This is a genomic window from Oceaniglobus sp. K40-3, from assembly GCF_055808395.1.
In genome coordinates this window covers 623,666-679,320 of sequence record NZ_CM147868.1, presented here as the reverse complement: position 1 = coordinate 679,320, position 55,655 = coordinate 623,666, and the positions used below count along the sequence as shown (strand labels likewise).

The following is a 55,655-nucleotide window of genomic DNA, read 5'->3' as shown; positions in this document are numbered from 1 at the left end:
TTTCCTGCGCCGTAACCCGGCGGGCAAGGTGCCGGTGCTGCGGTTTGGCGCGCTGACCCTGAGCGACTCTGTGGCGATTTGCGAATATCTGGAAGAGGTGCACCCAGATCCGGCCCTGATGCCATCCGACCCCGAAGGACGATACGAGGTGCGCCGTCTGGTCGCCTGGTTCGATGACAAGTTCCACAAGGAAGTCACCAACAAGCTGCTGTATGAGCGGGTGAACAAAAAGGTGATGGGGCTGGGCTATCCCGACAGCACCAACATCAAGGCGGGCGCAAAGGCGATCAAATTTCACCTGGATTACATGGCCTGGCTGCTGGAACAACGCCGCTGGCTGGCGGGTGACGTGATGACATTGGCCGATTTCGCCGCCGCGGCCCATCTTTCCTGTCTCGATTACATTTCAGACGTGGATTGGAACCGCAGCGAAGCGGTGAAGGATTGGTACGCCAAGATCAAATCGCGCCCGGCGTTCCGGTCGATTCTGGCGGATCAGATTTCCGGGTTCCTGCCGCCGGTTCATTATGCCGATCTGGATTTTTGACCGGACAACGCCATGAGTGAGGCCCTGAAACGCGCGCTCGTGGCCGAGGCATTGTCCGACGGGTTTGTCTCGGTCGGGGTTTGCCGCCCCGATGCCACCCCCCAGACGGCTGAACGGCTAAGCCAATTCGTGGCGGATGGGCGGCACGGACAAATGGCATGGATGGGCGAAAGGATGGGCTGGCGCGGCGATGCCTCGGCCCTCTGGCCCGAAGCGCGTTCCGTGGTGATGCTGGCCGAAAGTTATGCCCCCGGGCGCGATCCGCTGGCGGTGCTGGAACAACGCGACAGGGGCGCGGTTTCGGTTTATGCCCAAGGGCGCGATTACCATGACATCGTGAAAAAGCGGCTGAAACGGGTGGCGCGCTGGCTGTTGGAAACGGTGCAAAAAGGCGGCTATCGCGACCGGGAAAGCGGCAAGTGGATGCCGCTTGCGGTTGCGGCCGAAAACCCCGCCGTGAAGGTGTTTGTCGACACGGCGCCGGTGATGGAAAAACCCCTGGCCCAAGCCGCAGGGCTGGGGTGGCAGGGAAAGCACACCAACCTTCTCAGCCGGGACTTTGGCAATTGGGTGTTTCTGGGCGCGATCTTTACCACGCTTGACCTGCCCGTTGATCCGCCCGAGCCCGAGCACTGTGGTTCCTGCACCGCCTGCCTGGATATTTGCCCCACCGACGCCTTCATCGCGCCATTTCAACTGGATGCGCGGCGGTGCATTTCGTATCTGACGATCGAACACGCCGGGCCGGTGGATGAAGAACTTCGCGCGCGCATGGGCAACCGGATTTACGGCTGCGATGATTGTCTGGCGGTTTGTCCGTGGAACAAGTTTGCAGTTGCGGCATCGGATATGCGATACCACGGAGACGGTGATTTACAGGCGCCGCACCTGGCCGAACTGGCCGTGCTGGATGATGCGGCATTTCGCGCATTGTTTTCCGGCAGCCCGGTGAAAAGGATCGGACGCAACCGGTTCGTGCGCAATGTGTGTTATGCCATCGGCAATTCGGGCAATCCGGCGTTGTCGGATGTTGCGGCAAAGTTGACCGGCGACAAAGATGCAACCGTGGCCGACGCGGCACGCTGGGCCGTGGCGCGGTTGGCAGGGGAATAGGGCGGAAACAGTGCTGGGGCGCAGCTTACTTCACAAGGCCGCGGTAGGAATCGAGCGGGCGATCGACCGGGCCATGCGGCGCGAGGGCGCGCGCCCCGTGCTGGACGGGTATCACGGGTTTGCCACGCCGGACCGGTTGATCCTGCGCGGCCGGGTTCTGACCGCGCTGCGCCGCGATGCCCCCCTGCCCGATCAGGGCAAATGGGCCAACCTGCGCCAGATGGTTTCGCTGTTCCTCACCGATGAAGTGGCCGGCGTCAGCGTGCGCGCCGCTGACATCACCGGGCTGAGCGACGGTGAGGGATACGTCTGGCTGGAAATTCCGCGCGAAGGGCAGGGACCGGGCTGGCACGAGATCGAGGTGATGATCGACGGCGACCCGGAATCGGCCACCCTGTTCGATGCGATGGTGCCATCGCGCAACGCCCGGATCGGGGTGATTTCCGACATCGACGACACAATGCTGCGGACCGGCGCCCACACCCTGATGCGCAATCTGTGGACCACGTTCACCGGCTCGGCCCGGACGCGAAAGGTGTTTCCCGATGCAGTGGTTCTGATGGATCATCTGCACGCCCACGGGGACAATCCGGTGTTTTACGTCAGCTCCAGCCCGTGGAACCTGCATTATTTCCTGAGCAAGGTGTTTGCCCGCGCCGGTCTGGTGGCCGGGCCGATGTTTCTGCGCGATATGGGGGTGGGTGAAAATCACTTTCTGTCGCCCAGCCATGGGGCGCACAAAGGCGATGCCATTGATCGCATTCTGGCCGCGAACCCCGATCTGCCCTTTGTTTTGCTGGGCGATACCGGGCAGAACGACGTTGAAATCTATCACGCGGTTTGCGAACGGACAGGCGGGCAGATCGCCGCCGTGGTGCTGCGCGAAACCGGAGCCGGGCCAAACGACGAACAGCGCCGCCATATTGCCGCGATCCGGGCCATGGGGGTGGTCGTTCATTCGGGGCCTGATTTCACCGGGGCCGCCGAGGCGCTGGAACGCGGCGGAATCACCGTTTGAATTCGCACTGTTGTCAGGGGGCCGGGTGTAATACCCCTATGGCAACCTTACCTGGAGTCACCGATGCCTTCGCAGTTCCGCGCCATCCTGTTCAAGCTCGGGTCTGTTGGCATTCTCGTTTGCATGTCGGCGATGATCAAATACGCAAGCGATGAGGTGCCACCGGGACAGGCAGTGTTTTTCCGGTCATTCTTTGCCATTCCGGTGATCCTGGTCTGGCTGACCCTGCGCAAGGAACTGCGCACCGGATTGCGCACCAAGGTGGCCATCGGCCATGTCTGGCGCGGGCTGGTGGGGACCATGGCGATGGGGCTTCTTTTTGCCGGGCTGGCGTATCTTCCTCTGGCCGAGGCGCAGGCAATTCAATATCTGGCACCGCTGCTGGTGGTCATCTTTGCCGCGATGTTTCTGGGCGAACAGGTGCGGGTGTTTCGCCTGACGGCTGTGGCGATGGGGATGGCCGGGGTTCTGATCGTGCTGTCGCCGCGCCTGACCGCGGTAAAGGAGGGCGGCCTGGGCGAGACCGAAGCCTTGGGCGCGATGCTGCTTCTGATGTCGGCGGTTTTTGCGGCGCTGGCACAGGTGTTCGTGCGCAAACTGGTGACGACGGAACAAACCAGCGCGATCGTGTTCTGGTTCTCGATCACGGCATCTGTTTTATCACTGCTGACACTGCCATACGGCTGGGTGATGCCCCGCTGGCCCATTCTGGCCCTGCTGGTGGGGGCCGGATTTCTGGGCGGGTTCGGGCAGATCCTGCTGACCACATCCTATCGGCTGGCTGATGTGTCGGTGGTGGCGCCGTTCGATTACGCATCCATGCTGCTGTCTGTCGCCATCGGCTATTGGATCTTTTCCGAAGTGCCGACCCTGACCATGCTGGCCGGCGTCGCTTTGGTGATCGCCGCCGGCGTGCTGATCATCTGGCGCGAACGCCAATTGGGGCTGGAACGGAACAAGGACCGCAAGGTGATGACCCCGCAGGGGTGATGACAGTATCATGAGCACTCTTGGGGTTGTACTTTTCCTATTAAATTGTTTTTTTAGAGGGGTTTGCGAAACCGCTGGAAACGCGGTCGATGTGTTCATAGAGATCATCGGAAACCGAGCGCCAAAGCGGGTCCAGAATGATCTTTACGCCTTCACGTCTAGCAAGCTTCGCGGCAGGTACAAAATCGGCATCACCTGCTACCAATATTATTGTGTCGGCTTGCTGCTTGAGCGTTATCGACGCAATGTCGAGGCCAATTCGCATATCGACCGCCTTTTGCCTTAAGCCGGGGGCAAAATCGGCGTCCGTCAGATCGTCAACTGACATCGTTCTGGCTAAGAGTTGCTTTTGTGGCTTCTCTTTTAACACCCAACTACGCTCTTTGCGCACTTCGCCCAGCCTAACAGCCGTATTGGCGCGGCGGCGTAATGCATCAAAAAGACCAAGACGAAATTTCGCTTCGTCCGTCCGGGCATAATCTATTGCTTTGCGAGATACTGGATACTCACCTTTGTTGAGGTATGGCTTCGCGTCGTAATAGAAAACCCGGTAGAGAAGTGAGCGAGCATGCGGAGCGCGAACAATCTTATTTTGCGCCTTAAGATGGGTGGCAACAAGCCTTGAAATCGCGTTTGCAACTGCTGTTGGATCAGAATGGTTCAAGGCAGGGCATACTGTTGGCAGCCGTTTCAGCAGGAAGCCGCCATCAATCAAAATTGCAATCTTGTTCATTCAGTCCCAAAAAAAGATAAGCCCCAAGGGATCGGCCCGCATCAAGATCGCTAGGACGCGGGCTTACTGCCAAGGGGCGAATGACACATAATATGAATCCTATCGCTTTCAAAATCAAGTCGGAATTTTGTTAAGTTTTAAGCACGCACAAGCTTCTCATAGCCTTCGGCGATCTCGCGCGTCATGGCGCCGACTTCAAAGTTGTAGTCGCCGATCTGGCCCACGGGGGTCACTTCGGCGGCGGTGCCGGTCAGCCAGCATTGTTCAAACCCTTCCAGTTCCTCGGGCATGATGTGGCGTTCATGCACCTTGATCTGACGATCGCTCAACATGCCGATCACGGTCTGGCGGGTGATGCCGTTGAGAAAACAATCGGGGTCGGGGGTGTGGACTTCACCATCCTTGACGAAAAAGATGTTGGCGCCCGTCGCCTCGGCCACATAGCCGCGATAATCGAACATCATCGCGTCGCTGCACCCTTTCGCCTCGGCGGCGTGTTTGGCCATGGTGCAGATCATGTAGAGGCCCGCCGCCTTGGCGTGGCTGGGGGCGGTTTCCGGGCTGGGGCGCTTCCATTTGGCAATATCAAGCCTGGCACCCTTCATCTTGGCATCGCCATAATAATTGCCCCATTCCCAGGCCGCCACGGCCATGCGCACCGGGTTGCGCAGGGATGCAACGCCCATGTCTTCGCCCGCGCCGCGCCATGCAAGGGCACGCACATACCCATCAGTCAGCCCGTTGGCGGCCAGAACGGCAACTTTGGCGGCTTCGATTTCATCCACCGTGTAAGGGATTTCGAAATCAAGACAATTTGCCGAATACCGGAGCCGTTCCGAATGCCGGCGGCTTTCGAAAATCTTGCCGCCGTAACACCGTTCGCCCTCAAACACCGAACTGGCATAGTGCAGCCCGTGGGTCAGAAGGTGCACGTTGGCATCGCGCCAGGGCACCAGGGCGCCGTCCATCCAGATCATTCCGTCCCGGTCATCATATGCGCCTGCCATGGCTGCGGCTCCTGCTTCTTGCGCCCGCAAAGGGGCGCGATTTATGAAAGTTGCGCGAAATAGGTCCGATACGGATGTTAAATTGCGCAGAATGCGAAGACTCGCTAACAGTTGGGGGTTGGAATGTCAATAAGGCTGACATAACCTGTGATGCAGCAATGGGCATAACGATGCAGGAGACAGCAATGGGCGAACAAAGGCCGGGGGCGAATCCCTGCTTTTCCTGACCGACGAACAGCTCCGGCGGGGGATCGAGGCGATGTTTTTCGCCTATCGCGGTTTCACCGCCGACCCTGACCGCATTCTGGCCGATCACGGCTATGGCCGTGCCCATCACCGCGCGGTGCATTTCATCAACCGCGCCCACGGAACGACGGTGAATAACTTGTTGGGCATTCTTGGTGTTACAAAGCAGTCTCTTAACCGTGTGTTGCGTACTCTGGTCGAGGATGGTCTGGTAGAGAGCAGAGTGGGACAACGCGACAAAAGGGAGCGGCATTTGTATCTGACCGAAAGCGGCAAGACCCTGGAACGCGCCCTGTCCGAGGCCCAGCGGCGCCGGATGCGCGCGGCCTATCGCGTGGCTGGTCCCGATGCCGTGACCGGGTTTCGTCAGGTGCTTGAGGCGATGATGGACCCCGAACAACAGCGCCATTATGCAGCGCGGTCAGACGAACGGACATGAGCAGCGTCAATGACATTCACCTGCTGATTGTCGATGACGACGAGCGGATTCGCGCGCTGTTGCAGAAATTCCTGATCCGTAACGGGTTTTTCGTGTCGGCCGCGCGGGATGCGGCCCATGCGCGGCGCCTGTTGCAAGGGTTGGATTTTGATCTGATCGTGCTGGATGTGATGATGCCGGGCGAAGACGGCATCGCCTTTACCACCGCATTGCGCGAAACCCTGACCGTGCCGATCCTGCTGCTGACCGCCCGGGGCGACACGGGTGACAGGATCACCGGGCTTGAGGCGGGGGCCGACGATTATCTGGCCAAACCGTTTGAACCCAAGGAACTGCTGTTGCGGATCAACGCTATCCTGCGGCGGATGCCGGTTGAGCCGGGGTCGGTCAGCCTGCCCAAGGTGCTGCATCTGGGGCCGGTCCGCTATGACATCGAACGGGGCGAGATGTGGCAGGGTGATACCCTTGTCCGGCTGACGGCAACCGAAGCGCAACTGATGAAAATTTTCTCGGCCGCTGCGGGTGAAGTGATCAGCCGCACGCAGTTGGTTGATGATCTGGGCCGGGGCAATGGCGGCGCGCAGGACCGCGCCATCGACGTACAGATCACCCGTCTGCGCCGCAAGATCGAGGCAGACCCCAAACAACCCCGCTATCTTCAGACGGTGCGCGGTGCGGGATATTTGCTGGCCACTGACTGAAACTTCGCCCATCTTCGGGTCAGCAACGATGGGGGCGGAATGATTTATTTCTCACATGACGATGGTTTGGCCCATGTGACTCCGCCGGGCCACCCGGAACAGGTGGCCCGGCTGGCATCCGTAGGTGCGGCACTGGCCGATATGGATCTGGATCGCCGCCCTGCGCCGATTTGTGCCGACGCCGAGATTTTGCGCTGTCACCCCCAGAGCCACCTTGACCATATCACCACCTCGGTTCCGGTTGAGGGATGGAGCGCGCTGGATGCCGACACCTCGCTTTCACCGGGCAGTTTGCGCGCGGCGCGCCGTGCTGTCGGGGGCTGTGTGGCGGCGGTCGATGCCGTGCTGGGCGGCGCGGCGAAAGCTGCCTTTGTGGGGTGCCGCCCGCCCGGTCATCACGCTGAACGCGAAACGGCCATGGGGTTTTGCCTGTTCGGCAATGTTGCCATCGCCGCAAAGCGGGCGCTGGATCATCACGGGCTGGCCCGGGTCGCGGTGGTGGATTTCGACGTGCATCACGGCAATGGCACGCAAGATCTGTTGTGGGACGAGGCCCGCACGCTGTTCATTTCCTCGCATCAGATGCCACTTTACCCCGGAAGCGGCGCCAGCGCCGAACGCGGCGCCCATGACAATGTGCTGAACCTGCCCCTTGCGACGGGCAGTGACGGGGCCGAAATGCGCCGGGTGTATGAGGATGTGGCCTTTCCGGCATTGCGGGCCTTTCGCCCTGAATTGATCCTGATTTCTGCCGGGTTCGATGCCCATGCCGCCGATCCGCTGGCCGGTCTGAACTGGCAAACCGAGGATTTCGGCTGGATCACTGGGCGGTTGTGCGACATGGCTGATGAACTGTGCGATGGGCGCATCGTCTCGACACTGGAAGGCGGTTATGATTTGCAGGCGCTGGGTGCGTCGGTGGCGGCCCATGTGGCGGTTTTGAAGGAGCGGAGCGCATGAGCGAGCAACCAGTGGCGGAAATGACATTCGAACAGGCGATGGCCGAGCTGGAACAGGTAGTGGGCCAGTTGGAATCGGGCAATGTGCCGCTTGAACAATCCATCGCCCTGTACGAACGCGGCGCGGCATTGAAGGCCCGCTGCGAGGCCAAGCTGAAAGAAGCGGAAGAAAAGGTTGCGGCCATCACGCTGGACCGTGACGGCACCCCCACCGGAACGGCGGCGTTCGACGAAAAGTGAGCGGATTTCAGACACGTCTGGCCGAAAGCGCCACAGCGGTACAGGCCTGTCTTGACAGTGCCATGGCCGTTCTGGGCGATCTGTCGGTGGCGCAGGGCATGCGCTGGGCCTGTCGCGGGGGCAAGCGGCTGCGCGGGTTTCTGGTGACAGAGGGCGCCGCGCTGCATGATCTGCCGCTGGCCCGGTCGGTGCAGGCGGCGGCGGCGATCGAGGCGCTGCACGCATATTCTCTGGTCCATGACGATCTGCCCTGCATGGATGATGACGATCTGCGCCGGGGCCAGCCCACGGTCCATGTCAAATGGGACGAGGCGACGGCGGTTCTGGTTGGCGATGCCTTGCATTGTCTGGCATTTGAGATGCTGTCGGACCCCGCCTGCCATGGGGATGCATCGGTGCGCAGTGCCCTGACGCTGTCACTTGCGCGGGCCGCCGGGGCGCGGGGCATGGTGCTGGGCCAGGCGCTGGATATCGCCGCCGAAACGGCGCAGGTGCCGCTGACCCTGACACAGATCACCGGGTTGCAGGCGGGCAAGACCGGCGCGCTGATCCGTTGGTCGGGCGAAGCCGGGGCCATTCTCGCCGGGGCTGATCCCGCGCCGCTGGCGGATTATGCCACCGCGCTGGGGCTGGCGTTTCAGATTGCCGACGATCTGTTGGATGTCACCGGCGATGCCACGGCAGCGGGCAAGGCATTGGGCAAGGATGCGGCAGCGGGCAAGGCCACCTTTGTTTCCCTTCTGGGGGTCGACGGGGCGCAGGCACGGGCGCGCACCCTGATTGATGAGGCCTGCGCGGCGCTGGACGGTTACGGCACCGCCGCTGACCCATTGCGCCAATGCGCGCGATTTGTCATTGAGCGGGATCGCTAACACCCGCTTGCGCGGCAAACTGGCACTTTCCCCAGACGCTGAGCGGTTTATGCTGGGATGCGGAGGATATTGAGATGACCGAGAAACCTGCCACCCCCCTGCTGGACCGTATTGCCGGCCCTGCCGATCTGCACGGCATGAACGATGGCGAGCTGAAACGGCTGGCCACGGAATTGCGCGCCGATGTGATTCACGCGGTGTCGCAAACCGGCGGGCATCTGGGTGCGGGCCTTGGGGTGGTTGAACTGACCGTTGCGTTGCACGCGGTGTTCGATACCCCGCGTGACCGGCTGATCTGGGACGTGTCGCATCAGTCGTATCCCCACAAGGTGCTGACCGGGCGGCGCGACCGGATGAACACCCTGCGCCAGAAAGGCGGGCTAAGCGGGTTCACCAAACGCAGCGAATCGCCGTTCGATCCGTTCGGCGCGGCCCATTCCAGCACCTCGATTTCCGCCGCCCTCGGGTTTGCCGTGGCGCGCGATCTGGGCGGCGCGCCCGAACACGGGCTGGGCGATGCCATCGCGGTGATCGGGGACGGCGCCATGAGCGCGGGCATGGCCTATGAGGCGATGAACAACGCCGGGCATCTGGGCAAACGGCTGATCGTGATCCTGAACGACAACGAAATGAGCATCGCCCCCCCGTGGGCGCCATGAGCGCCTATCTGTCGCGGCTGTATGCCGGGGCGCCGTTTCAGGAATTCAAGGCGCTGGCCAAGGGCGCGGTATCATTCCTGCCGCCGCCGTTTCAGGAAGGCGCGCGCCGGGCCAAGGAATTGGTCAAGGGCATGACCGTGGGCGGCACCCTGTTCGAGGAACTGGGGTTTTCCTATATCGGCCCGATTGACGGCCATGACCTTGATCAGATTCTGCCGATCCTGCGCACGGTAAAATCCCGCGCGACGGGGCCGGTTCTGATTCACGCGATCACCCAAAAGGGCAAAGGATACGCCCCCGCCGAACGCGCCGCCGACAAGGGCCATGCGTTGGGCAAGTTCGACGTGCTGACCGGCGCACAGGCCAAGGCCAAAAGCAACGCGCCCAGCTATACGTCGGTCTTTGCCAAGGCGCTTTTGGCCCATGCCGCGACCGACGACAAGGTGGTCGCCGTCACCGCCGCCATGCCCGATGGTACCGGATTGAACCTGTTTGCCGAACGTTACCCCAGCCGGTGTTTCGACGTGGGTATCGCCGAACAACACGGCGTGACGTTCAGCGCCGCCCTGGCTGCGGGCGGGATGAAACCGTTTTGCGCCATGTATTCGACGTTCCTGCAACGGGGGTACGATCAGGTGGTGCATGACGTGGCGATCCAGCGCTTGCCGGTCCGCTTTGCCATTGACCGTGCGGGGTTGGTCGGCGCTGACGGGGCCACCCATGCGGGGGCGTTTGATGTGGCATACCTGTCCAATCTGCCCGGGTTCACCGTAATGGCCGCCGCCGACGAGGCCGAGCTGATGCATATGGTTGCCACCGCCGTGGCACACGACGATGGCCCTATCGCGTTCCGCTTTCCGCGTGGCGAAGGGGTGGGCGTGGAATTGCCCGCCAAGGGGGTGCCGCTGGAAATCGGCAAGGGGCGGATGGTGCGCAAAGGGTCAGGTGTGGCGATCCTGTCATTCGGCACCCGCCTGTCCGAGGTTGAAACCGCCTGCGAGGCACTGTCGGCCCGGGGCATCACCCCCACCGTGGCGGATGCGCGGTTTGCCAAACCGCTGGACCGCGACCTGATCCTGCAACTGGCCCGCGATCACGACGCATTGATCACCATCGAAGAGGGCGCAATCGGCGGTTTCGGATCGCACGTGGCGCAACTTCTGGCCGAAGAAGGCGTGTTCGATACCGGGTTGAAATACCGCTCCATGGTCCTGCCCGATATCTTCATCGACCAGGCGTCACCGGCCGACATGTACGCAGTGGCCGGTCTGAACGCCTCGGATATTGAGGCAAAGGTGCTGAGCGTGATGGGCGTGGGCCAGATCGGCAAGCGGGCGTAAAGGCACCCCGCGCCGCATTGCCAACGATGTCAGGACGACGGAAAGGCTTTGCCCGCCGGGATTTGCGCGAAGGAGGCTCGGAATGTTGCAACAGATTGCCTTTGATCCCGAATTCCCCCGCTTCCGACCCATGTGGCGCCTTTGGCCGCGGCGGCGCGGGCGCGGGCGGCGGTTTTGGGTGATCCGGGCAATCCGGCGCGGATCGGCGGGTTTGAGATGACTGACCCGCGCATCGGCTGGGGCATCGTCACATCCTTGCGCACGCAGGTGAAAACCCGCGACAATGGCTTTTGCGAATGGGGCGCCGGGATCGGGCTGATCACCTGTTTGGCGGGGCTGGCCGGGTGGAACGCTCGGGGAATCGAACTTGAACCTGCCCTGGTGGCCGAAGGGCGGGCCATGGCGCAAGAACAGCGGATCAACGTGGATCTGACCGTGGGCAGCTATAAACCCGCAGGCTTTTTTGACCGCCCAGCACAGGACAGCGATCAGCCCGCCGCACCGGGGTTGTTCGACGGGGCGGTTACTTTTGTCTATGGCTGGCCCGCCGAATTGGATGCCGTGCTGCGCTTTTTCGGGCGCGGGGCGGCACCCGGCGCGGTTTTACTGCTTTATCGTGGCGGGCTGAACATGAGCCTTTGGCGTCAGGACGGGGCCTCATCCTGCAACAACGCGGCAAGACCGCTGCGATAATCCAGGTATTTCAGGGTGATCCCGAGGTCCGATTTGATCCGGTCATTGCGCACCCGTTTGGATTCGGCGTAGAAACTGCGCGCCATGGGGGTAAGATCGGCCCTGTCGAAATCCACCGCCGGAGGGAGCGGCAGGCCAAGCAAAGTCGCGGCATGGGCAATCACGTCTTCGGGCGGGGCCGGATCGTCATCGCAAAGATTATAGACCGCGCCGGGATCGGGGCGCGCCATAGACGCCGCCAGAACCCGGGCAATGTCGGTCACATGGATGCGTGAAAACACCTGCCCCGGCTTGATGATCCGCCGCGCCGTGCCTGCGCGCACCTTGGCAAAAGGGCCGCGCCCGGGGCCATAGATACCCGCCAACCGAAAGATGTGCAGCGGCAGGCCGGAACTCTGCGCCAGAGATTGCCACTCCGCCTCGGCCTTTACGCGCAACATGCCCCGGCGGGTAGAGGGGGCCAAAGGCGTGGTTTCATCCACCCAACCGCCCTGATGATCGCCATAAACGCCCGTGGTCGAAAGATAGCCGACCCAGCGCAGATGCCCGGCCTTTGCAATCTGTTCGGACAACAGGTTCAGGGCCGGATCACCGGCATCCGTCGGGCCAGCGGAAACCAACAGATGTGTGGCGCGGGCCAGGGCGGGGGCCACATCGGCCCCGGGCCAGACCAGTGGCGTGACGCCGCTGGCGGCCAGATGCGCGCCCTTTTCGGCGCTGCGCGTGGTTCCGGTGATCTGCCACCCCTGGGGCAGCAGATGCGCGGCCAGTTCCCGGGCGCAATACCCGTGGCCAAGGCTGAGAAGGTGCTGTGTCATATGCGCAGAATTGCCGTTTTTCGCGTGAAAGGGCAAGGCAGGTCAGCCGTGAACCGGCTGTTCCAGCCACGCGGGACATCCATTCCGAAGCCGGCCCTGCACGGCGGCGGTTGCGCAATCCGCCAGACTCGCGAAACGCACGGTGCGGCCAGACAGGCCGGGGGCATAATGGGCGTATTTGCCCGAGTTGGTCACCAGATTTTGCGCGGTTGGCGGAAACACCGGTTCAGAGATCGAACACCAGCACAGATCCTGCACGATCCGCACCCCGGCGCGTTCCAACGTTGACAACAGCCCTTCGTCGCGGGCCTCGTCAAAGGTTGCGCGGCTCAGGGTGACGATGGTTGTCGTTGTCGCGGTGCAGGTCCGTCCCGCCATCAACCCGGCAAGACGGCGGGTTTCGCCAAGGGAAAAATGCGGGCTGCCCAGCGCAACCAGATCAATCTGTTCAGGGCCAGTGTTAAGCTGCGTCCAGGCGCTGGCAAGCGTTGCGCGGCCCACCCGGAGCTGTTTCATGCCGGTTTGTGCCGGTTTATTCCCCTCAGGCGTCACTCCGCGAATATGCAGCATCGGCGCCGCCGAGGTGGTGCCGAATGCAGCACAAAGCGCCTTGAGATCATCGGTGCCGATCCCAGCGTCTTCAAGACCTTCCAAAAGGGAATCCGGTCGGGCGCCTGCTGTCCCACGACCCAGCCGATCAGTGGCCAGATCGCATCGTCATAGGTTTCTGGCAAATCGATCGCGATACGCACCTGCGCGCGGCGATTTTCGGCAAGGTACACGCCCGAATGCGGGGCACGGCCCGTCAGGGCGACAAAAAGATCAAAGAAATCAGGGTGTTTGACGCTGCGCGCGCCCAGCACGCTGTTGGCATAGATCACCGCGTTGGATTCCGACCATCCGATATCTTCGCCCTTTTGCGGGCGGTCGCTGGCAAGGTAGGGCGCGCAGGTGAATGTCGGGCGCGCCCCCATTTTCACATAAGCCTCTGCCAGGCGGCTTGCCGGTTCGCCAAAGGTGGGTGGCACCCCCTGACCACGCCAATTGTCCTGATCGACGGAAATCGCGTTCATTGTCGTTGGCACCTGCACCCGCGCGCCCATGTTCAGCATGGTTTCGGCAAAGATCAGATTGGCCCGGCCCGCATAGATGCAGCCGTCGATATGGGCGCGGGTGATGTCGGTCAGCCGTGTCGCCCCCTGAACCACGCCCATGGTGAAAATCGCCTCCATCGCCAGCTTGGCCGCCTCGCCCTGCGCGCCCCCGATTATCGCCTGATCATTCGGTGACAATGTCAGAACGCTCTGGTCAAGCGCGCTTAACTCCAGCGTCATACCGTCGGCGATGATACGATCTCCGGTGATCTGCGCGTCGTGTTTCGTGGCCAGAAGATCATAGTTTTCGCGCGACAACCGCAGCACGGCAATCGGCCGATCAAACATGCGGGCGGCAATGAAAGCGCCGAGCGTCAGGATGTCTTCGGGTTCGTGAAACACCAGGGCGCCCGGCGCATTGCCGTTCAGTGCCAGTTCCAGCAACACGCCGCTGCCCGAACAAGAGCCACGGCTGGTGGGCATCATCACGATACGCCCGGCCATGGAAACGCCGTGCTGCGGATGGTGCGCATCCTGAATGGTGCCGGTTTGCGCATCGACACCGCCCCAAAAGCTAAGCCCCTCGGAACACACGAGAACCGGCCCGCTGGCAGACCCCGAAACGATAATCCGGTCCATGAAACATCCTTTCCCCAAGCACCGCAGGCCGGGCATCAGACCACCCATCAGGCCCCTTTGGCGCGCGATGAGGCATCCAGTTTGCCCTTGCCTAATCTTGCATACATGATGTACGCAAGATTAGGCAAGGTGAGTCGCACTTTTGCACGCAGTCTTGGGAGGCCACGAAATCACAATCGAAAAGCAGGCCAAACCCTATGAACGCGGAACCGCAGCCGGTGAAATCTATAACATCCTGCGCGATGAGATCCTGACACTGACACTGGAGCCCGGTTCTCCGCTGGATGAGGTCAGCCTGTCCAAACGGTTCGCCGTGTCGCGTTCACCGATCCGCGAGGCGCTGAACCGGTTGTCGTCCTCACAGCTTGCCAAAACGCTGCCCAACCGTTCCACCATCGTCGCGCCCGTGGATCTGAGAAATTTCCCCGATTTCATTCAGGCGCTGGATATACAGCAACGGTTGGCGACCCGGCTGGCGGCAAGGAACCGGCGAGATTCGGATATCCCCCGGCTGCGTCATCTTGCCGATGCCTTCAACCACAATATCGAACGGCCCAACGCGCTTGAGATCATGCAGGCGAACTTTGCCTTTCATGTTGGCGTGGCCGAAGCGGGCGGCAATCCGTATGTAATCCGCCAGTACCGCGAACTTTTGTCAGAAGCGCGCAGGTTGCTGCATATCCATGTGCGGTTTCTGGAATCCCAGAACCGCAAATATGTTCTGCGCGATCAGCACCACGATTTTGTCGATGCGATCGAGGCCCGCGATGTCGAGGCGGCAGATGCCATCGCCCATGCCCATTCCATGCAGTTCCATGATCGTTTCCTGAAAGCGCTGAAACATACGCCCGACAGTGGCTTTGATCTCGGCAATCCGCCGGCTGCCAAACACGTGAAAGCGGAATAGGATGCGCCACATAGCCCGCATTTCACTGTTTTCCCATGTCAATGATCTGGGCGGAACCCTGTGGAACCCGGCCATCCGGTGGACAGAGAAACACGCGGTTTTTGTCGTTATCGAAGATGATCTGGGCAACGTCGGTCTGGGCGAATGCTGGTGCTTTGATGCCGCGCCCGCCACCCTGCTGACCTTTCTGCAAACCGAAGTCGTGCCGCATTTCGAAGGGCAAAACCTCGGCGCCGTTGACGGTGTTGCGCAGGGGTTGATTGACCGCGCCACACTGACCGCGCGCCATGGTATCCTGAGTTCGGCGCTATCGGGGATCGATCTGGCGGTGTGGGATTTGCGCAGCCGCCAGACCGCTGTGCCCCTTTGGCAATGCCTGAACCCGAACGGCAGCGGCACCGCGATGCTTTATGCCAGCGGCGGCCTTTATGGTCAGGGCAAGACAACCGGAGATCTGGCCGATGAAATGGCCGGTTTCGCCGCGCAGGGGTTTCGCCTGAGCAAGATGAAGATCGGCGGTCTTTCCATCGATGAGGATATAGCCCGCGTCAGGGCCGCCCTGGCCGCGATTCCGCCGCAGGCGCGACTGATCATCGACGGCGTCTATTCCTATACCGCGCGCGAGGCACGTCAGATCTATGAGGCCCTGCCAGAGGGGCGGATCGAGGCATTTCAATCCCCCACCAAGGCGTCGGATATTGACGGCATGGCCGAACTTTCGCGCGCCGCCGTGCCGGTGATGGCGCTTGAGGCGGAATACCGCACCGAAATGCACCGTATGCTGGTCGAAACGTGCGGGATCGCCTTTTTGCAGACCGCGCCCATTGCCAGCGGCGGCGCCACAGGCGTGCGCCGGCTGGCCACGCTTTGCAAAGGCACCGAAACCCGGCTGTCGCTTGAGGTTTCGTCAACCGGCGTCGCGTTCATGGCGGCCTGCCATATCGCCGCCGCCGAACACCGCGTCGCGCATGTGGAATATCACACCGTGCATCAGGTTTTCTTTCGGGAGTTCGGGTTGGACCCGCTCGGGTTTGACCCCGAACATTTCGCCCTGCCGCGCACCCCCGGCCTGGGTGTTTCGCTGCCCGAACACGGCACGAAGGCAGCCAATCGGACGAGCGCGCCTATCACGCTCCAAGAACCGCAAAAGCGGCCATGACCTTACCCAACAACCGACGGAGAGACAGATGACCAACACCTTTATCAGATTGGTGGGTGCTGCCGCGCTTGCCCTTTCGGGGGCCAGTGCCGCCAGCGCGCAAGACGCAAACCTGCTCGACACCATAAAAGAGCGCGGCAGCCTGCTTTGCACCGGGCACAACGGCAGCTATCTCGGGTTTGCCGAAGTTGATGCCGAAGGCGCATGGCAGGGCTTTGACATCGAATTCTGCAAGGCGCTGGCAACGGCCATTCTGGGCAGCCCGGACAAGCTTCAGATCATTCCAGTCAGTTTTGCCCAGCGGTTTCCCGCGCTGCAATCCGGCGATGTGGATGTTATCGTCAAAGTGACCGGCTGGACCCAATCGCGCGATACTGACCTTGGCTTGCAATTCTCGCGCCCCTATTTCATCGGGCCGTTCTATACGATGGCCAAAACCGAACTGGGCGCCGAAACCATCGCCGATCTTGATGGCGGCGTGTTCTGTGTCAACGCGGGCACCACCGTCGAACGGGTGCTGGCGGATTACATGGAAACCAACGGTGTTTCATATGAACCGCTGGCCTTTGAAAAGGGCGAGGAACTGCGGGCTGCATTTTACAACGGGCGCTGCGATGCGATTGCCGGGTTCGGCCCGTTCCTGTCGGCCACGCGCGTGAATGCCCCCGACCCGGAGGCGTTCACCATTCTTGGCGACGTGATGAAGCTGGAACCCGAGGGCATCGTGGTGCGTCAGGGGCAGGACGATTTCCTTGATGTCATCAACTGGACCGTCAGCATCCTGCTGATGGCCGAAGAGAACGGAATCACCGCCGCCAATGTCGATGAGATGAAGGCAAACCCACCATCGCCAACCATCGAACGGATGTTGGGCGTGACCCCCGGCGTGGGCGAGCGCATGGGGCTGAGCGACGACTGGGCCTACAATGTGATCAAGGCCGTCGGCAATTATGGCGAAATCTATGATCGCACCGTTGGCGATGGATCACGCTACAAGCTCCCGCGCGGGCTGAACAACCTCTGGAACAAGGGCGGCATCCTGTACCCGCTGATTCTGGACTAAACACAGCCAAAGAACCGCCCCCCGGGGCGGTTCTTTGCATTGTTGGGAAAGTAGACATGCGCCAGTTACTTGCATCACGCCGCTTCCGCAGGGTGACAATTCAGGCCGCTTTTATCGCCGTGGTGGTGTTTCTGGTGGTCGCTTTCGTGGTCGTCGGGCAGCGAAACATCGTGGCCCAGGGGATCGCGACGGGGTTCGGGTTTCTTGACCGCACGACCGGTTGGCCGATCAACTTTTCCGTTATCGACGTCAGCGCAAGATCGACCTACGCGAGGATCATTCTCGCCGGGCTGCTCAACACGATGCTGGTGGGATTTCTGACGCTGATCTTTGCCAATATTCTTGGCGTCCTGCTCGCCCTGCTCAGGGTTTCGGGCAATACGTTGATGAAACTTGTCGGGACAACCTATGTCGAGGTGTTCCGAAATATCCCCGTCGTTTTGCAGGTTTTCTTTTGGTATGCGGTGCTGACCCATCTGCCCGGCCCACGCGATGCGCACAGCCTTTTGGGTGTCGCGATGCTGTCGAACCGGGGGATCGTGCTGCCCAGTGTTCCGTTGGTTGAAAACGGTCTTGTCTGGCTTGCGCTGGGGATCGTGGCCGCCGGTCTGTGGCTGTGGCTGACCCGTGGGCGTCTGTCGGGCGCGCTGCGCTTTGGTGTTGCGGCCGGCGCGGTCGCACTGCTGTTTGTTGTTCTCGCCGTGCTGGGGCATCAGGCAGGCGAACCGGTTCTGTCACTGCCAAGGCTCAAGGGGTTGCGGATTGCGGGGGGTGTCACGCTCAAACCAGAAATGACGGCACTGGTGATCGGGCTGGTGCTGTTTGGCGCGGCCTATATCGGTGAAATCATTCGCGGCGGACTGATCTCGGTCGACAGTGGCAAACTGGAGGCGGGGCGGTCCCTTGGGCTGAGCAGGTTTCAGATCAACCGGCTGATCCTTGTTCCGCTGGCGCTGCGTGCGTCGCTGCCCTCGCTGACCAATCAATATGTCTGGCTGATGAAGGCGACCACGGTCGGGCTTGCCGTTGGTTTCCCTGATTATTTCGCGGTGATTTCGACCGCAATCAACCAGAGCGGCCAGACGCTGGAACTTCTGGCGCTGTTGATGGGGGGCTTCATCGCGCTGAATTACTCGCTCGCCTTTGTGATGAACACGATCAATGACCGCCTGAAGATCAGAGGGAGACATTGAGATGAGCGATACCCTCAGCCCCCCGAGCAGCCAGACCGGGTTTGCCGCAATACTGCGCAAGCATTTCTTCGCGACAAGGTTCGATGCGGTGATGTCGGTTGCCTTTGCGGCGCTGATCGTCTGGGTCGCGGTTTCCCTGTTCGATTGGGCGGTGGTCAATGCGATCTTTCGGATCGAAAACCGCGATCAATGCACCCATGACGCGGGCGCCTGCTGGGCTGTGATCGAAAGCCGGGGCAGATTGATCATGTTCGGCCTTTATCCCTATGAGGAGCAATGGCGTTCCACCCTGTCCTGCCTTGTCATCATCGTGACAATGGCCCTGTCCTGTGTGTCGGTTTTCTGGTCTGTCAGGCGCCTTCCGGCATTGTGGGTTGGTGGTTTCGCCATTTTTGTCCTGCTCATGCGGGGCGGGTTCTGGAACATGCCGCTGGTGACTTCGGAACAATGGGGCGGATTGGCGCTGACGCTGTTTATCTTTTCGGCGGTGTTCGTGATCGGCATGCCGCTGGCGGTTGTATTCGCCCTTGCCCGACGTTCCGACCTGCCGGTGATCGCCCGCGCGTTCGGCCTGTTGATTGATTTCGTGCGCTCTCTGCCGCTTTTGACCATCCTGTTTTCTGCCGCTGTGGTTGTTCCACTGATTGCGCCCGACGCCCTTCAGGGGAACAAACTGATGCGCGTCGTGGTTGCCTATGCGGTCTTTTTCGCGGCCTATCAGGCAGAAATCATCCGGTCCGGCCTGCAATCCACCTCTGCCGGGCAAGAGGAGGCGGCAATCGCTCTGGGAATGCCCTATTGGTCATTGGTGCTGGATATTCTGCTGCCGCAGGCCTTTCGCAACACCCTGCCGTCGACCATCAATCAGGCGGTGATCACCTTCAAGGAAACCTCGATCGTGACCTTCGTGGGGTTTTTTGAACTGATGGCCTCGGGCAATGCCGCGATCGGAACCGGCGAATGGGGCAACCAATATGTCGAGGTCTATGTGTTCCTCGCCTTCATCTATTTCATCTTTGTCTTTGGCCTTTCACGCTATGGCGCCTGGCTGGAAACCCGTATGAGGCTCGGCCATGGCTGAACAGGCGATCTCCATAAAATCGGTTCACAAATACTTTGGCACCTACCATGCCCTGCGCGATGTCAGCCTTGATGTGCCGGATGGTCAGACACTGGTGATTTGCGGGCCTTCGGGATCGGGGAAATCGACACTGATCCGCTGTATCAATGGGCTTGAAACCTATTCCTCTGGCGCGGTTGAGGTTCTTGGCCTTGCGGTGGGCGATGACCGGCACCTGTGCAATCTCGTGCGCAAACAGGTTGGCATGGTGTTTCAAAGCTTCAACCTGTTCCCACATCTGACGATTCTGGAAAATTGCGTGTTGCCGCAGATCCGCGCCCTTGGAACCCCGCGCGACGCCGCCATTGACGAGGCAATGGCACAGCTTTGCAGGATGCGGGTGGATGAACATATCGACAAATACCCCGATCAACTGTCGGGCGGACAACAACAGCGGGTGGCATTGTCGCGCGCGCTGTGCATGAAACCGAAAATCATGCTGTTCGATGAACCAACGTCCGCCCTTGACCCGGAAATGATTTCCGAGGTGCTGGATGTCATGCAGACCCTCGCGCGCGAGGATATGACCATCGTTTGTGTCACCCACGAAATGGGGTTTGCCCGCGCGGTCGCTGACCGCGTGATCCTCATGGCCGAAGGCCGGATCATCGAGGAAGGCACCCCCGAACAGATGTTTTCCGCCCCCACCCACCAGATCACCCGCGATTTCATGAAGGCGGTCCATCGTTGAACCATGTTGCCCGCCAGCCATCTGCGGTGCGGCCCGACAAATTGCTGAACACTCTACTGATCAAGAAGGAAAAACCGATGCACGACGACAAACAAACCTCGCACGATTCGGCTGACGACCCGCGCAATCTCGACACCAAGGTCTATGTCAACGGCGAGATCGTACATCGCGACGAGGCCAAGATTTCGGTTTATGACAGTGGTTTCATGCTGGGCGATGGCATGTGGGAAGGGATGCGCCTTTATAACGGCAAATGGGCCTTCTTCGAGGAACACATGGATCGCTTTTTCGGCTCGTGCCATGCTGTTTCCCTTGATGTGGGCATGGATCGCGCCGGTATTCTTGACGCGCTGACCCGCACCGCCGAGGCCAACGGCATGACCGACGATGCCCACTGCCGTCTGATGCTGACCCGTGGCAAGAAAAGCAAACCCTATCAGCATCCCTCGCTCAGCCGCTCTGGCCCGACGCTGGTGATCATCATGGAACATTCCAAGCCTGCCCAATCGCTTCTGACGCGCGGCATCAATCTGGCAACGGTTCCCCAGGTGCGTGGCCTGCCGATGAGTCAGGACGCCAAATACAACAGCCATTCCAAACTGAACTGTGTGATTGCCTGCATTCAGGCCCAACAGGTTGGTGCCGATGAAGGGCTGATGCTTGATCCGCACGGCTTTGTGAACACCACCAATGCCTGCAACTTTTTCATCGTCCGCAAAGGCGCGGTTTGGACATCGACCGGCGATTACTGCATGGCCGGCGTGACCCGGCAAAAGGTGATTGATATCTGTCACGCCAACGACATTCCGATCTTTGAACGCAACTACTCGCTTTATGAAACCTACAGCGCGGACGAAGCCTTCATGACCGGAACCTTCGGCGCCCAAACCCCCGTGGGCATGATTGACGGCAAGAAAATCGGCAACGGCGAACGCCCGGTGATGAACCGCATCCGCGAGCTTTACAAGGATCTCGTGCGCGCTGACACAGGGGCCACCCTATGAAGTCGATCAATGAACGGGGCATGATCGTCATTGGGTGCGGTTTCATGGGCAAGGCCCTGATTGAAGGCTGGATCGACGGCGGGGTCAGCCCCGCGGCGATCCATGTTCAGGATCCCGCGCCCTCGGAATGGTTGAAAGGGCAGAACAGCCTGCACCTGAACCAGCCGCTCCCTGCTGATCCGGCAGTTTTGGTCATCGCGACCAAGCCGCAAATTCTGGATCAGGTTCTGCCGCCACTGGCGCAGTTCGGCAATGGCGAAACCATCGTTCTGTCCATCGCAACGGGTGCGCCGCTGGCCTATTTCGAAACGGCCTTTGGTGCGAAAACCCCCATTGCGCGGGCCATGCCGAACCTGCCCGCCGCCGTGGGGGCCGGTGTCACCGTGTTTGTGCGCAACGCCAATGTCAGCGACGAACAACGCCAAATCGTGACCGCGTTGTTCGATGCGGTCGGCGTGGCGCTTGAACTGGAGGACGAGGCCCTGTTGCACGCCGTAACGGGCATTTCCGGTTCCGGCCCGGCCTATGTGTTTGCCATGGCCGAAGCGATGACCAAAGCGGGCGAAACGATGGGCCTGCCCCGCGAACTGGCAACCACCCTTGCTATCCACACCATCGCGGGGGCCGGAAAGATGCTGTGTGACACCGGCACCGAGGCCGGTGATCTGCGCCGGGCGGTCACCTCCAAGGGTGGCACAACCGCCGAGGCCCTGAAACATCTGATGGCCCCCGAAACCGGGCTGTTCGATCTGTTGGAAAAGGCCGCGGCCGCCTCGTGCAACCGAAGCATCGTGACCTGCCCCCGGAAGTTCCCTCAATCTGATGTAGAGTCTGCCCAACCTGAAGGAGCAGACGAGATGAGGAAAAGCCGTTTTACCGATGCGCAGATAATCGGGATGATCAAAGAGCAGGAGGCTGGTTTGCCAACCGCTGATCTGTGCCGGAAGCATGGCCTGAGCCCTGCGACGTTCTACAAGCTGAAGGCCAAGTATGGCGGGATGGATTTGTCCGATGCTAAGCGGCTGAAGCAGCTCGAGGATGAGAACGCGAAGCTGAAACGCCTAGTGGCAGATGTCATGCTGGACAATGTTGTGCTGAAGGATCTCCTGGGAAAGCCCTGACGACGCCGATGCAACGGCGGGACGCAGCGCTGCGGGCGATGCGGGATCATCCGATCTCTCAACGCCGGGTCTGCGTCCTGATCGGTGTCGATCCCAAGACCGTGCGGCGCGAAAGATCGCCCGATAATCCGGAGGTCCGCCTGGAAATGAACAAGATTGCTGAGAAACGGCGCCGGTTCGGTTACCGGCGCATTGGCGTCCTGCTGGAGCGCGTGGGCATGATTATGAACGAAAAGAAACTTTACCGAATTTACCGGGAAGAGGGTCTGTCAGTGCGCCGCCGTAGAGGCCGGAAACGGGCGCGAGGCAGCCGCACACCGATGCCAGTGCCATTGCGCCCGAACCAGCGCTGGTCCTTGGACTTCCTGTCCGACACCTTCGGAGCCTGTCGCAAATTCCGCATCCTGGCTGTGAACGACGATTGCTGCCGCGAAAACCTATGCCTGGTCCCGGACACGAGCATCTCCGGGGCCAGGGTCGCACGGGAGTTGGATGCGCTGGTCCGGATCTATGGGAGGCCCGCCTGCATTGTCTCGGACAATGGCACCGAGTTTACCAGCAAAGCGATCCTGAAATGGGCAAACGACAACAAGGTCGAGTGGCATTACATCGATCCCGGCAAGCCGCAGCAGAACGGCTACATCGAGTCATTCAACGGCAGCCTCCGCGATGAATGCCTGAACGAAGAGATCTTCGACACCTTGGCAGATGCCCGCCGAACGCTGGCCCTCTGGCGCTACGATTACAACAACGTCAGGCCACACTCATCGCTCGGCAACAAGACCCCAGCAGAAGCGCGCCGGGCGCTTGACCTACATGATGGCACCGCGCCCGGCGCGCTTGCCACACCCGAAATCGACGACTATCAAACCCAAGGACTCTCGTTATGAATGAGGGACGACCGGGGGGCAGGTCAATCGCGTTGAGCCAACCCTGATATCGCAGCGTGGCGTACATTTTCAGGCGGTGGCGCAAGTACAGCGCCAGCGCAACATCATATCAACAGCTTGAAATGGTGGGTCGTGAGAGGCTCGAACTCCCGACATCTTCGGTGTAAACGAAGCGCTCTACCAACTGAGCTAACGACCCGTGGCGCGGGATGTAGCGCAACGACGGGTAGGAGCGCAAGAGGGAGTCTCGCACCGAAGTGCGGTTAATCCCATTTGCGCCCCCGATGGGTTATGAAATCATGCCCCAGCGCCGCACGGTGACACGCTCGATCGGGACAAAGATCAACCGGTCCATCACCAGCCACAATATGCCGATCAGCAACATGCCCAGAACGACGATCTGGGATTGATACCATTGCACGGCTTCCAGGGTGATGTATCCGATGCCAGAAGTTCCCGCGATCATCTCGCCGGCAACCAATGCGCGCCATCCATAGGCCATGGAAGTGCGCAGCCCGACAATAATCTGCACAAGCGCGCCGGGGATGATCACATCGGTCAGAATGTCACGCCGACTGGCGCCATGGGTAAGGGCCGCGCGATACAAAACCGATTTGATTGATTGCACCCCAACGACGCTGGAATAGATCGAGGCGAAAAAGATGGTGTTGGCGATCACGAAAATCACCGCCCCCTGCCCCACACCGAACCAGATGATCGCCAGTGGCACCCATGCAATACCGGCAATGGATTGGAAAAAGCTCAGAACCGGTTGAAGGATTTCGGCCACCTTGCGGTTCATCGCGATCAACAGCCCAAGGGGAATTGCCACCGCATTTCCGATGATGAACCCGGTCATCAACCGCACAAGGCTGCCGCCAACCTGGGTCCACAATGTTCCGTCGGCAAGCATCTTGAACAGGACATCAAGAACCTTTGCAGGGCTGGGCAACTTATAGCTGGGAATGGTCCAGATATTCGGGGCGATATACCAGACTGCCAAAAGCACAATGAACGGCAGCGTTCCCAGCACATATTTGCGGCGGTTCGGGTGCATTATTGCCTTGGCAGCCATCATTCGCCCCCTCGGATCGGATCAGGCCCCAGCGTTCGACTGTTGCACGCTCGATCGGCCTGAGAAACAGCCGGTCCATGAGAAGCCACAGCACCCCCATGCAGATCATTCCGACGATCACCCGGTCGGTCTGACGTGTCGAGGCGGCATCGAAAATCATGTACCCCAAGCCCGACGGCGCTGCGATCATCTCGGCAAAGATCAGCCCGCGAAACGCAAAACCGGCGCCGACACGAAACCCGGTAAAGATGTTGGGCAGGCTTGAGGGCAGGATCACGTCCCGCAGGACATCGCGCGTTGTGCCGCCATTGGTCCGGACCATCTTGATCAGAACATCGGGCACCGATCTTACCCCGGTCAGAGTGTTATAGAGTATCGGAAAGAACACAACATAGGTCAGTGTGACCAAAATCGTTTTCACCCCATAGCCCCACCAGATGACCAACAGGGGAATCCACGCAACCTCGACGATGGCATAAAAGAAATTGATGATCGGCCCCAGAAGTTCAGACCAGAATTTCGACAACCCGATCAGCACCCCGAACGTAACACCAGCCACCAGACCACAGGCAACGCCAACAACATACCGCCCGACACTGTCATAGGTATATGAGGTCAGAATGCCCTTGCGCAGAAGATCGACAAAGGCGGCGAACACATCCTTTGGGGCAGGATAGAAATAGGGCGGCAGATCAATAATCCAGACAGAGATCTGCCATGCGATCAGCACCACCAGAAATCCGGCGACCCCGCGTGTGACGGGGCCCAGCTTTCCCAGCCCCGGAAAGGTGGCGATGGCGGTTGGTTGCGCGGTTGTATCACTCACGATTCATCTGCCTTCAACTGAACGATTTTGGCGACCCAGTAATTGCGCGCAAGCGCGCGCACATTTTCGGCGGGGGCATCCAGAATTGTTGCGTGATCATCCTTCCACCCCAGATACCGCCCGGTGTCCTGAAACATCTGGAGATGAAATTTTTCCGGCTGGAAATTCAGAAACACCTCGATGTCCATCCGGCCCTGCGCTGTCAGGCTTTCGCCCAGTGTTGCCTTTTCCCAGCTGAACGCGGCAATCTGCCATGCCAGCGTGAACATCAAAAGACAGACAAGCGAGGCGATCGGCAGACGATAGGGTTTCCAGACACGATCACGCTGCGCACTCATGCCGCAGCCTTTGATCTGACCAGACCCAGAACATGGTCGCGCAATACATCATACCGGGGGTTAGAGCCGATGGTCGCCCAGTGGCGCTCGTTGCGGGGAATGTCGATATCGACAATTTCCTTTACCCGCCCCGGTCCGGGGCTGAGCACGACCACGCGATCCCCCAGAAACACCGCCTCCTCGACGGAATGGGTCACGAACAGCACCGTGATCTGATTTTCGTTCCAAACCCTGAGCAGTTCTTCCTGTAACGAAAGCCGGGTCTGTGCATCGACCGCCGCAAAGGGTTCGTCCATCATCATGATCTTTGGGCGATTGGCGAGGGTCCGCGCGACGGCGACACGCTGCCGCATTCCGCCCGACAATTCATGCGGATATTTTTCGGCCGCCGCTTCCAGCCCGGTGAGGCGCAGAAAATCAAGCGCGGTCTTCAGCCGCTCCGCCTTGGCGATGCCGCGAAATTTAAGCCCGAGCGCCACATTTTCAATCACGGTTTTCCAGGGCAGCAACGCGTATTCCTGAAAGACCACCCCACGATCCGCCCCCGGCCTGACAATCGGTTTGCCATCAAGCAAAACCGTGCCTTTGGTCGGGGGCAGAAACCCGGCGATGGTGGAAATCAAGGTGGATTTGCCACAGCCGGACGGACCGACGACACAAAGAAACTCATTGTCCCGCACATCCAGGGTCAGGCCTTCGACGGCGACATGCACCTGATTGCGTTCTTCGTTGACGTATTCAAGCGTTACATCATTGATGTCGATAAGCACTTTGTTCATCGGTCCGCTCTCCTACTTGACCTGAAGCTCGGCCGGAATCGGCGGCAGATCGTCAAAGTATTCGGGCGCGTTCTGTTCGACGTAATCCAGGAACTGCGTGTCGATATAAGGGTTCGTGTCGATGACACTGTCCACCCGGCCCAGCGACATCAGGAACGGCAGCGCCTTGGCCTGATACATCTCATCGGTGTATTTCGAGATACGCGGGTCCATATTGCCGGCACGGATGGCCAGTTTCATCGTCGGCAGATCAATACCCTGAATCCAGCGCATGTTGATTTCGGCCGCGTCATCCAGATGTTCCCGGACCCACTGCTGGCTTTCGGCAAAGGCCATCATGAACCGGTTGAGCAGTTCAACGTCGTTTTCGTCGACCGATTTCGTGGTCAGGATCGTACCGGGGTCATAGCAGCTTGGGCAGTCGCCCATGATGACCCGCACCGCGCCATCAACCTTGGTCATCGCGGTTGAACCCCACGGCTCCCAGATCGAAATTGCATCGACATCACCCTGGTTCAGCGCCGTGACCAATTCCGCCGGTGCCACATTGACCAGCGTAACGTCGGATTCGGTGATGCCCTCTGCGCCCAACAGGCCAAGAACATATCCCTCGGCACCGGTGCCACGCGGCAGGCCGATTTTCTTGCCTTTCAGGCCAGCAATATCGCCCTCGGCAATGCCTTTGGCGACAATCGACTGGTTCGACGAATAATTATCGGCCAGCGGATCACCGTGCAGATGGCCGATCAGAACCAGCGGGAACCCCTGGGAAATCCCCGCAAGAAACGGCACCGATCCCATGACGTTCACTTCCTGGGCGCCATTAAGCAAACCGTTCAGCATATCGACGCCGGATTGATACATCTGCACCTTGGCATCCAACCCGTGCTTGGCGAAAATGCCCCGTTCGACGCCCGCAAAAACCGGGGCGTGATCAGTGGCAGTTGCCGCGCCGATGGTTATCTTCATCATATCTTGCGCAACCGCCGGCATCGCAAGCGATGCCATGACAGCAACAGCCGCAGTCAGTCTTTTAAACATTCTCAAGTTCCTCCCTAAACTTTAAGTGTTGTCGTTGCTGATCAGCCTTTCGTCGGGCTGAGATAGTTGGAATCTGGCGAAAATTCCCAGAAATGGGTGCTTTCAGGCTGGGTCTGGCGTGCCCATTCGGCCATCAGGTTTTTCTGAACCCGCAGGCGGGCCATCCTGTCGCCAATCTCGTCAACGTCCCAGCCATCGCTCAGACGTGCCATCAATTCAGCCAGTTTTGCGGCATGGGCCGGATCACCGGCCAGATCGTGCTGTTCTTGCGGGTCGGCGTGCAGATCAAACAATTGCGGCGGTTCGCTGTCATAGCTGACCAGTTTCCACTGGTGATCGCGCATCATGCGCTGGCGCACCGCCCGCTTGCCGGTCCAATCGGGCACGGTATCGGTGCAATATTCGCTGAAAGTGACATTGGCCCAATCCTGCGCCTTGCCGCAGGCCAGCGGCCAGAAACTCTTGCCATCCGCAAAAGGAAGCTGTGGCGCGCCGACCGCCTCCAGCATCGTTTGCGACAGGTCCACCAGATTGACCACCTCATCGCGCACGCTTGCGGCGGGGATCACCCCGGGTAACCGCATGACAACCGGAACCTTGGCGGATTCGTCGTACATGGTGTGTTTCCACCACAATCCGCGATTCCCCACATGATCGCCGTGATCCGAAGCATAGACGATCAGCGTGTCGTCAAGCGCGCCGATTTCTTCGAGGGTGGCCAGCAGTTGACCGATCATGCCGTCCATCTGCTCGACCAGCGCCCAATAGGCGGCGCGGCATCGCCTTGCCGTTGCGGCATCAATATCCAGAATCTCGCGGTTTTCGCGCCACCAATGAAGATAGGGATGTTCCTGATCCGCGTCCGGCGCCGGTGCGGGCGGCAGAACCTTGTCCGCGTATTTTTCGTACAGCGCGGGGTCGGCCACATAGGGCGCATGGGGCAGCATGTAACCAACCGTCAGGCAAAACGGTTTATCGTCCTGCTGCCGCTTTGGCGCCTGATGGCGCAGCCAGTCAACAGCCGCTTTTGTCACATCCTTGTCCTTGGCCTGATAGGCGCTGGCGCCGGGGCCAGACCGGGACAGGGAAACCGGGTGCGGTTCATTGGTGTTTTCAAGCACGCCCATTGATCGCCGTGGCATACCGGGCCAGTTCGGGCTGTGATCGCCAACCAGACGTTCCGCATACCCATGGGTTTGATCCGGGCCAAGGGCGTGCATCCGCCCGACAAGAACGGGATGCAAACCCGCCGCACCCGCCGCCGCCGGCCAGGTGGGAATGTTTGACGCCAGAATATCGTCGTTCGTCCAGCACGATTGCGTCGAGGGCCAGCGCGCGGTCAGCATCGACATCCGGCTGGGCACACAGATCGGGGATGCGCAATACGCGTTGTCAAACCGCGCCCCTTCAGCGGCGATCCTGTCGATATTGGGGGTCGAAACCACCTTGTCACCATAGCATCCGGCAACCCTCTGGGCGTGCTGATCGGTAAAGATAAACAGCAGGTTCGTCATGTTCGCTTCAATCCCTTATGCCCAAGGCACGCTGCCATGATGTCGTCAGATGCGCCTTGAGCGCGACCACGGACCCCGCTTCATCTCCGGCTTCCAGAGCGTCGATAATCGCCATATGTTCCATCATGGCATCGGATACGCGGGTCGGATTGAAGGCGCGGTTCAGGCGGATAAGCTGAAGCTTGTCGCCCAGCACCCGATAGGTGTTCTGCACGATGCTGTTGCCATATCCATGGGCGATCGCCCGGTGCAGTGCCCAGTCAATTTCAAGCGCCTGATCCAGAACATCCTTGCGAATGTTGCCCTTTTTCTCCTCGTCGATAACCCATTCCGTCTGGGTGCGGATCAACGCAAGTTCGGGCTTTTGCACCTGCGCCAAATATCGTGGCAGTGCCGCCAGTTCGATCATCACCCTGAATTCAAAGGTTTCGTTGATCAGGGTCAGATTGATATCCTGAATTTGAATGCCACGCTGCGCCAGAACCTGAACCAGTCCTTCAGTTTCCAGCCGCTTTAACGCCTCTCGCAGGGCACCCATCGGAACATCCAGCAATTCACAGAGCTTGCGCTGTGACACAAACTCGCCCGGGGAAAGCCGCCCATCAAGGATCGCACTGCGAAACCGTGCATGCGCCACCTCGCGCAGCGGCAGCGATGTCTCCTCTTTTGAGGGAAGAACTGCGTTCATCGTTACAACCACCGCTCCTGATCTCTCGCCAAACTGGTCCTGGAACATCCACTGTGTACTTAATGTTACCTAATTGAGTACTCAGTGCGTACTCTACAGTCAACCCATTTCCTGCACGCAGTATTTCGCCGCGCCGATTATGATCGGCGCGGCCATTTGTGGGGTGATTTTTGGCAAAGGCGGGATGTCGGCGATCACCAACTGGCCCCGCGGGTTTCGCCGGGCTTGATTGGCAAGCAAAGGAACACTGCTGACGACTGAAAGCGGGTCAGCCGGCCTTGCGGCCAGCCTGATGTTGCGGGCGCACCTGCCTGGTCAGGGCGCCTTTTCTTCGCTTTCCGGCACAATTTCGGCGTCCAGAGGCTCCGACACATCGGCGTCGGGTGACGCATCTTCAACGTCGTCGTCGCTGGGCGCCTGTGCAATCTGCCCGACGATAAGCGGAAGCATTTCCGTGCTGCTGGGCATCGCAACCTCACCGGCCTTGGGCACCGTCCACGACAAGGTGTCAAAGGCCCCGCAAGTGTCGCATACAGGCGTCCAGCCCGCATGGATCGTATGGCAATTGTCACACACCCACTGCGGCCCGCGCGACACGGTCAGCGCCCGGGTCAGCCAGCCGCGCACGATGGCATCGTCGGCGCCTTCGCCCCGTTCGATCGCCGCCATGATCGTGACCGACCGCGCCGTCGGATCAGAGGTGGCCAGATCACCCAAGGCACGGCGCGCGGCGGGAAAATCCTCGGCCGCGATGTAAAGCTCGGCCAGCAGCATTTTCGTTTCGGGGTTCTCGGGCTTGGACCGGGTCAGCACACGAAACCGCCTGATCCGCTCATTTGGCGTTTCCGTCGGTTCGATCTCGGCAAAGGCGGCGGCCAGATCGGGATGAGGCCGCGCCTCCCACGCTTTGCGCAGCACCCTTGTGGCATACTTCAGCTGGTTGTTCTGGATGTATCCGCGCGCAGCCATCACCGCAGCCGGGATCAGATCGGGCGACAGACGGTTGGCCTCGATCGCCGCCTCGCGCGCTTCGATGCTGTTGCCTTCGGCCAGGACGTCGCGCGCTTGGGAAAGCGCCAGAACCGCATCGCGCCGCTTGTGCACATCGCGCGGCAGTGTGCCGTATTTCAGCTTGCTGCCCAGCGTCTTGCGCGCACCCGACCAGTCGGCATCGCCGGCCTGAAGCTGCAACAACAAATCCTGCGTTTCGGCGTGTTTCGGTTTCAGCGCAAACGCCTTTTCCGCCAGTTTCAGCGCCGTCGCCGTATCGCCTGCCGCCAGCTTTTGTTTCAACAACCCGCGCACACCGACAAACCGGGTCCGGTCATCGACCAGAAGGTCTTTGTAAACCGCCTCGGCCTTGTGTTTGTCACCGACCATTTCCGCGGCCTGCGCCGTGATCAGATTGGTCAACTCGGGGCGGTGCAGGTATTTTTCCGCCTTCGCCGCCTTGGACATGGCCAATTTTCCCTCACCCGAGGCAAGGGCCATCATCCCATCGGCAAGGGCCTGAAACCCTTTTCGTTCGCGGTTGCGGTCGAAATAGCGCGAAATAGCGGTTTCATCGCCGTTCAGGAACCGGATCAGCGCCACAAGAAAGCTGACGATTTTCAGGATGATCCACACCGCCAACAGCAAAAGCAGCGCGGCAATGACCAATTGCAGCGGGCCGAGGGTGAATTCGATGTTGCCGATCGACACGATCACGCCGCCGTCGGTTTCCATCAACTGACCGGCGCCCAGCGCCAGCCCCGCAACGATACAGATGAACAGGACGAATTTCAAAAGAGACCAGAGCATCAATATCGTCCTCAGTTGCTGTGCAGAGTGGCGTTGAGATCGGCCAGTGCCGTTTCAGCGTCAAGCCGGGCCTTGGCGCGGGCCGACCAATCGGCCATTTCGGCCTGTCCGACGTCGGGCAGGGTGGCAATCTCGCTCAGGGTGGTGGCCAGATCACCGGTTTTCAACGCCGCTTCGGCGCGCGACAGGATCGCGTCGGCATCATCGCCCTCTTTCGCATCAAGCGACCGCGCGCCTGTCTGCGCCTTGAGGAAATCCCCCAACCGGTCAAGCGCCCCACCCCCGAATTTTCGCGGATCGACACCGCAAGGGCACGACGCGCAGCCGCAGGATAATCGGCCTGCAAGGCGCTGAGCGTGGCAACGCCCTTTGGCGCCACATCGCCAAGCGCTGCGGGGGCATCCACATCACCGGCGGTTTTCAGGGACGAAACCGCATCGACAAAGGGTTCGCCATTCTCCAGCGCCGCCGAAATCTGCGCCAGCGAGGCCTGAACCGTGATCCGCCGTGTTTCATCCGCAGCCGAAGAGCGCGCCGCATCGGCCGAGGATTTCGCGTCGGCAATCGCCGCGCGCTGATCGTCCAATTCCTTTTGCAAGGTGGCCAGTTGCGCCTCATAGGCCGACATGGCCTCGTTCGACGCACCGGCATCTGCGGCCTGCCTGGTCAGCGTTTCGATATTGGCCGCGAGGTCATCAACCCGCGTTTCCAGCGTTGCAATGCGCGGCTCAAGCCCCGGATCGGCAGTTTCACTGGCAGCGCCTTCATTGGCCACCGGGGCAGGAAGGTTTTCGACCTGCTCACGCAGGGCGGCCAGATCCTCTGCGCTGGCGCTGGCATTTGCCGCTTGCCCGGCTGCTTTCGCCGCGTCTTCGGCGGCGCTGATTTGCCCGGCGAGCGTTTCGATCCGGGCCGATTGATCGGACATGCGCGCTTCGATCTGCGCCAATCCATCATCGCCAGAACCGAAAATATCGTATTTTGCGGCGCCATAGCCAATCAGCCCGGCAATCACCCCGCCCAACAGCAGCGTGACAAACCCCGGACCTTTGGCGATTCGCGGCTGTTCGACCGGTTCCGGCGGAATGACCAATGCCGGTTCGGCGGCGGGTTCCGGCGTCGGTTCAAAAGCGGCCTCGTCAGCAGGCGCATCATCCGGCGTTGCGGCATCCTGCGGCGCAGGCTCTGTTGCCGGGGTATCTTCAGCCGGTGCCGTTTCCACCGGATCATCCGGGATGGCAGGTGTTGAATCGGCGGTTTCTGGCGTTTCCTCGACGGTGCTGGGCGGTTCCTCGGGGGTTTCCGGACTCGGCTCGCCGGTGTTGGCGTTACATCTGCGATGGTGGTTGGGGTGCCGTCAACCGGTGGCGTCGTCTCTTCCGGTACACTCGTCTTGGGCGTGGAAGATCGGGACGGAGATTTCCTGCGGTTCGTCGGTTTTGCCACGCTCAACACACCTTTCGATAACGGACCCGGGCGGGCCGGACTTTCTGCAATAAACACAGCTTATCTTTTCAACCCCCGGCCAACAAGACCGGTTCCATCAAGCAGCCGCGATGATACCGCGCAGCATCGAGGCGGCATCAGGGCTTTCAACCACCACCGGGTGCCCCGGCCCCGTCCATGCGGCAGCGGCGGCGGCGCTGATTGCGACGGGGAAAATGGCAGCGGTGGCCGAAGCCGCCTCTTGCGCCAGAAACGCCGCGCTGCGCGGTGAAAACAGCGGCAGGATCAAACGTTCATCCCTGTGCAAAAGGGCCTGCGCTGCATCGGACAGAGGCATTGGCACCTGATCGTAAACCACTGCCGCGCGCGCGGTCAGTTCTTTGGCATTGACCAGCGCCGCCAGATCGCCCGCGCTGTGCGCCCCGCGCAGATGCCACAGCAAACCGGTGGGGCGCACATCCAGCAACAGCGCCACCAGATCGCGCAGATCGCCCTGGGCAGAACGGCAGGTCATCCCGTGCTCACGCGCCACTTCGGCGGTTTTGTCACCCACGGCAAAGCCATCAAAGCCGCGCAGATCGAACTGCGCCGCAGCTTGGCGCACCCCATTGACCGACGTGAACACCAGCCTGTCCCCCGGCGCGGGATGGTTCGCCAGCGCGACGGGCAGAATATTCAGGATCGGTGAAATCGTAACCGGGCCAACAAAGCCCGCTGCGCGACAGGTTTCGGCAAAGGCCTGTGATTGCGCCAGTGGTCGGGTCAGAAGAAGGGTTGCCATGTTGTTCCCGGTTATTGTCTGGGCCACGCCCCGGTGATAGCTGCGGTCAGATAAACCCGCAACCGGAGCCGCCATGGAAACGCTGACCCTTCTTGGCATCGAAAGCAGCTGTGACGATACGGCAGCGGCGGTCGTGCGCCATGGCGACGGCATGCCACAGATATTGTCATCGGTCGTGGCGGGGCAAACCGCGCTGCATGCCAATTTCGGCGGCGTGGTCCCGGAAATCGCCGCCCGCGCCCATGCCGAAAAGCTCGATCATTGCGTGGAACAGGCACTGGCCGAGGCGCAATTGACGTTGCGCGATTGTGACGCGGTGGCGGTCACGGCCGGGCCGGGGCTGATCGGGGGTGTTGTCGGGCGTGATGTGCGCCAAGGGGCTGTGCGCCGGGTCTGGGCTGCCCCTGATCGGGGTGAACCATCTGGCCGGTCACGCCCTGACACCGCGCCTGACGGATATCGTGGAATTTCCCTATCTGATGTTGCTGGTGTCGGGGGGCATTGCCAGTTCCTGTTGGTTCATGGTGCCGATCGGTTTCAGCGACTGGGCGGCACCATCGACGATGCCCCGGGCGAGGCATTCGACAAAACCGCCAAACTTCTGGGCCTGCCGCAACCCGGCGGTCCGGCGGTGCAAGACGCGGCGCGCGCGGGCGATGCCAAACGGTTCGCCTTTCCCCGTCCCCTGCTTGACCGCGCCGATATGGATATGTCGTTCTCGGGGCTGAAAACCGCCCTGCTGCGCGAACGGGACAAGGTGATGGAAGGCGGCGCCCTGCGGATCAGCGACCGCGCCGATCTGTGCGCCGGGTTTCAGGCGGCGGTGCGCGATGTTCTGATCGCCAAGACCCGCCGTGCGATCACGCAATATCTGGCGCTGACCCCGGCAGCGCCGGTGTTTGCCGTCGCTGGCGGTGTGGCCGCAAACAGCGCGATCCGCGAAGGCCTGCAAAACCTGTGCGCCGAGACCGGCCTGCGGTTTCTGGCCCCGCCCCTGCCCCTATGCACCGACAACGCCGCGATGATTGCCTGGGCCGGGATTGAACGTTACCGTCTGGGCCTGTTTGATGACATGGCCCTGTCGGCCCGGCCCCGCTGGCCGCTGGATAAGGCGGCGCAACCCATGCTGGGCAGTGGCAAAAAGGGCGCCAAGGCATAACCCCTTGCACCCCGTCCCCCGGCGCCTAAACTGCCGCCAAACACAAAGGAGAAAACCATGCGCGTGGCCCTGATTGCCAAGGACAAACCCGGAGCGTCGCAAGTGCGCGCCGACAACCGCCCCGATCATGTGAGTTATCTCAAGGCATCGCTGGTGGTGGAACGGGCCGGGCCGTTTCTGGACGATGCCGGGGAAATGTGCGGGTCGCTGATCGTGCTTGAGGTGGCCGATATGGCCGAAGCACAGGAATGGGCGGCCAACGATCCCTATGCCAAGGCCGGGCTGTTTTCCTCGGTTGAGCTGATCGCGTGGAATCAGGTGATCGGATGAAATACTGGCTGTTCAAATCCGAACCCTCCGTCTGGTCCTGGGATATGCAGGTCGCCAAGGGTGACGCGGGCGAAGAATGGGACGGCGTGCGCAATTATCAGGCGCGCAACTTCATGCGCGATATGGCGGTCGGCGATCTGGGGTTCTTCTACTTGCCGGAAGCATAGTGAAGCCACCACACACTAAAGGCATTGATATCAATATCTTGCGCAAATCAAAACGACCCGTTTCAAAACTGCCCTTAAATTGGGGGCAGTTTTCATCTTTTAAGGAAACGCAATCTGGAACCTGCTCGACTTCCATCTCGCCTTGAAGATGCATTCAGTCGAAGTCATTCATACTTCACCACCAGATGCTCGCGCTCAGTGGGGTCGCCAACCCTAAGTGTTCTTAGGAGCCTTATTAGCGCTGTCTTCAGTCCGGTTTACTTCCGCGGCCCAGATACGAGGCCACCCATCTCGCACAGGATATGCCATTCATCTTCCTTTACCGGTTGAACCGAGAGGCGGGAGTTTTTGACCAAAACCATATCCGAGAGACGTGGATCAGTCTTGATCTGATCAAGCGAAACAGGTGTCGGCAGACTTTGGATCGCTTTAATGTTGACGCATTCCCAGCGTTGGTCTTCAGTCGTGCTGTCCGGGTGTGCTTCGGCTATAATCTCCACTATACCGACGATTTCCCTATCTCGTTGCGATAGGTAGAAGAAGCCTCGGTCGCCCACCTTCATCTCGCGCATAAAATTGCGCGCTTGGTAGTTGCGAACACCATCCCATTCCTCGCCCGCATCACCCTTCGCGACTTGATCCTCCCAAGACCAAGTAGATTTCTCAGACTTGAATAACCAGTAATGTTTTGACACTTGTCCCACCCTTCCTGTTTATAACTATCCAAGACTCAAGCCTCAAAAAAATCGGAGGTTCTTGTTCTTCGCACTATGAACTGCATTACCGATGTTTCAAAGGGTGAGCATTGGCATAAAGCGTGGCCTGCTTCAAATGAGTGACGGTCAGACTGGGGAATTTTGCAAAAATCTCTGTCACGGATTCTTGCTTAGAAAGACCTGCTATCTCGTAAACGCCGACCCTTGTTCCCCGCATAACTGGTGACCTGCCCCCCGGAAGTTCCCTCAATCTGATGTAGAGTCTGCCCAACCTGAAGGAGCAGACGAGATGAGGAAAAGCCGTTTTACCGATGCGCAGATAATCGGGATGATCAAAGAGCAGGAGGCTGGTTTGCCAACCGCTGATCTGTGCCGGAAGCATGGCCTGAGCCCTGCGACGTTCTACAAGCTGAAGGCCAAGTATGGCGGGATGGATTTGTCCGATGCTAAGCGGCTGAAGCAGCTCGAGGATGAGAACGCGAAGCTGAAACGCCTAGTGGCAGATGTCATGCTGGACAATGTTGTGCTGAAGGATCTCCTGGGAAAGCCCTGACGACGCCGATGCAACGGCGGGACGCAGCGCTGCGGGCGATGCGGGATCATCCGATCTCTCAACGCCGGGTCTGCGTCCTGATCGGTGTCGATCCCAAGACCGTGCGGCGCGAAAGATCGCCCGATAATCCGGAGGTCCGCCTGGAAATGAACAAGATTGCTGAGAAACGGCGCCGGTTCGGTTACCGGCGCATTGGCGTCCTGCTGGAGCGCGTGGGCATGATTATGAACGAAAAGAAACTTTACCGAATTTACCGGGAAGAGGGTCTGTCAGTGCGCCGCCGTAGAGGCCGGAAACGGGCGCGAGGCAGCCGCACACCGATGCCAGTGCCATTGCGCCCGAACCAGCGCTGGTCCTTGGACTTCCTGTCCGACACCTTCGGAGCCTGTCGCAAATTCCGCATCCTGGCTGTGAACGACGATTGCTGCCGCGAAAACCTATGCCTGGTCCCGGACACGAGCATCTCCGGGGCCAGGGTCGCACGGGAGTTGGATGCGCTGGTCCGGATCTATGGGAGGCCCGCCTGCATTGTCTCGGACAATGGCACCGAGTTTACCAGCAAAGCGATCCTGAAATGGGCAAACGACAACAAGGTCGAGTGGCATTACATCGATCCCGGCAAGCCGCAGCAGAACGGCTACATCGAGTCATTCAACGGCAGCCTCCGCGATGAATGCCTGAACGAAGAGATCTTCGACACCTTGGCAGATGCCCGCCGAACGCTGGCCCTCTGGCGCTACGATTACAACAACGTCAGGCCACACTCATCGCTCGGCAACAAGACCCCAGCAGAAGCGCGCCGGGCGCTTGACCTACATGATGGCACCGCGCCCGGCGCGCTTGCCACACCCGAAATCGACGACTATCAAACCCAAGGACTCTCGTTATGAATGAGGGACGACCGGGGGGCAGGTCAATAAGGCCAGCCTCAGGGTCGAGCGTCAGCACATCAATATAGGCGATTTCGGCCTTAAATGACCGATCTTTTATAGCGTCCCAACCGCAGGCCAGCAGGCCTGCTCTGTTCCAATCTATAAATGTCTGGAGAAGCGGCTTTAGGCTTCTGTCGGCAGCTACACCTTTTGAAAAAAATAGGCTTCCAACAGCTCACCGTTAATTTCTTTCAGTGGAATACGTTCTTGAGCGTCGCGGTTACAATACTTCAAAAGGCGGTTTATCGCGTGCAATGATGACCTTACCGTGCTTGGCGCCGCAGCCATCAATAAATCGGCGAGCCCTTCACGAATTGAATGTGCAAGTGAAGGTTCGCAAACTTGTGAGACTGTATCCAAGATGAAATTGTAGGTTCTTCCTTCGCCAGGAATCTCCCAACGATTTGCACGAATATTGAATTCGTATCCATCGAGTGTATGGCGGAGGTCACCCTTTTCTGGGACCAGAAAACTTTGGGTAGGTTGGCACTCATCGTGGCCTTCAGCATCATCCATTTACTTTCCTATCGATCCCATTTTTCCTGTAACTTCCCGGCAAAACCCATTTTTGAGTCGGTTGGCGCAGTATCAGAACACCGCGTCCTCGTCTTGTGATCATGTGATCACCTCACGCCGAAGCCATACCTTCTCCATGACCTCTGCCGCATGCTCTGTCCATTGATCGCCAACATAGTGCGTAGGCATGTTTGACTGGTCGCTCCAGCCGTAAATATAGGTAGAGACCTTTCTCCATTGCTCTTGTGTCCATCCCTGCTTGACCGCCTCTTTAGCGAGGTCACGAACGCTTCCATGTCGCAAATCATGAGGCGCCAGCCGAGGCATTTCAGCGTAATCACATGCTTGGTAAACCTGTTGTCGAGCGCCACGTTTCGTTAGAGGACTTCCTGCGAAGCGAGGATTTCGGCTTAGACTTACAATGAGGAATTGGCTGTCGGTCACCTCTGTCAGATGAAAGTGCGCTTCGAGCCATAGCTGCAGATTTTGCCAACTCCGAGCATCGAGCCTAAGTAGCCGATCATGAGTCTTTGCATTTGGCTCATCTTCTCTTGGATCGTCAGGATCATTGTGTCGCCGAACAATCCTAATAGCACGGTTCATCCCATCTATATCGCAATTTTTGGCGATTGTATATTTGACAAACCCGTGAGGCGAAGGCAGAATCGGATTCTACCAAAGGGTGATTCGAGCGATGGCACTGTTTACCGTTACCTATGATCTTATTGCAGAGAAAGACTACGACAGCCTGATAGATCGGCTCAATGAATTGGACACCGTAAAGGTCCAGCTTTCGCAGTGGCTTCTAAACGCTGATAACACTGCGACAGAAATCAAAGACCACCTTGCGCAGTACGTCGATGACGACGACAAGTTGATGGTCATAGAGTTCAGCAAAAAGCCTGCTTACACGAAGGCGATAAAAGGGACCAACGATTGGCTGGCCAGGTTTTTCTAGCCTGCGTCTACGTCGCCACACTGACCACGCTTCCCGTAGGGAAGGCCGTCGATGTGGATGAGGACACCAAGCGCACGCGCGACAATGTGAATGATGGATTGCTTCATAGGTATCCAAATACCCCATTCTGCGGGGTAAATCAATACCTCACTCATCGTTTTTCTTGTCGTCCGGTTTCTGCTTCGCAAGCTTGCGCAAGCGCTCGTTGAAGCGTTCCTCGTCGTCGTCCGCCTCTAGTTCGCGGGCGGCCTCTTTGAACTTCTCAAGTTGGGTTTTGTTTCGCGTGTTCAAACAACTCTCCATCGGTTGAACTATCCGGATAACAGATGTTTAGTTTATTGCCGTTTCTGCATAAGAACTTACCCGACAGGTGCAGCAAATCATCGTTGTCGTATGTGTGCATTGTTTCCACGCTCCATCGAAGTGCAGAAGCCAAATGAACAGCGTCCTGATATTTACCCAATCCGGGTGTGTCACGCCAGAGTTGACGACCATTTTCGGCGATATCAACCGCCATTGGAATTGGTTTAATAAATTGCTGTCTGAATATATCAGATATCTTTTTTCCGTTATCTTCTGACATTGGCTTCTGAGCGGAGGATTCTTCACCAATTCGGCGGCACTCAATCATTGCCAAGGTGGACGTCCAGATTTCAGCCTTACCATCCCTTGCCCAGCCGTAGACGATCTCCAATTCGCGCTGTTTATCCGCCTCGCCATTTAGCAGTCCGATGAATGCACAGGTGTCCCAGTAGAATTTTCTAGGCTTAGCCACGGGCTTCACCTCTGACTAAGTCAAGGTGTTCGCCCATTGTCTTATCCCCCAGAAGATCAAAACTCTTGATGTCATTTATCGACACATCGGTCCAAGGTACATCTTCAAAATCTTCAATATCAGCGCGTTTTAAGTCACCATCGGAATTGTAGTGCAGTGCGCCGATCAGATTTACTCTACGTCCTTCCCAGACCTCGCTCCAATTATGCGCAGGCCCTACCTTTTTTGATAAATTTTCGGATAGAACGCATGTAAATTTCCTCTCAGAAAGTCTCTCAATAACGTCAAGTGCGGGCTTGCCATTCCACCTCGTGAGGCCAGAAATTTCGCCCTCAACAGTTCCGTATTCGGTGCGTTGCCAGTCAGGCTTGCTTTCCCGTTCGGCTATCTCAGCGCGCTCTATCGCAGCTTTTGCCTTCTTGGCATTCTGCGGGCGAATACTAAAGGGTTCGCCGCCAGAAAACACGATTTCAGTTCTGGTAATAGTGTTCGTGTTTCTCTCGATTACGCGTTTTATCGCAGACATGGAGTCAAGGATAACGCCGCCGACACGCCCTTCTAGGAGGTCTCTAACATCACTTTCTAAAAGGCTTGATACGCGGTTGGCTTCCAAGACAACCGATAGGTCTGGCCTAGAAGGGAATGGTTCAGCTACTAAGGTAAATGGGGGACTGTTCGTGTGGGCCTCGGTTAGACGCCACACGATTTGTCGTTCATTGGGGTTGATCGCCTCGGAACGTTCCAAGGCCTCAATCATGTCCAGTACTTGGTTCAGAGCATCAGACACAGTCAGGAATTCCCCGGACAAGGGGTCAGGGTAGACCGTAACTGAAAATGTCTTAGCCATTGCCGTTCCTTTTTGGTCGCTCTACGCGACCATTGATGAGCCACGGTAGGTCAGCCGCTTACCTTTGGCTGACACTAACAATTTAATGCCCCGTTGTGAATCATCTACCCCGTTTGCGACACGATTGTTGTAGCGGAAGTCGAACTCAGCCGCGTAGCGGTGCAGGTGCTGCTTGCCACAGTGCTGGTACACGCCCTTCATGCCGCGCTTAAAGATGCTGTAGAAGCCCTCGACCGTGTTGGTGTGCATCTCGCGGTCCTCAAGGTTCACGTACTCGCCTGCGCTGTGATTGGTCCAGCCGTGAGCGTCGAACACCTTGCCAGCGCCGATACCCTGATACTGGCGGGCTTCGTCCGTCATGACATATGCCTCGCGGGCGATGTTCTCTTGCAGGATCGGGATCAGCGTGGACTTCTTGAGGTCGTCAATGACGATGGACTTGGCGCGTTTGGTGGTGCGGTCCACGAGTGTCAGCATTTTCATCTTGTGGGAACCGCCACGAGCGTTCTTCGCCTTGGTGACGCCCGGCTCCTTGCCGATGAAGGTTTCGTCAACCTCGACGATGCCGCCGTTACCGCCAAAGCCCGCAAGCGCGCCGTCACGCATGCACTCGCGGATGCGGTGGGTCAGGAACCACGCGGATTTGTAGGTGATGCCCAGAACGCGGTGCAGCTGGTGGCTGCTAATGCCCTTCTTGCTGGACACCATCAGGTGAATGGCTTGCAGCCACAGGTGCATCGGCAGGTGGCTTTCCTCGAAGATCGTGCCCTTGCGAACGGTGAACTGCTTGCGGCATTCGCGGCACTTCCACAGACCGTGCCGCTCTTTGCCTTCCGGGTTCTTCTTGCTCGCCTTTGTGCGGACGCCTTCAAGCTTGTAGGCGCTATCAATCACGCCGCAGTGCGGGCAAACTGGACCATCAGCCCAGAGCATCGCTTCAACGTGCGCGAAGGCGGCAGCTTCGTCGTGCATGTATGGGGCGGAAAGAACGGACATGGCGAAAACCTCTAACTTGTTGACTCCAATATAGGAGTCCTAGCTGGGTTTGTCAAATATACAATCGCCCAATTTTTGATTTGAAGAACCTCACCCAAGCGCCCACCGTTCTTAGCGAGCAGATCCATCAGGACGCGATTTCTTAGAGCGATCGCTTCATTCTTCCAAATTTTCGAAAATTCTGTGGAGACCAGCCAAAGCTTAAATTTATCGAGATCAGCTGTTGGTGTTGGCTCGATCCTTGACATTGAAACTGCATTAGCATCGCTAAGTACTTCTTTTGCAATCGATCCATAACCGTACCCCCGTTTGGATCGCTTTCCTGTCTTGAAGGATGGCGAGAGGCGTTTACGCCTTTGTTCTGTCAATGTTTGAGAGGATCCTACCCTATTATGATAGCGATCACCCCATTGGCCAAGAAAACTCAAGTAGTCATTTACAAAATGTAGCCTGCGCCGAAACGTTCCTACATCGCACCTCTGGGCGTTTGCCAATCTCCTATTCAGGTTCAACGGCGTTGCCTTGGTGAGCACGCGTAGTTCCCTTGTTGTCAAATGTACGTAGTATTTCAGGCTGTCGACCTGTTCGGTAGATAGACAATCCTCGTAGAACATCGATTGCTCTACATTTACATCTACCAATTTGGCCCAAAGCCGTAACGCGATTACAGCGCCCAACGCTTGCTCCCGCGAAGCAAGCGTGAGCTTTTTCGGCGCGCCAAGGAATACGCCAAAGAGTATTGATCAATGGCACCGGTGTCATCGACAAGGTAGACGATGCGCTCGCCATGGTTGGCCCCTTTGGCGCATATGTGAATTTTCTTACGCAAACATTACTACCTTCAAAGGACTTCCACGCGGAAGATTGCGGGCTAAAACTGAGAAGTGCACCTTAGATCGGGCCGCAAGTCCGGCTTGATGAACGCCACCGCAATGGGTTCCTTGAGCCTGCACTCGCCTCTCAACCTTCCGTGAAAGCAGATAAAATTATGGGAGAATATCATGTCACCACCTTCGATTCGTTATTGACAATAAACTACAAGTATATGTTTCACAAAGTTAAAATTCTTGATACCATGACTCATGACACCTTTTACTTCGATTACTGAACTTGTAGAGATCCGGGACTGGATGGCATTCGGTAAAGGCCTTTCAGCTGCCTTGAATAACCCCAAGCGATACGGATTTACTGAAGCCAACCAATTGCTTGCACATGTTGCAAAGCTCCGAGGCGTCGAGGTAGCGAGCCTCAGGAACCCCCTCACAGCGATAAAATGGATGAAGAAAAACGCGCCTGAAATCCTTGCAATAGAAAATAATAAAATCTCCATGACAGGAGTTCTCACACTTTCTCAGATATCTACTGTTTCCGGAGCCTTGGCGGCTGAACTCTCATCCCAGTTTTTCGCAGGCAGTATGTCACGCAGGCAGTTAGAGATCGCCCTGAGAAGAGCGGAGGCTGAACAGGGCCGCCGAATTGCTGGGCATGACCGCATGAAACGCGCGGTTGGATTTGAAGAAGAAGTCTTTCAGTATCTTTGCGAGAACCCAGCTGATCTTGGTTTAGGTGCCGATGTGGAAATCGCTCGAACAAAGAGGGATTCACTCATACCATCGGATTTCTCCGTAATGCAAAACGATATCGTCGTGGCGCTCATCGAGTGTAAATCCCATCGCAAAACACTCCATCGCCGATACTTGGTAGAAACCCTTGCTATGGCAGCGCTACGGGCATCGAACCACACAAACTCAATTCTCGTGGTGCCCACCTCTTGGGGGCAGTCGATACAGGATCTTTTTGAACTTTGTTGCGATCTCCGGATCTCAAATGTCCGCGTTGCAAGCTTTGGCTCTACCGATGATCGGGATCCCAAATTCTCATACGAAAACGAATGACAATGTCCCGGTAGGCAACCTGCTTAAGCTTCCAATTCGTCACTCTGTCGTGCAACCTCTGCCCTCCCACCTAAGTAGCAAATCTTCGAGGACTGTATCAAAGCAAACTGTTACGTCTCGTCATTGCTTTAAGCCCTAAAGAACCCTTGGGGTCATTTGAGCTGCCTGCTTATAGCTTTTACCGGAGTGCTTATCTTTTCTGGTAACCACCAAGCATTTTCCTGCCGATCCTATAGGTAATTGTGCTGGTCAGCTCATCCTCATCCCTTCCGTGACGATCAGGGTATGAATGCAAGCGAAAAAAATTTGGGGGAAGCTACATCCGGGCTACGCCCGGCTTCCGCTTCCCCCAAAATTTTTGCAGGTGCAACGTCATCAAACAAGGGGCAAAGGTCTTGTTGGTTTCTCTTTGTTTTTTTCAAACAGTTGCGCCCGGAAAGTGGCCAAAAGCTGCAATACTTCCGGCAATTTTACCATTCGCAAACCGAAAAGGCCGTGGTCGGCATTGTCGAGGTGATGGCCGAGGCGCATCCCGACAGCACCACCGACGATGACCGTTGGGAATGCGTGGATATCAAGGCAGTCGAGCCACTGAAATCACCCGTCACGCTGGATGATTGCAAGGGCGACGCGCGGTTGTCCGACATGGTACTGGTGAAAAATTCGCGCCTGTCGGTACAGCCGGTCACCGCCGAGGAATGGAACATCGTCCGGTCCCTCGGCGGGCTGTCTTAACAGACCGGCGCCACGACCCGTTTGCGCGCATCCCGGGTGTGCAGGGCGCTGTCCACATGCCAGTTCATCAGGGTCATCAACAGATCTGATTTCACCCCTGCCGCTTGCGGATCATCCCAGATATTGCGGGTTTCCTTCGGATCGTTGACCAGATCGAACAACTGCCCGAAATCCGCCCCCTGATAATGCACCAGTTTGTGAGTGTCTGACCGTACCATCGTCAGAAATTTCGCACCCGTCAGGTTCACATCGCCCCCCTGTTCGCAAAACACATGGGAACGGCCCGCAAACGGCTGCCCGTCCAGCGCGGGGTTCAGGGACGTCGCCTCAAAACTGGCATCGGGGGTGACCCCGGCCCATTCCAGAATTGTCGGGCCAAGATCGAAGAGTTGCACCAGTTCATTCACCTCGCGCCCCCCGGCAAACCGTGACGGGGCCGAGATAATCATCGGAACGCGGGTGATTTCCTCGTAGGGTGCCCATTTCTGGCTTAGCCCATGATCGCCCAGACAATCGCCGTGATCGCTGGTGAAGATGATGATCGTATTGTCCAGCCGCCCGCGTTTTTCCAGCGCGTCCAGAATATCGCCCACCTCGCGGTCGATCATTTCGCAGTTGGCGTAATAATAGGCCCGCATGCGGTGCAATTCTTCGCGGGTCGGGTTCAGCTTCCATGAAACGGAATCGTGATCGACCTCGACATCATGCTGGCGCTTTTCGGTCAGGGGCGGCGGCAACCCGTCCATTTCGGCCTGCGTCACATCGGGCAGGGGAATATCGCGGGCCATGTATTTTTCGGCATACTCCGGCGTCGGGTCATAGGGCGGATGCGGGCCGGGAAAGCCGACAACCAAGAACAGCGGCTTTTCCACCGGCTTTGTCTCAAGCCACCATTGCACCATGCCGCCGACAAAATTGTCCGACTGCAACCGTTCGGGCAAATCCCAGGTGAAGGCGCCAAGGCGGTCCTTGTAATCGGGGCGTTTGCGATATTCCTCGCGCTGCTGTTTCTTCAACCCATGGGCGCCCAGCGCTTTGTCCCATTCATCAAGAAACCAGCGGCCCTCCATATACCGATCCTTGTTTTCCACCACGAAGCGTTCGTCAAACCCGGCGGGTGCGTCATAGGGGATCGTGTGCATCTTGCCGATGTTCACCGTCTGATACCCGGCGTTCTGCAAATCGCTCACCCAGGTGCGGCTCCAGGCCTGACCATTGGCAATCACGCCGTTGGTATGGGGGTAATATCCGGTGAACAGCGACGCGCGGCACGGCACGCAACTGGGCGCGGTGACATGGCAGTTCGAGAAATTCACCCCCCGTTCGACCAGACGGTCGATGTTGGGCGTATCCATGTGCGACGCGCCCAAGGCGGCAATGGTGTCGTACCGCTGCTGATCGGTGATGATCATCACAATATCGGGTTTGTCGGTCACGGTTGGTTCTCCTGTCACAGGTTTAGGTCGAAAAAGCGTTCGGCCAGCACATCAAGATGGGCGCGCATGGCGGTTTGCGCCGCTTCGGGAAGACGGCGCTTCAAGGCGCGCAGGATCACCCGGTGATCCTCGACCGAGCGGACTCGGTTTTTGCGGTGCCGGGTCTTGTCATACCAGGTTTCCCACAGCTCGCTCTGGCGCATCTTCCACAGGTGGCTGACATAAGATTCGATCACCGCATTGCCTGCCGCCCCGGCGATGATGAAGTGAAATTCGGCATCTGCCGCATCGAACCTGGGAATATCATCCAGCGCGCCGCCCATGCGGTTTACCGTTTCCTCCAACGCGGCAAGAGTGGCATCGTCGATCCGCTGGGCCGCGCAATAGGCAGAATGGCCCTCGATCAGGCGTCTCGCCTCCAGCACCTCCCAGGGGCCGGCGGTATCCATTTCAACCAGGTTGCCCCTGGCCGGGTCGCGCATGTTGCCCGACAGAACAAACACACCGGCCCCGACGCGAATTTCCACATAGCGCATGATTTCCAGCGCCAGCAGTGCCTCGCGCACCGTGGTGCGGCTCACCTCAAGCTGCGCCGACAGTTCGCGTTCCGGGGGCAGGCGATCACCCGGCGCATAATCACCGCCATTGATTTGATCCGCGATTCCCTGGGCAATCTGCAAATACCGCCGCCCGCCTGTCGGCAATACCAACACTGTCATTTTTCGCCCCCGTTGCGGCGCGCCAACCGCTGCGCCACCGCAGGCCATGCCACCGTCAGGGCGCAAAGGGCAAGAAAGGTCAGCGCCCATGGCCGGTCGAGGATTTCCAGCACGTTGCCATCGGACATCATCAGTGAGGCGCGCAATTGTTCCTCGGCGATGGGCGACAGGACAAATCCGATCACGAAGGGACCAAGGGGCACCCGCGCCGCCTCAAGCCCCAGACCGATCACGCCAAACGCGATCATCACCCAGACATCGGCAAAGCTGCTGTTCACGGCATATGACCCGACAACACAAAACACGAGGATCACGCTCAGCAGGGCCGCGCGGGGAATTTGCACCACCCGCGCGATCCATTTCACCGCGCCCCACATCATGATCAGCATGATGATGTTGGCCACCAGATAGGCGGCAATGATGCCATAGGCGATCTCGGGCGCATTCTGAAACAGCAGGGGGCCGGGTTGCAGGTTGTGGATGGTCAGCGCGCCAATCAGGATCGCTTCGGTCACGCTGCCCGGAATGCCCATGGTGATCAGCGGAATCAGCGCGCCACCAACGCTGGCGTTGTTCGCCGTTTCCCCGGCCACCACCCCCGGTTCATGCCCGGTGCCGAATTTTTCCGGTTCTTTCGACAGTTGTTTGGTGGTGGAATACGACACCAGCGCCGCGATATTGGCACCAATCCCGGGCAACAGGCCAATCCAGGTGCCGATAATCGAAGACCGGAGCATGTTCGGCCCATGGGTGCGCAGATCGGACCAATAGACCGGCAGGCGCTTTTTCGGTGGTTCGATCTTCAGCGCCGCGCCCGATTCATTGGCATCACGCAACACCTGCGAAATCGCGAAGGCGCCAATCAGCACCGGCAACAGGCCAAACCCCGACAACAGGGTCGAACTGCCAAAGGTCAGCCGCGCCTGCCCGATGCTGCTGTCGATGCCGGGCAGGGCAAAGGCCATGCCCAAGGCCGCCGCCAACAGCCCCTTGGCCAGCGACCCCTGCGCCAGCACCGCCAGCATGACCAGCGCCATCAGGACCAGCGTGAAATATTCCCAAGGTCCGAATTGCAGGGCAAACCGGGCCAGCGCGGGCGACATCCCGGCCAGAAATACCCATGAAATGACGCCCCCCACGACCGACGCCATGATCCCCAGCGCCAGCGCCCGTTCGGCGCGGCCTGATTGGGCCATGGGATAGCCATCAAAGGTGGTGACGATGCTGGCCGGGGTGCCGGGCATCCGCAGCAGGATCGCAGTGATCAAGCCGCCCGAAATCCCGCCCACATATTCGCCAATCAGCAGCGTCACCGCGCTGACCGGATCCATATGAAAGGTCAATGGCAGGGTCAGCGCGATCAGCATGGAGGCGGTAAGGCCCGGAATGGCGCCAACGACAATTCCAAGCCCGGTGCCAAGAATCAGGAACAGCAGGTTCTGCCATTCAAACAAAAGGGTAAAAGCGTCAAGCACCGGTCATCCGATCCTGATATAAAGGAAAGAGGTCAGCACCCAGGACAGCACCAGCGCCACAATCAGGCCAAGTGCGCCAAAGGCCAAAGCGTTGCGCAGGGTCGGGCGCGACATGATCACACCCGTCGCCATGACAAACACCGTCGCCGCCGCCACAAACGGCACCCGACCGAAATCGAGCGCGCCCACGAAACAGACCAACGCGCCCAGAACCAGCGCCCCGCGAAACGGCAAAGGTTGCGGCACGCTCCCCGGTTCGGGACGGCGAAGCGCCTGTATCGCCACGATCAGTGCCAGCAAGATCAGAACGCTGCCCAGAATGCGCGGCATCGCGGCAGAGCCCATTGGCTCAAACCGGGGCGGGGGCAGATCGGCAGAGCCGATAAACAGAATGGCCGACCCGGCAATCACGGCACCACAGAGGGCCAGATCGCCAAGGGTTCTGCGGCTGAAGTCAGGCAAGACGCATACTCCGGGGCAAAGGGAAAAAGGCCGCCACCCTGAACGGAACGGCGGCCAGTCTGGGAAAGTTACTGGATGGTTGCGGCGACCTTTTTCAGCGCCTCCAGCGTCTTTTCTGCGTCGGCCATGGCGTCAGGGCCGCTTACCCAATAAGGCTCAAGCGTGTTGTTCTTGAAATATTCAACGATATCAGGGTCGTTGATCGCCTTTTCCAGGGCCGCAGACAGGGCATCTGCCGCCGCATCGGGCGTGCCAGCCGGGGCCAGCCACCAGTTGGGGTTGGCCCATGACACGTCATAGCCCAGCTCGGTCGCCGTGGGCACATCGGGCATATCAGGCAGGCGTTCTCGGCCGAAATACACCAGCGCCTTCAGCCCTTCGCCCTGCGCAAGGTATTCCGACGCCGAGAACAGCGCGATATCCGCGTTGCCCCCCAGCAGCAGGCGCAAACGGTCGGCCCCCGAATTGGCTGTCACATAGCGGGTTTCAAACCCCGCAGCATTGGCAAACATGCCGCCCACGAAATGCGGAATGGTGCCGATACCCACCGCCTCGACCAAAGAACGGGGATTGGCCTTGAGGTGATCGACAAGCTGGCCAATGGTGTCAAATTCGCTGTCCGCACGCACGGCCCAGATCGGGCTGCCGCCGCCGGTATAGCCAAGCGAGCGGAAATCCGAGAGATCGAAATCACCCAACCCCATCGCGATGGCGATCAGGGCCTGATGGTGCCAGTGAATGATCGTATGACCATCGGCCTTGCCCCGGCGCATCTGATTCACGGCATTTGCACCCGCGCCGCCATCGGCGTTGACCACGACCATCGGCTGGCTCAGCCACCCATTTTCTTGAATTTTCTCGGCAATCAGCCGCGCCACCACATCGGTGCGCCCGCCGGGTTTGAATGGCACGATCACGCGGATCGGCTCGGTCGGAAATTCCTGCGCGGCGGCCTGTCCGGTAGCGATTGGTCCAACCGATAAGACCGCCCCAACCAGTGCCGCAACACCCAAGGTGCCGCGCAATGCGCCGGTTACCCGGCCAAGTTTCTGCATAATATCCATGGTTCCTCCCTTGCACCGGTCTATTCCGGCTTGTGATTTTCTGGTCCAACCAATATTGATTCGAACTCAAACTGTCCAGACCATTTTTAAGAAAGGTCCAACCGATGCAGGACAACCGCCCCGACATCGTTATGGTGATGACCGATCAGCACGCCGCCCGCGTCATGGGCTGCGCTGGCGATACACATGCCCGCACCCCTGCGCTTGACCATTTGGCGGCGCAGGGCACCCGCTTTGACAATTGTTATTGCCCTGCGCCTTTGTGCGTTCCGTCGCGCATGGCGTTTCTGACGGGGTTGGAGCCCCATGTATCGGGCGTGTTGAACAACGATTGTTACCTGCCATCCGACATTCCCACCATCGCCCATGCCCTGGGCGCGGCAGGGTATGATTGCCATCTGGTGGGGCGCATGCATTTTTACGGGCCGGACCAACAGCACGGGTTTGCCCATCGTCCCATTGGCGATATTGGCGCGTCGTGGCCCGGGGCGCGCCGCCTGACATTGGTGATCTGACCAAGGGGCGGGGCAATCGCGGCCCCGAACTGGCCCATTCCGGGGCTGGGGAAACCTCGTATCAGGCCTATGATCTGGCGGTGGCCGATCACGCCGACCGCACGCTGGCCGCCCTGAAAGAACAGCGCAAGCACACCGGGCGGCCGTTTTTCCTGTTGGTCAGCCTGTTTTGCCCCCATCCCCCCTATATCGCCCGGCGCGATGATTTTGACCGCTTCACTGATCTGCCGGCCCCGCACATTCCGCCCCCCGATACCGACCATCCCGCCCTTGCGGCATGGCGACAGGCCGGCAGGATGCCCGATGTCAAAGAGGACGCGATCCGCAACAGCCGCGCCGCCTATTACGGCCTTGTCCAGATGATCGACCGGATCTGTGGGCGGGTGTTTGATGCGGTCCAAGGGCAGGACAACACCATCAGCATCTATGCCAGCGACCATGGTGAATGTCTGGGCGAACGGGGATTGTGGTGGAAAAGCGTGATGTACGATCAAAGCGCCAAGGTGCCGCTGATCATACGGGGCACGGGGTTTGCCAATGGCGTTGATAACCGAGTGTGCAGCCTGCTTGATCTGTCCGCCACCCTTCTTGCCCTTGGGCAGGCGCAGCCCCTGCCGGGGCAAATCGGCACCGATCTGCGCGCGGTGGATGCGCCGCAAAGCGCGGTCAGTTCCTATTACGGCGGGTTGATGAACATCGCGGTGGGTGACACGCGTCACCGGATGCTGCGGCAGGGGCGGTATAAACTGATGTGGTTTGATGGCATGGCGCCGATGCTGTTCGATCTGGCCACTGACCCGGACGAGATAACCGATCTGGCGGGTAATCCGGCCCATGCCGACACCCTGATGGACTTGACAGCGCAGCTTTTGCACGGCTGGAACCCGGCGCAGATCGCCATCCGCCAACAGGTGCAGGGCGAACGGGTGGGCGTTTTGCGCGATTGGGTGCGCACCACCCACCCCGATGAACCGGCCCGCTGGCAAGACCCCGACAAGGCCCGCAACCGATATGAATGAGGATTACCGCGCCCCCAGTGCTGCCAGCTTTTCGTCGGACAGATAACAATAGCGGTTCATCTGAACCGGGCCATCCCCCAGCGCCCGAAACCGCCGCATCACGTCTTCGGTGGGACCATAACCATGGGACATGCCCCAGACCGGCACATTTCCCGCCTCGGCGCGGGCCTGTGCAATCTTGGCGGCAATGGCCGCTTCGGGGGCCGGGTGTGGCTGATCGGGTTCGGGATAGCGGATATCACCGGCCTGTCGGGGCGTGTCGGGGGACAGCGCCAGAATACGGCTCAGGGCGCGGGCAACATCACCGGGGGCGAAATCGGCGCGGCTGGTCAGGGCGGCCAGATACTCGGCTTCGATCAGGGGCCAGTGCATTGTATAGAATTTGACCCCGATCGCATCGCAATGGGGCGCCACCGACGCCGGGCAAAGCCCCGTCGCGATGTTAAGGGGCGGCGGAAAGGCGTGCAGAAACAGTTTGCACCGCCCGCCGCTGGCCTCATCCACCGTTTCCCGCAGGAAGGCGGCAAAATCGGTCACCACGGCGCGGCGCAGGGCCAAAAGGTCGCCCAGCACCGGATAGGCCGACAGCAGGCTGTCACGGAAACTGTCAAAATCGTCCAGCGCGATATTTTTGCGCCGCACCGCACCATCCCCCAGATCGCGCAGAAACCTTTGGGTGCCTTGCGCCAGCGTTTCCAGATCAAGGCCCAGCTTTGTCGCATGGGGCGCCATCGCCGGGTTGAAATCAAAAAACAGCGCGTCAAAGTGATAGGCCGGATATTCCGGCCAGTCGTATTTCAAACCGTCGATCTGGGGATAGGTCTGACACAGATCCCGGGTGATCGCCCGCACATAGGCCCGCACATCCGGCGCGGCAAGTGACGCGTTGCGATCCACCCGCCCGGGCCGGGCTGTGCCATCGGGCAACAGGGATTCATCCCCCGGCAGCGGCCCGCCAAACTGCACCCGGTAGCAAGGCGGAATCGCCGCCTGAATCTGCATCCACACCTCAAGCCCGCGCATCTTGGCCGCCTCGACAAACTGCCCGACGACGGCGCCGTCGCTGTCTGTCAGGGCATCGGCAACCGGCGGGCGATAGGCCAAACCATCGTACAGCGCAGGGTCAGGCCGGAACGATGGTGCGGCCGTCAGCCACAGCTCGCGCTGGCCCCAAAGTGGGCGATCCAGCAGGCGCTTGTGCCCCAGCCCCCATCCCCCGGCGGTTCGCGGTGGCCGGTGCCGGGGGCCGATTGCGCCGCCACATAGGGCGACGTGGTCAGCGATGTTGCCCCTGCCACATCGGTCAGATTGTGCAAAACCGCCTCGATTCCTTCGGATTGGGCGTATTCGGGCATCACGGTGATACCGAGTTCAGGTGCGTTCATCATGTTATTCCGTTATGAAAGCGAAAACCCAAGACCGGGCGTCAGGCCCGACAGGTCAAGCTGCCCCTGCGTGACAGCGGGCAGGGCGTGGCCCACCAGATCGTCAAACATCGGCGTTTCGTCAAACTGCATTTCAAGCAGCCCCGATGTCTCCAGCGCGGCGCAGACATGCAGGGTTTGCCCATGGCAGATCGGGCCAGTGGGGTTGTGGGGTGAAAAGGTGATGCCATGGCGGGCCAGATCGGCGGCAATCGCCAACATTTCATCCGGGCCGCCGCAGTATTTCACATCAGGCATCATCACATCATAGGCCCCGGCATGAACGAAGGGCGCAAAACCGCCTCGCCCGATGGCCGTTTCCAGACCGGCCAGAAGGATGCCATGGTCATTGGCCCGGGTGCGCAGGGCGACAAGCGCGGCAATCGTATCACGGGTTTCGGCAATGGGGCATTCGATCCAGTGCAGATTGTAAGGCACACAGGCATCAATCAACGCTTCGGCCCCCGCCCGGCTGAACCGCCAGTGGCAATCCACCATCAGCCGCCGATGCCCGATGGCCCCGCGCACCGCCGCAATCCGGGCCAGACCGGGTTTCATCGCCTGTGCCATGGTTGCGCGGTCTTGGGTTGGCTGCACCTCGTCGAACGGCGCGATCTTGATCGCGGTATGCCCGGTCGCCAAGGCATCCTGCGCGCTTTGGGCCATGCCCTGTGGGCTGCGGTCGCGGGTGCGGCGGTTGATGTTGGCGTAACAGCCGATGACACTGCGGCGCGCACCGCCAAGGTGCTTTGACAGGGCCACATTGGCCTGTCGCGCGCAAACATCACTGTGCGCCTGAAAAATCGCCGAGGATGCGGCGGCATGGGCCAGTGTGTGGAACGGCAGGCCGGACAGATCCAACTGCGCCGGATCATCCAGCAATCCGGCGGCGATGCCCTGCACTTCGCCCTCGCGCCCTTCCAGCGTCGCTTCGCCCCAACCAATGTGGCCCGCGCCATCCTCAAGGGCGATGAACAGCCATGTGGTTTTGTCCGTCACCGCAACCGTCACGAACCGGGCGTGCGCGATCACGGCACTTGCCCCAGAGCGAACACCCGCCTCATACCGATGGCCCGAGGCGGGAAATCACCTCATCGCCTTCGCCATTGCGTTCAACCGCGACGGTCTGACCGTTGCACACCCCTTCAAACACGGCGATCAGATCAGGCAGCAGCGCGCCGCGTTCGCAAGCGCCGGAAAATGCCGCCGAGGCATCGAAATCAATCTGACCGGGCAGGCGTCTGGCCGTATCAGGGTTGCCCGTCAGCTTGATCGTCGGGGCCAGCGCGCTGCCGTATGGGTTGCCATGGCCGGTGGTGAAACACACCACTTGCGCGCCCGCCGCCACCATCGACGAAATCGATTCCGGCGACAGGGTGGGCGTATCCATCAGGTGCAGGCCGGGGTTTTCCACAGCCTCACCCGCCGCCAAGGCCCCGCAAATCGGCCCTTGCCCGGCCTTTGATATGGCCCCGAGCGATTTTTCCTCAAGCGTGGTCAACCCGCCTGCGTGGTTTTGCGGCCCCGGATTACCGATCAACAGATCATGCCCCGCCCGGGCGGCAATGGCATGGCGCGCCTCGACCAGGTCGCGCAGCCGCGCGGCAATGTCGGGTCGCACACAGCGGGCATAAAGCCCCGCCTCGCACCCCAGCCATTCAAGCGTTTCGCTGATCACCGCCGCGCCGCCCTGTGTGATATGATGATCCAGCAGATCCCCCACCAGGGGGTTGGCAACAATCCCCGACGAAGCATCGGAATGGCCACATTCCGCCGCGATCACGATATCTGACAGTGGGCAAGGCACCCGGGGTTTGGCCGAAAGCGCCGCGCCCATTTTGCGCCCTTCGGCAATGGCGGCCGCGGCCATGGCTGTACCGTCTTCGCCCCAGGATTGCAGCGAAAACCCCTGCACCAGCCGCCCGGCCTTTTCTGCCGCCTCGACAAACTGCGCGCACAGGCCGTCATCCGGGGCCAGAACGATCACGCCACCAGTGTTGGGATGGGTGACAAAGGCGCGCAACATTGCGGCGTGAAACACCTTGTCCGCGCCCACATGGCACCGCCCAAACCCGGTTGCGATCAGAACCGCGTCGGGCAATGCCGCCGCCACCTTGCGCGCACCGGGGCCGTTCAGACCGCACACCGACAGGATCAACAGATGGTTGCGCACACCGGACCGCCCGTGATCGCGCGCATACCCATGAAACAGGCTCATCCGATTGCCCCTTTCAGATTGTGCAGATGCACGTGATCGCCCGGCGCGATATCCGCCGTGGCATGGCCGATCACCGCGCCGTATTTCACCACATCCTGACCCATCGCCATGGCGACCAGGGCAACCTTGTGCCCCATGGGAATGTCCACGCTCAGGGCCACCGTAGCCCCCGAGGCCAGCGTTGCGGCCTCTCCCGCCCGGTGATCGCGCAACAGACAGACGACAGTATCACCCGGGTGCAGATGCAGGGCTGAAACGCTCATATCACCACCTCGGTGCAGGACACGAGAAGGTCGGACATCGCCGCAACATCGGGGTCATATCCGATGCCCGGTTTGTCGCTAAGGGGGAATTCACCATCCACAAGGGCCAGGCCGCGCCCGGAAAACACGCTCAGCAGCGGGTTTTCGGAACTGTCCACCTCCAGCACCCCGGCACCCCCGACCGCCGCCAAAAGATGCGCCGATGCGATCAGCCCAACACCCCCGCCAAGGAAATGCGGGCAATAGGTGCGCCCGGCCTTTAGCGCCTGTTGCGCAATCGCGAAGGTTTGCGAAATCCCGCCCCATTTGCAGATGTCAGGCTGAAGAAACTGCAACGCACCCTGTTTGATGGCCACGTCAAACCCTTCGCCCGACAGGTTTTCACCCCCGGCCAAAGGCATTGGCGCTGCCTCGGCCAACGCCTGCCAATCGGCCAGCGGGGCGTCAGCGGCCAGCGGTTCTTCCATCCATTCAAGATTGAGGGGGGCAAGGCGGGCCACCTGTTGGCGGGCGGTGGGCAAATCCCATGCCTGATTGGCATCAAGCATCAGCGCCTCGCCATTTTGCAGATCACGCGCTGTTTGTTCGGCCACGCCCAGCCCGTCGTCAGGGCCGAACCCCACACGCTGTTTGAACCGGCGATACCCCATGTCGCGCATCCGGTTGACCTGTTCATCGGCCAGACCGGGGCTGATTCCGCTGGCATAGGCCGGCACCGCGCGAGCCGTACCGCCCAGCATCGCACACAGGGGTTTGCCCGCCCGCCGCGCCCGCAGATCGTACAGCGCAATATCGGCGCCACAGGCAATTTGCGCCACCGGGCCGGGTTCGCCCGATTGCACGATCAACCGGTGCAACCGGCGCAGGATTTCGGCAAAGGGGGCGGGCGTGTCCGCGTCCATCCCGCTCAGGGCGGGGGGCAGGATACGCGCGGCCA

General features: G+C 59.6%; 60 protein-coding genes, 1 tRNA gene and 4 pseudogenes (3 of these 65 only partly in view). 29 read left to right on the top strand and 36 right to left on the bottom strand.

All coding sequences use genetic code 11. The annotated features are described in order from the left end of the window. From fzlA to AC0L7P_RS03550, 4 genes are all read left to right on the top strand, one after another. Positions 1-547 carry the 3' portion of an FtsZ-binding protein FzlA gene (fzlA, locus tag AC0L7P_RS03565; protein ID WP_473434524.1) on the top strand. 119 nt of this gene lie to the left of the window's left edge, so only the last 547 of its 666 coding nucleotides appear in the window; the start codon falls outside the window, past its left edge; its stop codon occupies positions 545-547. A gap of 12 nt (positions 548-559) precedes the next feature. Continuing rightward, entirely contained in the window at positions 560-1,660 is a 1,101-nt protein-coding gene (queG, locus tag AC0L7P_RS03560) for a tRNA epoxyqueuosine(34) reductase QueG (protein ID WP_473434523.1), read from the top strand. 10 nt (positions 1,661-1,670) lie between these two features. Further along, positions 1,671-2,678 (top strand): App1 family protein, encoded by a 1,008-nt coding sequence (locus tag AC0L7P_RS03555; protein WP_473434522.1) that lies wholly within the window; start codon positions 1,671-1,673, stop codon positions 2,676-2,678. Positions 2,679-2,741: 63 nt separating this feature from the next. Beyond that, entirely contained in the window at positions 2,742-3,668 is a 927-nt protein-coding gene (locus AC0L7P_RS03550; RefSeq protein WP_473434521.1) for a DMT family transporter, read from the top strand. A 40-nt stretch (positions 3,669-3,708) separates the two neighbouring features. Here the strand turns inward: AC0L7P_RS03550 and AC0L7P_RS03545 are convergent, their stop codons facing one another. Both AC0L7P_RS03545 and AC0L7P_RS03540 read right to left on the bottom strand, forming a co-directional pair. After that, positions 3,709-4,401, bottom strand: coding sequence for an NYN domain-containing protein (locus tag AC0L7P_RS03545; protein ID WP_473434520.1), 693 nt, complete (start codon positions 4,399-4,401; stop codon positions 3,709-3,711). A gap of 137 nt (positions 4,402-4,538) precedes the next feature. Further along, complete coding sequence (locus AC0L7P_RS03540) at positions 4,539-5,408, bottom strand: branched-chain amino acid aminotransferase (RefSeq protein ID WP_473434519.1); 870 nt, start codon at positions 5,406-5,408, stop codon at positions 4,539-4,541. 259 nt (positions 5,409-5,667) lie between these two features. Here AC0L7P_RS03540 and AC0L7P_RS03535 point away from each other — a divergent pair, with 259 nt between their 5' ends. The 7 genes and pseudogenes from AC0L7P_RS03535 (at position 5,668) to AC0L7P_RS03505 (ending at position 11,557) form a co-directional block, all read left to right on the top strand. After that, positions 5,668-6,093 (top strand): MarR family winged helix-turn-helix transcriptional regulator, encoded by a 426-nt coding sequence (locus AC0L7P_RS03535; RefSeq protein ID WP_473434518.1) that lies wholly within the window; start codon positions 5,668-5,670, stop codon positions 6,091-6,093. Continuing rightward, positions 6,090-6,794: a response regulator gene (locus AC0L7P_RS03530; RefSeq protein ID WP_473434517.1), complete on the top strand. Its 705-nt coding sequence runs from the start codon at positions 6,090-6,092 to the stop codon at positions 6,792-6,794. Before AC0L7P_RS03535 ends, AC0L7P_RS03530 begins: the two co-directional genes overlap by 4 nt. 39 nt (positions 6,795-6,833) lie before the next feature. Next, entirely contained in the window at positions 6,834-7,754 is a 921-nt protein-coding gene (locus tag AC0L7P_RS03525; protein WP_473434516.1) for a histone deacetylase family protein, read from the top strand. After that, on the top strand, positions 7,751-7,993 hold the full coding sequence (locus AC0L7P_RS03520; protein WP_473434515.1) for an exodeoxyribonuclease VII small subunit: 243 nt from the start codon (positions 7,751-7,753) through the stop codon (positions 7,991-7,993). The genes AC0L7P_RS03525 and AC0L7P_RS03520 overlap by 4 nt, the downstream gene beginning before the upstream one ends. A 62-nt stretch (positions 7,994-8,055) precedes the next feature. After that, a complete protein-coding gene (locus tag AC0L7P_RS03515; RefSeq protein WP_473435533.1) occupies positions 8,056-8,865 on the top strand; it encodes a polyprenyl synthetase family protein in 810 nt (269 codons plus the stop codon). Between the two features lie 74 nt (positions 8,866-8,939). Next, positions 8,940-10,864: pseudogene (gene dxs, locus AC0L7P_RS03510) on the top strand (1-deoxy-D-xylulose-5-phosphate synthase). Between the two features lie 141 nt (positions 10,865-11,005). After that, positions 11,006-11,557, top strand: a complete 552-nt coding sequence (locus tag AC0L7P_RS03505) for a class I SAM-dependent methyltransferase (protein ID WP_473434514.1) — start codon at positions 11,006-11,008, stop codon at positions 11,555-11,557. Here the strand turns inward: AC0L7P_RS03505 and AC0L7P_RS03500 are convergent. Continuing rightward, positions 11,509-12,375, bottom strand: a complete 867-nt coding sequence (locus AC0L7P_RS03500; RefSeq protein WP_473434513.1) for an SDR family oxidoreductase — start codon at positions 12,373-12,375, stop codon at positions 11,509-11,511. The genes AC0L7P_RS03505 and AC0L7P_RS03500 overlap by 49 nt on opposite strands. A 42-nt stretch (positions 12,376-12,417) precedes the next feature. Continuing rightward, positions 12,418-14,108 (bottom strand): annotated as a pseudogene (gene lhpI / locus AC0L7P_RS03495) (cis-3-hydroxy-L-proline dehydratase). 142 nt (positions 14,109-14,250) lie between these two features. Between lhpI and AC0L7P_RS03490 the strand changes: the two are divergent. The 9 genes and pseudogenes from AC0L7P_RS03490 (at position 14,251) to AC0L7P_RS03450 (ending at position 23,256) form a co-directional block, all read left to right on the top strand. Next, positions 14,251-15,015: a GntR family transcriptional regulator gene (locus AC0L7P_RS03490; RefSeq protein WP_473434512.1), complete on the top strand. Its 765-nt coding sequence runs from the start codon at positions 14,251-14,253 to the stop codon at positions 15,013-15,015. A gap of 1 nt (position 15,016) precedes the next feature. Next, positions 15,017-16,174, top strand: coding sequence for an enolase C-terminal domain-like protein (locus AC0L7P_RS03485; RefSeq protein WP_473434511.1), 1,158 nt, complete (start codon positions 15,017-15,019; stop codon positions 16,172-16,174). A gap of 28 nt (positions 16,175-16,202) precedes the next feature. Then, positions 16,203-17,237 (top strand): transporter substrate-binding domain-containing protein, encoded by a 1,035-nt coding sequence (locus AC0L7P_RS03480; RefSeq protein WP_473434510.1) that lies wholly within the window; start codon positions 16,203-16,205, stop codon positions 17,235-17,237. Between the two features lie 56 nt (positions 17,238-17,293). After that, the gene (locus AC0L7P_RS03475) at positions 17,294-18,430 is read left to right on the top strand and encodes an ABC transporter permease subunit (protein WP_473434509.1); all 1,137 of its coding nucleotides are present in this window, start codon (positions 17,294-17,296) and stop codon (positions 18,428-18,430) included. Between the two features lies 1 nt (position 18,431). Then, a complete protein-coding gene (locus AC0L7P_RS03470) occupies positions 18,432-19,511 on the top strand; it encodes an amino acid ABC transporter permease (protein WP_473434508.1) in 1,080 nt (359 codons plus the stop codon). After that, a complete protein-coding gene (locus tag AC0L7P_RS03465) occupies positions 19,504-20,241 on the top strand; it encodes an amino acid ABC transporter ATP-binding protein (protein WP_473434507.1) in 738 nt (245 codons plus the stop codon). Before AC0L7P_RS03470 ends, AC0L7P_RS03465 begins: the two co-directional genes overlap by 8 nt. Before the next feature lie 77 nt (positions 20,242-20,318). Then, positions 20,319-21,245, top strand: coding sequence for an aminotransferase class IV (locus tag AC0L7P_RS03460; RefSeq protein ID WP_473434506.1), 927 nt, complete (start codon positions 20,319-20,321; stop codon positions 21,243-21,245). Continuing rightward, positions 21,242-22,021: pseudogene (gene proC, locus AC0L7P_RS03455) on the top strand (pyrroline-5-carboxylate reductase); the annotation flags it as partial. The gene AC0L7P_RS03460 and the pseudogene proC, both read left to right, overlap by 4 nt. An 81-nt stretch (positions 22,022-22,102) precedes the next feature. Then, positions 22,103-23,256, top strand: a protein-coding gene (locus AC0L7P_RS03450) for an IS3 family transposase (RefSeq protein WP_473432659.1) whose coding sequence is annotated in 2 segments (ribosomal slippage) — positions 22,103-22,352 and positions 22,352-23,256 — 1,155 coding nt in all. Because the reading frame shifts where the segments join, the coding sequence is not laid out codon by codon here. A 123-nt stretch (positions 23,257-23,379) separates the two neighbouring features. Here the strand turns inward: AC0L7P_RS03450 and AC0L7P_RS03445 are convergent. The 12 genes from AC0L7P_RS03445 to AC0L7P_RS03390 all read right to left on the bottom strand — a co-directional run bounded on the left by AC0L7P_RS03445 (position 23,380) and on the right by AC0L7P_RS03390 (position 33,544). Continuing rightward, positions 23,380-23,455: transfer RNA gene (locus AC0L7P_RS03445), tRNA-Val, on the bottom strand. A 90-nt stretch (positions 23,456-23,545) separates the two neighbouring features. Next, positions 23,546-24,208 carry an ABC transporter permease gene (locus AC0L7P_RS03440; protein WP_473434505.1) on the bottom strand — a complete coding sequence of 221 codons (663 nt, stop codon included), beginning with the start codon at positions 24,206-24,208 and terminating at the stop codon, positions 23,546-23,548. Position 24,209: 1 nt separating this feature from the next. Then, the gene (locus tag AC0L7P_RS03435) at positions 24,210-25,157 is read right to left on the bottom strand and encodes an ABC transporter permease (RefSeq protein WP_473434504.1); all 948 of its coding nucleotides are present in this window, start codon (positions 25,155-25,157) and stop codon (positions 24,210-24,212) included. Then, positions 25,154-25,495, bottom strand: coding sequence for a hypothetical protein (locus tag AC0L7P_RS03430; RefSeq protein WP_473434503.1), 342 nt, complete (start codon positions 25,493-25,495; stop codon positions 25,154-25,156). Before AC0L7P_RS03430 ends, AC0L7P_RS03435 begins: the two co-directional genes overlap by 4 nt. Continuing rightward, a complete protein-coding gene (locus AC0L7P_RS03425; RefSeq protein WP_473434502.1) occupies positions 25,492-26,274 on the bottom strand; it encodes an ABC transporter ATP-binding protein in 783 nt (260 codons plus the stop codon). The genes AC0L7P_RS03430 and AC0L7P_RS03425 overlap by 4 nt, the downstream gene beginning before the upstream one ends. Before the next feature lie 12 nt (positions 26,275-26,286). Further along, positions 26,287-27,315 (bottom strand): ABC transporter substrate-binding protein, encoded by a 1,029-nt coding sequence (locus tag AC0L7P_RS03420; protein ID WP_473434501.1) that lies wholly within the window; start codon positions 27,313-27,315, stop codon positions 26,287-26,289. A gap of 41 nt (positions 27,316-27,356) precedes the next feature. Further along, positions 27,357-28,829 carry a sulfatase family protein gene (locus tag AC0L7P_RS03415; protein WP_473434500.1) on the bottom strand — a complete coding sequence of 491 codons (1,473 nt, stop codon included), beginning with the start codon at positions 28,827-28,829 and terminating at the stop codon, positions 27,357-27,359. 7 nt (positions 28,830-28,836) lie between these two features. Then, positions 28,837-29,517 (bottom strand): GntR family transcriptional regulator, encoded by a 681-nt coding sequence (locus AC0L7P_RS03410; RefSeq protein WP_473434499.1) that lies wholly within the window; start codon positions 29,515-29,517, stop codon positions 28,837-28,839. A 315-nt stretch (positions 29,518-29,832) separates the two neighbouring features. Continuing rightward, complete coding sequence (locus tag AC0L7P_RS03405) at positions 29,833-31,317, bottom strand: heme biosynthesis HemY N-terminal domain-containing protein (protein WP_473434498.1); 1,485 nt, start codon at positions 31,315-31,317, stop codon at positions 29,833-29,835. 11 nt (positions 31,318-31,328) lie between these two features. Beyond that, positions 31,329-31,484: a hypothetical protein gene (locus AC0L7P_RS03400; RefSeq protein WP_473434497.1), complete on the bottom strand. Its 156-nt coding sequence runs from the start codon at positions 31,482-31,484 to the stop codon at positions 31,329-31,331. Beyond that, a complete protein-coding gene (locus tag AC0L7P_RS03395) occupies positions 31,481-32,539 on the bottom strand; it encodes a hypothetical protein (protein ID WP_473434496.1) in 1,059 nt (352 codons plus the stop codon). Before AC0L7P_RS03395 ends, AC0L7P_RS03400 begins: the two co-directional genes overlap by 4 nt. Before the next feature lie 321 nt (positions 32,540-32,860). After that, entirely contained in the window at positions 32,861-33,544 is a 684-nt protein-coding gene (locus AC0L7P_RS03390) for a uroporphyrinogen-III synthase (protein ID WP_473434495.1), read from the bottom strand. A 73-nt stretch (positions 33,545-33,617) separates the two neighbouring features. Here AC0L7P_RS03390 and AC0L7P_RS03385 point away from each other — a divergent pair, with 73 nt between their 5' ends. From AC0L7P_RS03385 to AC0L7P_RS03375, 3 genes and pseudogenes are all read left to right on the top strand, one after another. Then, a complete protein-coding gene (locus tag AC0L7P_RS03385) occupies positions 33,618-34,703 on the top strand; it encodes a tRNA (adenosine(37)-N6)-threonylcarbamoyltransferase complex transferase subunit TsaD (protein WP_473434494.1) in 1,086 nt (361 codons plus the stop codon). A gap of 57 nt (positions 34,704-34,760) precedes the next feature. Further along, a complete protein-coding gene (locus AC0L7P_RS03380) occupies positions 34,761-35,033 on the top strand; it encodes a YciI family protein (RefSeq protein WP_473434493.1) in 273 nt (90 codons plus the stop codon). After that, a pseudogene (locus AC0L7P_RS03375) lies at positions 35,030-35,185 on the top strand (EVE domain-containing protein); the annotation flags it as partial. The gene AC0L7P_RS03380 and the pseudogene AC0L7P_RS03375, both read left to right, overlap by 4 nt. Before the next feature lie 272 nt (positions 35,186-35,457). Here AC0L7P_RS03375 and AC0L7P_RS03370 read toward each other — a convergent pair. Both AC0L7P_RS03370 and AC0L7P_RS03365 read right to left on the bottom strand, forming a co-directional pair. Then, positions 35,458-35,895 carry an EVE domain-containing protein gene (locus AC0L7P_RS03370; protein WP_473434492.1) on the bottom strand — a complete coding sequence of 146 codons (438 nt, stop codon included), beginning with the start codon at positions 35,893-35,895 and terminating at the stop codon, positions 35,458-35,460. Between the two features lie 85 nt (positions 35,896-35,980). Continuing rightward, complete coding sequence (locus AC0L7P_RS03365) at positions 35,981-36,133, bottom strand: DUF433 domain-containing protein (RefSeq protein ID WP_473434491.1); 153 nt, start codon at positions 36,131-36,133, stop codon at positions 35,981-35,983. A 72-nt stretch (positions 36,134-36,205) separates the two neighbouring features. Between AC0L7P_RS03365 and AC0L7P_RS03360 the strand changes: the two genes are divergently transcribed. Next, positions 36,206-37,359, top strand: a protein-coding gene (locus tag AC0L7P_RS03360) for an IS3 family transposase (protein WP_473432659.1) whose coding sequence is annotated in 2 segments (ribosomal slippage) — positions 36,206-36,455 and positions 36,455-37,359 — 1,155 coding nt in all. Because the reading frame shifts where the segments join, the coding sequence is not laid out codon by codon here. 183 nt (positions 37,360-37,542) lie between these two features. Here AC0L7P_RS03360 and AC0L7P_RS03355 read toward each other — a convergent pair. Continuing rightward, a complete protein-coding gene (locus tag AC0L7P_RS03355) occupies positions 37,543-37,917 on the bottom strand; it encodes a hypothetical protein (RefSeq protein ID WP_473434490.1) in 375 nt (124 codons plus the stop codon). A 694-nt stretch (positions 37,918-38,611) separates the two neighbouring features. Here AC0L7P_RS03355 and AC0L7P_RS03350 point away from each other — a divergent pair. Beyond that, positions 38,612-38,875, top strand: coding sequence for a hypothetical protein (locus AC0L7P_RS03350; RefSeq protein ID WP_473434489.1), 264 nt, complete (start codon positions 38,612-38,614; stop codon positions 38,873-38,875). Between the two features lie 147 nt (positions 38,876-39,022). Here AC0L7P_RS03350 and AC0L7P_RS03345 read toward each other — a convergent pair whose 3' ends face one another. The 5 genes from AC0L7P_RS03345 to AC0L7P_RS03325 are packed head-to-tail and all read right to left on the bottom strand — an operon-like array spanning position 39,023 to position 42,170. Further along, complete coding sequence (locus AC0L7P_RS03345) at positions 39,023-39,166, bottom strand: hypothetical protein (protein WP_473434488.1); 144 nt, start codon at positions 39,164-39,166, stop codon at positions 39,023-39,025. After that, positions 39,138-39,650 carry a type II toxin-antitoxin system VapC family toxin gene (locus AC0L7P_RS03340; RefSeq protein WP_473434487.1) on the bottom strand — a complete coding sequence of 171 codons (513 nt, stop codon included), beginning with the start codon at positions 39,648-39,650 and terminating at the stop codon, positions 39,138-39,140. Before AC0L7P_RS03340 ends, AC0L7P_RS03345 begins: the two co-directional genes overlap by 29 nt. Beyond that, positions 39,643-40,497 (bottom strand): hypothetical protein, encoded by an 855-nt coding sequence (locus tag AC0L7P_RS03335; RefSeq protein ID WP_473434486.1) that lies wholly within the window; start codon positions 40,495-40,497, stop codon positions 39,643-39,645. Before AC0L7P_RS03335 ends, AC0L7P_RS03340 begins: the two co-directional genes overlap by 8 nt. Positions 40,498-40,518: 21 nt before the next feature. Continuing rightward, the gene (locus AC0L7P_RS03330; RefSeq protein WP_473434485.1) at positions 40,519-41,493 is read right to left on the bottom strand and encodes an IS1595 family transposase; all 975 of its coding nucleotides are present in this window, start codon (positions 41,491-41,493) and stop codon (positions 40,519-40,521) included. A gap of 11 nt (positions 41,494-41,504) precedes the next feature. Continuing rightward, a complete protein-coding gene (locus AC0L7P_RS03325) occupies positions 41,505-42,170 on the bottom strand; it encodes a hypothetical protein (RefSeq protein ID WP_473434484.1) in 666 nt (221 codons plus the stop codon). Between the two features lie 405 nt (positions 42,171-42,575). Between AC0L7P_RS03325 and AC0L7P_RS03320 the strand changes: the two genes are divergently transcribed. Together AC0L7P_RS03320 and AC0L7P_RS03315 are read left to right on the top strand one after the other, a co-directional pair. Further along, complete coding sequence (locus AC0L7P_RS03320) at positions 42,576-43,388, top strand: hypothetical protein (protein WP_473434483.1); 813 nt, start codon at positions 42,576-42,578, stop codon at positions 43,386-43,388. A 285-nt stretch (positions 43,389-43,673) separates the two neighbouring features. Further along, complete coding sequence (locus tag AC0L7P_RS03315; protein WP_473434482.1) at positions 43,674-44,123, top strand: EVE domain-containing protein; 450 nt, start codon at positions 43,674-43,676, stop codon at positions 44,121-44,123. On the opposite strand, the gene AC0L7P_RS03310 is transcribed toward AC0L7P_RS03315, so the two are convergent. The 5 genes from AC0L7P_RS03310 to AC0L7P_RS03290 form a co-directional block, all read right to left on the bottom strand. Beyond that, entirely contained in the window at positions 44,120-45,559 is a 1,440-nt protein-coding gene (locus AC0L7P_RS03310) for a sulfatase family protein (protein WP_473434481.1), read from the bottom strand. The two genes, AC0L7P_RS03315 and AC0L7P_RS03310, sit on opposite strands and share 4 nt — an antisense overlap. Before the next feature lie 14 nt (positions 45,560-45,573). Then, positions 45,574-46,278 carry a FadR/GntR family transcriptional regulator gene (locus AC0L7P_RS03305; protein WP_473434480.1) on the bottom strand — a complete coding sequence of 235 codons (705 nt, stop codon included), beginning with the start codon at positions 46,276-46,278 and terminating at the stop codon, positions 45,574-45,576. Next, entirely contained in the window at positions 46,275-47,753 is a 1,479-nt protein-coding gene (locus tag AC0L7P_RS03300) for a tripartite tricarboxylate transporter permease (RefSeq protein WP_473434479.1), read from the bottom strand. The genes AC0L7P_RS03305 and AC0L7P_RS03300 overlap by 4 nt, the downstream gene beginning before the upstream one ends. A gap of 3 nt (positions 47,754-47,756) precedes the next feature. After that, positions 47,757-48,215, bottom strand: a complete 459-nt coding sequence (locus tag AC0L7P_RS03295) for a tripartite tricarboxylate transporter TctB family protein (protein ID WP_473434478.1) — start codon at positions 48,213-48,215, stop codon at positions 47,757-47,759. Between the two features lie 68 nt (positions 48,216-48,283). Next, positions 48,284-49,279, bottom strand: coding sequence for a Bug family tripartite tricarboxylate transporter substrate binding protein (locus tag AC0L7P_RS03290; RefSeq protein WP_473434477.1), 996 nt, complete (start codon positions 49,277-49,279; stop codon positions 48,284-48,286). A 104-nt stretch (positions 49,280-49,383) separates the two neighbouring features. Between AC0L7P_RS03290 and AC0L7P_RS03285 the strand changes: the two genes are divergently transcribed. Both AC0L7P_RS03285 and AC0L7P_RS03280 read left to right on the top strand, forming a co-directional pair. Then, complete coding sequence (locus tag AC0L7P_RS03285; protein ID WP_473434476.1) at positions 49,384-49,794, top strand: sulfatase-like hydrolase/transferase; 411 nt, start codon at positions 49,384-49,386, stop codon at positions 49,792-49,794. Further along, entirely contained in the window at positions 49,758-50,813 is a 1,056-nt protein-coding gene (locus AC0L7P_RS03280) for a sulfatase-like hydrolase/transferase (protein ID WP_473434475.1), read from the top strand. The genes AC0L7P_RS03285 and AC0L7P_RS03280 overlap by 37 nt, the downstream gene beginning before the upstream one ends. Before the next feature lie 3 nt (positions 50,814-50,816). Here AC0L7P_RS03280 and AC0L7P_RS03275 read toward each other — a convergent pair whose 3' ends face one another. Next, positions 50,817-51,917 (bottom strand): hypothetical protein, encoded by a 1,101-nt coding sequence (locus AC0L7P_RS03275; RefSeq protein WP_473434474.1) that lies wholly within the window; start codon positions 51,915-51,917, stop codon positions 50,817-50,819. Positions 51,918-51,961: 44 nt separating this feature from the next. Continuing rightward, positions 51,962-52,198, bottom strand: a complete 237-nt coding sequence (locus AC0L7P_RS03270) for a hypothetical protein (RefSeq protein ID WP_473434473.1) — start codon at positions 52,196-52,198, stop codon at positions 51,962-51,964. A 12-nt stretch (positions 52,199-52,210) separates the two neighbouring features. Next, positions 52,211-53,269 (bottom strand): enolase C-terminal domain-like protein, encoded by a 1,059-nt coding sequence (locus AC0L7P_RS03265; protein WP_473434472.1) that lies wholly within the window; start codon positions 53,267-53,269, stop codon positions 52,211-52,213. Between the two features lie 28 nt (positions 53,270-53,297). Next, positions 53,298-54,455 (bottom strand): UxaA family hydrolase, encoded by a 1,158-nt coding sequence (locus AC0L7P_RS03260; protein WP_473434471.1) that lies wholly within the window; start codon positions 54,453-54,455, stop codon positions 53,298-53,300. After that, the gene (locus tag AC0L7P_RS03255; RefSeq protein WP_473434470.1) at positions 54,452-54,718 is read right to left on the bottom strand and encodes a UxaA family hydrolase; all 267 of its coding nucleotides are present in this window, start codon (positions 54,716-54,718) and stop codon (positions 54,452-54,454) included. Before AC0L7P_RS03255 ends, AC0L7P_RS03260 begins: the two co-directional genes overlap by 4 nt. Next, on the bottom strand, positions 54,715-55,655 hold the 3' portion of the coding sequence (locus AC0L7P_RS03250; protein ID WP_473434469.1) for a mandelate racemase/muconate lactonizing enzyme family protein. It continues 40 nt past the right edge of the window; the window shows 941 of its 981 coding nt (coding positions 41-981); its start codon lies beyond the right edge, outside the window — the gene reads right to left on this strand; it ends in the stop codon at positions 54,715-54,717. Before AC0L7P_RS03250 ends, AC0L7P_RS03255 begins: the two co-directional genes overlap by 4 nt. Further along, a protein-coding gene (locus AC0L7P_RS03245) for a hypothetical protein (RefSeq protein ID WP_473434468.1) crosses the window boundary here: on the bottom strand, positions 55,626-55,655 show its 3' end. The gene runs 192 nt beyond the window's last position; 30 of the gene's 222 nt are visible here — the last part of the coding sequence; its start codon lies off the right edge, out of view; its stop codon occupies positions 55,626-55,628. The genes AC0L7P_RS03250 and AC0L7P_RS03245 overlap by 70 nt, the downstream gene beginning before the upstream one ends.

Excerpts from the sequence above, each read along its gene's own strand:
- queG (WP_473434523.1), top strand. The coding sequence starts at position 560 with ATGAGTGAGGCCCTGAAACGCGCGCTCGTGGCCGAGGCATTGTCCGAC.
- AC0L7P_RS03550 (WP_473434521.1), top strand. The coding sequence starts at position 2,742 with ATGCCTTCGCAGTTCCGCGCCATCCTGTTCAAGCTCGGGTCTGTTGGC.
- AC0L7P_RS03545 (WP_473434520.1), bottom strand. The coding sequence starts at position 4,401 with ATGAACAAGATTGCAATTTTGATTGATGGCGGCTTCCTGCTGAAACGG.
- AC0L7P_RS03540 (WP_473434519.1), bottom strand. The coding sequence starts at position 5,408 with ATGGCAGGCGCATATGATGACCGGGACGGAATGATCTGGATGGACGGC.
- AC0L7P_RS03535 (WP_473434518.1), top strand. The coding sequence starts at position 5,668 with ATGTTTTTCGCCTATCGCGGTTTCACCGCCGACCCTGACCGCATTCTG.
- AC0L7P_RS03530 (WP_473434517.1), top strand. The coding sequence starts at position 6,090 with ATGAGCAGCGTCAATGACATTCACCTGCTGATTGTCGATGACGACGAG.
- AC0L7P_RS03525 (WP_473434516.1), top strand. The coding sequence starts at position 6,834 with ATGATTTATTTCTCACATGACGATGGTTTGGCCCATGTGACTCCGCCG.
- AC0L7P_RS03520 (WP_473434515.1), top strand. The coding sequence starts at position 7,751 with ATGAGCGAGCAACCAGTGGCGGAAATGACATTCGAACAGGCGATGGCC.
- AC0L7P_RS03515 (WP_473435533.1), top strand. The coding sequence starts at position 8,056 with ATGGCCGTTCTGGGCGATCTGTCGGTGGCGCAGGGCATGCGCTGGGCC.
- AC0L7P_RS03500 (WP_473434513.1), bottom strand. The coding sequence starts at position 12,375 with ATGACACAGCACCTTCTCAGCCTTGGCCACGGGTATTGCGCCCGGGAA.
- AC0L7P_RS03485 (WP_473434511.1), top strand. The coding sequence starts at position 15,017 with ATGCGCCACATAGCCCGCATTTCACTGTTTTCCCATGTCAATGATCTG.
- AC0L7P_RS03480 (WP_473434510.1), top strand. The coding sequence starts at position 16,203 with ATGACCAACACCTTTATCAGATTGGTGGGTGCTGCCGCGCTTGCCCTT.
- AC0L7P_RS03475 (WP_473434509.1), top strand. The coding sequence starts at position 17,294 with ATGCGCCAGTTACTTGCATCACGCCGCTTCCGCAGGGTGACAATTCAG.
- AC0L7P_RS03470 (WP_473434508.1), top strand. The coding sequence starts at position 18,432 with ATGAGCGATACCCTCAGCCCCCCGAGCAGCCAGACCGGGTTTGCCGCA.
- AC0L7P_RS03465 (WP_473434507.1), top strand. The coding sequence starts at position 19,504 with ATGGCTGAACAGGCGATCTCCATAAAATCGGTTCACAAATACTTTGGC.
- AC0L7P_RS03460 (WP_473434506.1), top strand. The coding sequence starts at position 20,319 with ATGCACGACGACAAACAAACCTCGCACGATTCGGCTGACGACCCGCGC.
- AC0L7P_RS03430 (WP_473434503.1), bottom strand. The coding sequence starts at position 25,495 with ATGAGTGCGCAGCGTGATCGTGTCTGGAAACCCTATCGTCTGCCGATC.
- AC0L7P_RS03425 (WP_473434502.1), bottom strand. The coding sequence starts at position 26,274 with ATGAACAAAGTGCTTATCGACATCAATGATGTAACGCTTGAATACGTC.
- AC0L7P_RS03420 (WP_473434501.1), bottom strand. The coding sequence starts at position 27,315 with ATGTTTAAAAGACTGACTGCGGCTGTTGCTGTCATGGCATCGCTTGCG.
- AC0L7P_RS03415 (WP_473434500.1), bottom strand. The coding sequence starts at position 28,829 with ATGACGAACCTGCTGTTTATCTTTACCGATCAGCACGCCCAGAGGGTT.
- AC0L7P_RS03410 (WP_473434499.1), bottom strand. The coding sequence starts at position 29,517 with ATGAACGCAGTTCTTCCCTCAAAAGAGGAGACATCGCTGCCGCTGCGC.
- AC0L7P_RS03405 (WP_473434498.1), bottom strand. The coding sequence starts at position 31,317 with ATGCTCTGGTCTCTTTTGAAATTCGTCCTGTTCATCTGTATCGTTGCG.
- AC0L7P_RS03390 (WP_473434495.1), bottom strand. The coding sequence starts at position 33,544 with ATGGCAACCCTTCTTCTGACCCGACCACTGGCGCAATCACAGGCCTTT.
- AC0L7P_RS03385 (WP_473434494.1), top strand. The coding sequence starts at position 33,618 with ATGGAAACGCTGACCCTTCTTGGCATCGAAAGCAGCTGTGACGATACG.
- AC0L7P_RS03380 (WP_473434493.1), top strand. The coding sequence starts at position 34,761 with ATGCGCGTGGCCCTGATTGCCAAGGACAAACCCGGAGCGTCGCAAGTG.
- AC0L7P_RS03365 (WP_473434491.1), bottom strand. The coding sequence starts at position 36,133 with ATGCGGGGAACAAGGGTCGGCGTTTACGAGATAGCAGGTCTTTCTAAG.
- AC0L7P_RS03355 (WP_473434490.1), bottom strand. The coding sequence starts at position 37,917 with ATGGATGATGCTGAAGGCCACGATGAGTGCCAACCTACCCAAAGTTTT.
- AC0L7P_RS03350 (WP_473434489.1), top strand. The coding sequence starts at position 38,612 with ATGGCACTGTTTACCGTTACCTATGATCTTATTGCAGAGAAAGACTAC.
- AC0L7P_RS03335 (WP_473434486.1), bottom strand. The coding sequence starts at position 40,497 with ATGGCTAAGACATTTTCAGTTACGGTCTACCCTGACCCCTTGTCCGGG.
- AC0L7P_RS03330 (WP_473434485.1), bottom strand. The coding sequence starts at position 41,493 with ATGTCCGTTCTTTCCGCCCCATACATGCACGACGAAGCTGCCGCCTTC.
- AC0L7P_RS03320 (WP_473434483.1), top strand. The coding sequence starts at position 42,576 with ATGACACCTTTTACTTCGATTACTGAACTTGTAGAGATCCGGGACTGG.
- AC0L7P_RS03315 (WP_473434482.1), top strand. The coding sequence starts at position 43,674 with ATGAATGCAAGCGAAAAAAATTTGGGGGAAGCTACATCCGGGCTACGC.
- AC0L7P_RS03305 (WP_473434480.1), bottom strand. The coding sequence starts at position 46,278 with ATGACAGTGTTGGTATTGCCGACAGGCGGGCGGCGGTATTTGCAGATT.
- AC0L7P_RS03290 (WP_473434477.1), bottom strand. The coding sequence starts at position 49,279 with ATGGATATTATGCAGAAACTTGGCCGGGTAACCGGCGCATTGCGCGGC.
- AC0L7P_RS03285 (WP_473434476.1), top strand. The coding sequence starts at position 49,384 with ATGCAGGACAACCGCCCCGACATCGTTATGGTGATGACCGATCAGCAC.
- AC0L7P_RS03270 (WP_473434473.1), bottom strand. The coding sequence starts at position 52,198 with ATGAACGCACCTGAACTCGGTATCACCGTGATGCCCGAATACGCCCAA.
- AC0L7P_RS03260 (WP_473434471.1), bottom strand. The coding sequence starts at position 54,455 with ATGAGCCTGTTTCATGGGTATGCGCGCGATCACGGGCGGTCCGGTGTG.
- AC0L7P_RS03255 (WP_473434470.1), bottom strand. The coding sequence starts at position 54,718 with ATGAGCGTTTCAGCCCTGCATCTGCACCCGGGTGATACTGTCGTCTGT.